At 72.6% G+C, this 57,233-nt stretch carries 55 protein-coding genes (1 of these 55 running past the window's edge); 33 read left to right on the top strand and 22 right to left on the bottom strand.

The genetic code is table 11. The features are described from left to right. From Raf01_RS34145 to Raf01_RS34130, 4 genes are all read right to left on the bottom strand, one after another. Window positions 1-658, bottom strand: the 5' portion of a protein-coding gene (locus Raf01_RS34145; RefSeq protein WP_203922211.1) for an NTP transferase domain-containing protein. 182 nt of this gene lie to the left of the window's left edge; 658 of the gene's 840 nt are visible here — the first part of the coding sequence; the start codon lies at window positions 656-658; its stop codon lies off the left edge, out of view. Then, entirely contained in the window at window positions 648-1,181 is a 534-nt protein-coding gene (locus Raf01_RS34140) for an NUDIX hydrolase (RefSeq protein WP_203922210.1), read from the bottom strand. The genes Raf01_RS34145 and Raf01_RS34140 overlap by 11 nt, the downstream gene beginning before the upstream one ends. Window positions 1,182-1,254: 73 nt before the next feature. Continuing rightward, window positions 1,255-3,063 (bottom strand): RelA/SpoT family protein, encoded by a 1,809-nt coding sequence (locus Raf01_RS34135; protein ID WP_373319649.1) that lies wholly within the window; start codon window positions 3,061-3,063, stop codon window positions 1,255-1,257. A 40-nt stretch (window positions 3,064-3,103) separates the two neighbouring features. Beyond that, entirely contained in the window at window positions 3,104-4,861 is a 1,758-nt protein-coding gene (locus tag Raf01_RS34130; protein ID WP_373319658.1) for a DEDD exonuclease domain-containing protein, read from the bottom strand. Window positions 4,862-4,942: 81 nt separating this feature from the next. Between Raf01_RS34130 and Raf01_RS34125 the strand changes: the two genes are divergently transcribed. From Raf01_RS34125 to Raf01_RS34100, 6 genes are all read left to right on the top strand, one after another. Then, on the top strand, window positions 4,943-6,544 hold the full coding sequence (locus Raf01_RS34125) for an NYN domain-containing protein (protein ID WP_203922207.1): 1,602 nt from the start codon (window positions 4,943-4,945) through the stop codon (window positions 6,542-6,544). Between the two features lie 47 nt (window positions 6,545-6,591). Further along, complete coding sequence (locus tag Raf01_RS34120) at window positions 6,592-6,795, top strand: hypothetical protein (protein WP_203922206.1); 204 nt, start codon at window positions 6,592-6,594, stop codon at window positions 6,793-6,795. Window positions 6,796-6,885: 90 nt separating this feature from the next. After that, window positions 6,886-8,175, top strand: a complete 1,290-nt coding sequence (locus Raf01_RS34115; protein ID WP_203922205.1) for a M48 family metallopeptidase — start codon at window positions 6,886-6,888, stop codon at window positions 8,173-8,175. Continuing rightward, on the top strand, window positions 8,172-9,317 hold the full coding sequence (locus Raf01_RS34110) for a glycosyltransferase family 4 protein (RefSeq protein WP_203922204.1): 1,146 nt from the start codon (window positions 8,172-8,174) through the stop codon (window positions 9,315-9,317). Before Raf01_RS34115 ends, Raf01_RS34110 begins: the two co-directional genes overlap by 4 nt. 88 nt (window positions 9,318-9,405) lie before the next feature. After that, on the top strand, window positions 9,406-9,894 hold the full coding sequence (locus tag Raf01_RS34105; protein ID WP_203922203.1) for a thioredoxin family protein: 489 nt from the start codon (window positions 9,406-9,408) through the stop codon (window positions 9,892-9,894). A 115-nt stretch (window positions 9,895-10,009) separates the two neighbouring features. After that, on the top strand, window positions 10,010-10,444 hold the full coding sequence (locus tag Raf01_RS34100) for a DUF4395 domain-containing protein (protein WP_203922202.1): 435 nt from the start codon (window positions 10,010-10,012) through the stop codon (window positions 10,442-10,444). 135 nt (window positions 10,445-10,579) lie between these two features. On the opposite strand, the gene Raf01_RS34095 is transcribed toward Raf01_RS34100, so the two are convergent. The 3 genes from Raf01_RS34095 to Raf01_RS34085 all read right to left on the bottom strand — a co-directional run bounded on the left by Raf01_RS34095 (window position 10,580) and on the right by Raf01_RS34085 (window position 14,881). Then, a complete protein-coding gene (locus Raf01_RS34095) occupies window positions 10,580-11,248 on the bottom strand; it encodes a response regulator transcription factor (RefSeq protein WP_203922201.1) in 669 nt (222 codons plus the stop codon). A 122-nt stretch (window positions 11,249-11,370) separates the two neighbouring features. Beyond that, the gene (locus tag Raf01_RS34090) at window positions 11,371-13,050 is read right to left on the bottom strand and encodes a GAF domain-containing sensor histidine kinase (protein ID WP_203922200.1); all 1,680 of its coding nucleotides are present in this window, start codon (window positions 13,048-13,050) and stop codon (window positions 11,371-11,373) included. Between the two features lie 34 nt (window positions 13,051-13,084). Next, window positions 13,085-14,881, bottom strand: coding sequence for an AMP-dependent synthetase/ligase (locus tag Raf01_RS34085; RefSeq protein WP_203922199.1), 1,797 nt, complete (start codon window positions 14,879-14,881; stop codon window positions 13,085-13,087). 206 nt (window positions 14,882-15,087) lie between these two features. On the opposite strand from Raf01_RS34085, the gene Raf01_RS34080 reads away from it, so the two are divergent. The 7 genes from Raf01_RS34080 to Raf01_RS34050 all read left to right on the top strand — a co-directional run bounded on the left by Raf01_RS34080 (window position 15,088) and on the right by Raf01_RS34050 (window position 20,792). Continuing rightward, the gene (locus Raf01_RS34080) at window positions 15,088-15,537 is read left to right on the top strand and encodes an SRPBCC family protein (protein WP_203922198.1); all 450 of its coding nucleotides are present in this window, start codon (window positions 15,088-15,090) and stop codon (window positions 15,535-15,537) included. 2 nt (window positions 15,538-15,539) lie between these two features. After that, entirely contained in the window at window positions 15,540-16,157 is a 618-nt protein-coding gene (locus Raf01_RS34075; RefSeq protein ID WP_203922197.1) for a hypothetical protein, read from the top strand. 51 nt (window positions 16,158-16,208) lie between these two features. Then, window positions 16,209-17,177 carry an ROK family glucokinase gene (locus Raf01_RS34070; RefSeq protein ID WP_373319648.1) on the top strand — a complete coding sequence of 323 codons (969 nt, stop codon included), beginning with the start codon at window positions 16,209-16,211 and terminating at the stop codon, window positions 17,175-17,177. An 8-nt stretch (window positions 17,178-17,185) separates the two neighbouring features. Next, a complete protein-coding gene (locus Raf01_RS34065; protein ID WP_203922195.1) occupies window positions 17,186-17,860 on the top strand; it encodes an endonuclease/exonuclease/phosphatase family protein in 675 nt (224 codons plus the stop codon). Window positions 17,861-18,139: 279 nt separating this feature from the next. After that, window positions 18,140-18,328, top strand: coding sequence for a hypothetical protein (locus Raf01_RS34060; RefSeq protein ID WP_203922194.1), 189 nt, complete (start codon window positions 18,140-18,142; stop codon window positions 18,326-18,328). Between the two features lie 189 nt (window positions 18,329-18,517). Continuing rightward, a complete protein-coding gene (locus Raf01_RS34055) occupies window positions 18,518-19,909 on the top strand; it encodes a flavin-containing monooxygenase (protein WP_203922193.1) in 1,392 nt (463 codons plus the stop codon). Window positions 19,910-19,985: 76 nt separating this feature from the next. After that, window positions 19,986-20,792 (top strand): alpha/beta hydrolase, encoded by an 807-nt coding sequence (locus Raf01_RS34050; RefSeq protein WP_239134181.1) that lies wholly within the window; start codon window positions 19,986-19,988, stop codon window positions 20,790-20,792. Here Raf01_RS34050 and Raf01_RS34045 read toward each other — a convergent pair. Further along, window positions 20,789-21,589 (bottom strand): DUF308 domain-containing protein, encoded by an 801-nt coding sequence (locus Raf01_RS34045; protein ID WP_203922192.1) that lies wholly within the window; start codon window positions 21,587-21,589, stop codon window positions 20,789-20,791. The genes Raf01_RS34050 and Raf01_RS34045 overlap by 4 nt on opposite strands. Before the next feature lie 162 nt (window positions 21,590-21,751). Between Raf01_RS34045 and Raf01_RS34040 the strand changes: the two genes are divergently transcribed. Then, window positions 21,752-22,456, top strand: coding sequence for a lysophospholipid acyltransferase family protein (locus tag Raf01_RS34040; RefSeq protein WP_203922191.1), 705 nt, complete (start codon window positions 21,752-21,754; stop codon window positions 22,454-22,456). Window positions 22,457-22,485: 29 nt separating this feature from the next. On the opposite strand, the gene Raf01_RS34035 is transcribed toward Raf01_RS34040, so the two are convergent. Next, window positions 22,486-25,983, bottom strand: a complete 3,498-nt coding sequence (locus Raf01_RS34035) for an AAA family ATPase (protein ID WP_275413111.1) — start codon at window positions 25,981-25,983, stop codon at window positions 22,486-22,488. 142 nt (window positions 25,984-26,125) lie between these two features. On the opposite strand from Raf01_RS34035, the gene Raf01_RS34030 reads away from it, so the two are divergent. Then, a complete protein-coding gene (locus Raf01_RS34030; protein ID WP_203922190.1) occupies window positions 26,126-26,386 on the top strand; it encodes a hypothetical protein in 261 nt (86 codons plus the stop codon). A gap of 75 nt (window positions 26,387-26,461) precedes the next feature. On the opposite strand, the gene Raf01_RS34025 is transcribed toward Raf01_RS34030, so the two are convergent. After that, window positions 26,462-27,886: an MFS transporter gene (locus Raf01_RS34025; RefSeq protein ID WP_203922189.1), complete on the bottom strand. Its 1,425-nt coding sequence runs from the start codon at window positions 27,884-27,886 to the stop codon at window positions 26,462-26,464. Window positions 27,887-27,900: 14 nt separating this feature from the next. Beyond that, entirely contained in the window at window positions 27,901-28,593 is a 693-nt protein-coding gene (locus Raf01_RS34020; RefSeq protein WP_203922188.1) for a Crp/Fnr family transcriptional regulator, read from the bottom strand. 424 nt (window positions 28,594-29,017) lie between these two features. On the opposite strand from Raf01_RS34020, the gene Raf01_RS34015 reads away from it, so the two are divergent. From Raf01_RS34015 to Raf01_RS33990, 6 genes are all read left to right on the top strand, one after another. Further along, complete coding sequence (locus tag Raf01_RS34015) at window positions 29,018-29,515, top strand: polyadenylate-specific 3'-exoribonuclease AS (RefSeq protein ID WP_203922245.1); 498 nt, start codon at window positions 29,018-29,020, stop codon at window positions 29,513-29,515. Window positions 29,516-29,806: 291 nt separating this feature from the next. Then, window positions 29,807-30,835, top strand: a complete 1,029-nt coding sequence (locus tag Raf01_RS34010; RefSeq protein ID WP_203922187.1) for a 6-phosphofructokinase — start codon at window positions 29,807-29,809, stop codon at window positions 30,833-30,835. Window positions 30,836-30,895: 60 nt separating this feature from the next. Further along, window positions 30,896-31,702 (top strand): pyrroline-5-carboxylate reductase, encoded by an 807-nt coding sequence (gene proC, locus Raf01_RS34005; protein WP_203922186.1) that lies wholly within the window; start codon window positions 30,896-30,898, stop codon window positions 31,700-31,702. A 16-nt stretch (window positions 31,703-31,718) separates the two neighbouring features. Then, window positions 31,719-32,081, top strand: coding sequence for a DUF2203 domain-containing protein (locus tag Raf01_RS34000; protein WP_203922185.1), 363 nt, complete (start codon window positions 31,719-31,721; stop codon window positions 32,079-32,081). 84 nt (window positions 32,082-32,165) lie between these two features. After that, window positions 32,166-33,557, top strand: coding sequence for a class II 3-deoxy-7-phosphoheptulonate synthase (locus Raf01_RS33995; protein WP_203922184.1), 1,392 nt, complete (start codon window positions 32,166-32,168; stop codon window positions 33,555-33,557). A 74-nt stretch (window positions 33,558-33,631) separates the two neighbouring features. Further along, window positions 33,632-34,657 (top strand): threonine aldolase family protein, encoded by a 1,026-nt coding sequence (locus Raf01_RS33990; RefSeq protein ID WP_373319656.1) that lies wholly within the window; start codon window positions 33,632-33,634, stop codon window positions 34,655-34,657. Window positions 34,658-34,672: 15 nt separating this feature from the next. On the opposite strand, the gene Raf01_RS33985 is transcribed toward Raf01_RS33990, so the two are convergent. Genes Raf01_RS33985 through pknB form a run of 3 tightly spaced genes read right to left on the bottom strand, consistent with a single transcriptional unit; the run spans window position 34,673 to window position 37,687 of the window. After that, window positions 34,673-34,837 (bottom strand): hypothetical protein, encoded by a 165-nt coding sequence (locus tag Raf01_RS33985; protein ID WP_203922182.1) that lies wholly within the window; start codon window positions 34,835-34,837, stop codon window positions 34,673-34,675. Further along, the gene (locus Raf01_RS33980) at window positions 34,827-35,711 is read right to left on the bottom strand and encodes a deoxyribonuclease IV (RefSeq protein ID WP_239134180.1); all 885 of its coding nucleotides are present in this window, start codon (window positions 35,709-35,711) and stop codon (window positions 34,827-34,829) included. Before Raf01_RS33980 ends, Raf01_RS33985 begins: the two co-directional genes overlap by 11 nt. After that, a complete protein-coding gene (gene pknB, locus Raf01_RS33975; protein ID WP_203922181.1) occupies window positions 35,696-37,687 on the bottom strand; it encodes a Stk1 family PASTA domain-containing Ser/Thr kinase in 1,992 nt (663 codons plus the stop codon). The genes Raf01_RS33980 and pknB overlap by 16 nt, the downstream gene beginning before the upstream one ends. Window positions 37,688-38,344: 657 nt before the next feature. Here pknB and Raf01_RS49970 point away from each other — a divergent pair. From Raf01_RS49970 to Raf01_RS33960, 3 genes are read left to right on the top strand one after another with little or no spacing between them, the layout of a single operon-like run. Further along, a complete protein-coding gene (locus Raf01_RS49970) occupies window positions 38,345-38,710 on the top strand; it encodes an Rv2175c family DNA-binding protein (protein WP_239134179.1) in 366 nt (121 codons plus the stop codon). A 15-nt stretch (window positions 38,711-38,725) separates the two neighbouring features. After that, window positions 38,726-39,097, top strand: coding sequence for a lycopene cyclase domain-containing protein (locus Raf01_RS33965; protein WP_203922179.1), 372 nt, complete (start codon window positions 38,726-38,728; stop codon window positions 39,095-39,097). Further along, a complete protein-coding gene (locus Raf01_RS33960; protein WP_203922178.1) occupies window positions 39,094-39,411 on the top strand; it encodes a lycopene cyclase domain-containing protein in 318 nt (105 codons plus the stop codon). The genes Raf01_RS33965 and Raf01_RS33960 overlap by 4 nt, the downstream gene beginning before the upstream one ends. On the opposite strand, the gene mptB is transcribed toward Raf01_RS33960, so the two are convergent. After that, the gene (gene mptB / locus Raf01_RS33955) at window positions 39,344-41,134 is read right to left on the bottom strand and encodes a polyprenol phosphomannose-dependent alpha 1,6 mannosyltransferase MptB (RefSeq protein ID WP_203922177.1); all 1,791 of its coding nucleotides are present in this window, start codon (window positions 41,132-41,134) and stop codon (window positions 39,344-39,346) included. The genes Raf01_RS33960 and mptB overlap by 68 nt on opposite strands. 87 nt (window positions 41,135-41,221) lie before the next feature. Between mptB and Raf01_RS33950 the strand changes: the two genes are divergently transcribed. Further along, on the top strand, window positions 41,222-41,698 hold the full coding sequence (locus Raf01_RS33950) for a barstar family protein (RefSeq protein ID WP_203922176.1): 477 nt from the start codon (window positions 41,222-41,224) through the stop codon (window positions 41,696-41,698). 9 nt (window positions 41,699-41,707) lie between these two features. On the opposite strand, the gene Raf01_RS33945 is transcribed toward Raf01_RS33950, so the two are convergent. Then, window positions 41,708-42,778, bottom strand: coding sequence for a polyprenyl synthetase family protein (locus tag Raf01_RS33945; protein WP_239134178.1), 1,071 nt, complete (start codon window positions 42,776-42,778; stop codon window positions 41,708-41,710). 137 nt (window positions 42,779-42,915) lie between these two features. Here Raf01_RS33945 and metF point away from each other — a divergent pair, with 137 nt between their 5' ends. Together metF and Raf01_RS33935 are read left to right on the top strand one after the other, a co-directional pair. Further along, entirely contained in the window at window positions 42,916-43,833 is a 918-nt protein-coding gene (gene metF / locus Raf01_RS33940; RefSeq protein WP_203922174.1) for a methylenetetrahydrofolate reductase [NAD(P)H], read from the top strand. A 2-nt stretch (window positions 43,834-43,835) separates the two neighbouring features. Then, entirely contained in the window at window positions 43,836-44,531 is a 696-nt protein-coding gene (locus Raf01_RS33935) for a CDP-alcohol phosphatidyltransferase family protein (protein ID WP_239134177.1), read from the top strand. 73 nt (window positions 44,532-44,604) lie between these two features. On the opposite strand, the gene Raf01_RS33930 is transcribed toward Raf01_RS33935, so the two are convergent. The 6 genes from Raf01_RS33930 to Raf01_RS33905 form a co-directional block, all read right to left on the bottom strand. Next, window positions 44,605-46,029: a phytoene desaturase family protein gene (locus tag Raf01_RS33930; RefSeq protein ID WP_203922173.1), complete on the bottom strand. Its 1,425-nt coding sequence runs from the start codon at window positions 46,027-46,029 to the stop codon at window positions 44,605-44,607. Then, window positions 46,026-47,144, bottom strand: a complete 1,119-nt coding sequence (locus Raf01_RS33925; RefSeq protein WP_239134190.1) for a glycosyltransferase family 2 protein — start codon at window positions 47,142-47,144, stop codon at window positions 46,026-46,028. The genes Raf01_RS33930 and Raf01_RS33925 overlap by 4 nt, the downstream gene beginning before the upstream one ends. After that, complete coding sequence (locus Raf01_RS33920; protein ID WP_203922172.1) at window positions 47,141-47,983, bottom strand: carotenoid biosynthesis protein; 843 nt, start codon at window positions 47,981-47,983, stop codon at window positions 47,141-47,143. The genes Raf01_RS33925 and Raf01_RS33920 overlap by 4 nt, the downstream gene beginning before the upstream one ends. After that, on the bottom strand, window positions 47,983-48,522 hold the full coding sequence (locus tag Raf01_RS33915; protein ID WP_203922241.1) for a GNAT family N-acetyltransferase: 540 nt from the start codon (window positions 48,520-48,522) through the stop codon (window positions 47,983-47,985). Before Raf01_RS33915 ends, Raf01_RS33920 begins: the two co-directional genes overlap by 1 nt. Window positions 48,523-48,554: 32 nt before the next feature. Beyond that, window positions 48,555-49,256 carry a monooxygenase gene (locus Raf01_RS33910; RefSeq protein WP_203922240.1) on the bottom strand — a complete coding sequence of 234 codons (702 nt, stop codon included), beginning with the start codon at window positions 49,254-49,256 and terminating at the stop codon, window positions 48,555-48,557. 170 nt (window positions 49,257-49,426) lie between these two features. Continuing rightward, a complete protein-coding gene (locus Raf01_RS33905) occupies window positions 49,427-49,909 on the bottom strand; it encodes a YbaK/EbsC family protein (RefSeq protein ID WP_203922171.1) in 483 nt (160 codons plus the stop codon). A 441-nt stretch (window positions 49,910-50,350) separates the two neighbouring features. Between Raf01_RS33905 and Raf01_RS33900 the strand changes: the two genes are divergently transcribed. The 6 genes from Raf01_RS33900 to Raf01_RS33875 all read left to right on the top strand — a co-directional run. Next, window positions 50,351-50,947, top strand: coding sequence for a hypothetical protein (locus Raf01_RS33900; RefSeq protein WP_203922170.1), 597 nt, complete (start codon window positions 50,351-50,353; stop codon window positions 50,945-50,947). Window positions 50,948-51,044: 97 nt separating this feature from the next. Beyond that, entirely contained in the window at window positions 51,045-52,376 is a 1,332-nt protein-coding gene (locus Raf01_RS33895; protein ID WP_203922169.1) for an MFS transporter, read from the top strand. 420 nt (window positions 52,377-52,796) lie between these two features. Beyond that, window positions 52,797-53,303 (top strand): SAV_6107 family HEPN domain-containing protein, encoded by a 507-nt coding sequence (locus tag Raf01_RS33890; protein ID WP_203922168.1) that lies wholly within the window; start codon window positions 52,797-52,799, stop codon window positions 53,301-53,303. A 177-nt stretch (window positions 53,304-53,480) separates the two neighbouring features. Beyond that, window positions 53,481-54,188 carry a DnaE2-dependent mutagenesis accessory factor ImuA' gene (imuA', locus tag Raf01_RS33885; RefSeq protein WP_239134189.1) on the top strand — a complete coding sequence of 236 codons (708 nt, stop codon included), beginning with the start codon at window positions 53,481-53,483 and terminating at the stop codon, window positions 54,186-54,188. Between the two features lie 49 nt (window positions 54,189-54,237). Continuing rightward, window positions 54,238-56,013 carry a DNA polymerase Y family protein gene (locus Raf01_RS33880; RefSeq protein ID WP_203922167.1) on the top strand — a complete coding sequence of 592 codons (1,776 nt, stop codon included), beginning with the start codon at window positions 54,238-54,240 and terminating at the stop codon, window positions 56,011-56,013. Window positions 56,014-56,117: 104 nt separating this feature from the next. Continuing rightward, on the top strand, window positions 56,118-57,233 hold a 1,116-nt coding region (locus tag Raf01_RS33875), incomplete at its 3' end, for a PHP domain-containing protein (RefSeq protein WP_203922166.1).

Raw genomic sequence — 57,233 nt, 5'->3', positions numbered from 1 at the left:
CGGCGTCCGGCGCGACGATCCGGCCGTCCGGCCCGGCGGCGTCGAGGTTGGCGGCGAGATAGTCGCCGGGGGTACCGGTGTCCAGGTACCGGCCGCCGTACGGCACCACGGTCAGTTCGCCGGCCGCCTCCGCATCCCGCCACAGCCGCTTCACCAACTCGCCGGGCTCCACGGCGAGGTCCCGTACCCGGTGCCACGGCAGCAGCGAGTGCCCGGCGAACCGGTACCGGCCGAACTCGTACGGCGGCCCCGGCGTACCGAGCAGCCGCACCTCGGTGCCGTCCCAGCCGCCCAGCAGCGGGGCGAGGTCGCCACCGGCCAGGTACGCGTCGGCGTTGCCGACCAGCACACCCCGGCCGCCGACCCAGTCACGCAGCGCGGCGACCCCACCGGCGGTACCCAGCGGCTGCGGCCCAGATTCGACCGACAGGTGCGCCCGGTCGCCGACCGCCGCGACCACCTGGTCGGCCAGGTGCCAGGCGTTGACCGCGACCCGGGTCGGGCCGGTGAAGCCCAACTCCGCCAGCCGGGCGAGGGCACGGTCCAGCAGCGGGACGTTGCCGATCGGACACAGCGCCTTGGGGACCGTCTCGGTCAACGGCCGCAGTCGCCGCCCCTCACCGGCGGCGAGCACCACCGAACAGATCTCAGTCGCCACCGCGTACCTCGGGATACTCCGCGTACGGTCCCATCCCGTAGTAGGCGAGCAGGCGGGCGGTGGGCGCGGTCAGCGGCGGCAGCGCGTCGATCCGGTGCCAGGCGGCCTCGTAGACCTCGGCACCGTCGACCGCGAAAGCGACGTCGGCCGGCACCCGGGCCTCGAACACCATGTCCACCCAGCGGCCGTTCGAGTGGACCAGCGCGTTGGGCGACAGCGGGATCAGGTCCTCGGCGGACACCTGGATGCCGGACTCCTCGAACAGCTCCCGGGCGGCTCCGACGGCCGGCGGCTCGCCTCGCTTGAGCAGGCCGGCAGGGAGCGACCAGCCGTACCCGGGCGGCTGGCGCAGCAGGACCAGGCGGTCGGGCGCGTCCCGGTCGGCGTCGCGGACCAGCACCACCCCGCCGACGATGTATTTCTGCGTGGCCAGCCGCACCAGCCGCCGCCGCCACCGGCTGGGCAGACGGTAGAAGGTGCTGTAGAAGACTCCCCGCACACGTGCCACTCGTCGACTGGTCACGCGGCCCGCTCCCTATCGGTCATGACCGCCAAGGCTAGTGGCCGTGGCGTGTGGCGCTGGGGGCGGTCGTGGGTTACCGGGGCGACTGGTCGACCGCGGCGATCATCCGTTCGACCGCGCCATCCGCGGACAGTCGGTGATCGGCGACCGCGACGAGCAGTGCCTCCAGGTCGGGGTAGCCCAACTCCTCGACGAGCGCGAGCAGCGGGGCGTCGTCGACCAGCCCCCGGTCGCACTTGCGCAGAGCGAGCCCGATCGCGGCCCGGCCGAGCTTGACCTTGTGCGCGATCGTGGACGGCTCGCCACCGTCGGCGAACCACCGGTCGATCTGGAGTCGGGCCAGCGGAGTCTTGACGAACTGCAGCCACTCCTTCGACGGCCCGGACGCCATCGGCCCCTGGCTGATGATCTCCACCACGTCGCCCTCGACCAGCGGCGAGGACAGCGGGATCAGCCGGCCGCCGCGCCGCGCGCCGACACAGCCGTGCCCGAGTTCGGTGTCCAGCGTGTATGCCAGGTCGACCGGTGTGCTCCCGGCGGGCAGGAGGATGCGCCGGCCGTCGGTGGTGAACACCAGGATCTGCGCATCGGTGAGGTCGCAGCGCAGCGCGTCCAGGAAGCGTTCCGCGTCGTCGGCGACCACTTCCCAGTCCAGTACCCGGCGCAGCCAGTCCGGCGACTCCGCTTTCCCCCGCCCGGCCGCGCTGACGGGGGAGTCGCGGAACGTGGCCACGATGCCGTACTCCGCCTCGCGGTGCATCGGCTCGGTGCGGATGAGCACCTCGAGCGGCTGGTGCTCCGGACCGAGCACGGTGGTGTGCAGCGAGCGGTAGTGGTTGTTTTTCGGCGAGGCGATGAAGTCCTTGAACCGTCCCGGAACCGGTCGCCAGGTCGCGTGTACCGTGCCGAGCGCCGCGTAGCAGTCGGTCTGTGACCCGTCCACGACGATCACGATGCGCGGCAGCTCCATCGGGATTTGCCGGCCGGAGGACTCGGTGTCCTTCCAGATGGAGTAGTAGTGGCGGGGCCGGGCCGAGATCGCAGTCTTGATCTTCGCGCGGGTCAGCTCCGGGTGGATCGTGCCGATCACCTTGTTCAGGTACGGCAGCCACTGCGGACGGTTGCGGACGTGCTCGTCGATGGCCGCGTAGCGGTCGGGGTCGAGGTTCAACAGGACGGTGTCTTCGAGCTCCCGCTTGAGCGCCTGAATGCCGAGCCGGTCACACAGCGGTACGAGCACCTCGCGAGTCGCGCCGGCGATGCGCATCCGGGAGGCCGGCGACCGCACGCCGAGCGTCCGCATGTTGTGCAGCCGGTCGGCCAGCTTGATGACCAGGACCCGCACGTCGCGACCGGCCAGCACGAGCATCTTGCGAATGGTCTCCGCCTCGGCGGTCTCGCCGAAGTAGACCTTGTCGAACTTGGTCACGCCGTCGACCAGTAGAGCGACCTCGGGCCCGAAGTCCGCGCGCAGCTGGGGCAGCGTGTAGCTGGTGTCCTCGACGGTGTCGTGCAGCAGCGCGGCGACCAGCGTCGTGGTGTCCATGCCCAGAGCGGCCAGGATCTGCGCCACGGCCAGCGGGTGGGTGATGTAGGGCTCGCCGCTCTTGCGCATCTGGCCGCGGTGCATCCGTTCGGCGATGGCGTAGCTGCGGCGCAGGACGCCGACGTCGGCGTGCGGGTGGATCTGCCGGTGATCGCGCAGCAGCGTCACGACAGGATCGTCGGACTGGGCCTGCCAGGGGAACATCGATCGGAGGCGACCGGCGAACCATCCCTCCGATGCGCCCGGTTCGCGCTGGGTAGGCGCCCCGCTCGCGACCGGTTGGCCCTTCGCGATGGGGGCGCCCGAAGGCGCGGGTGGACCGGCAGTGAGGTCCACTACTCACCTCCTCGCCGGATCCGGACGCGGTGTTGTCCTTCTAGCCTAATAAGTCAACGGATGACCGATCGGTCACATGATGCTGAACGTACGGCTGATTAGTCGCACGCTCAACCTTTGCTAGCAGGTCGCGGAACCGCCCCGCGCCGGTGGCCGGAAGGGCCCACCCCTCGGACACCTCGACCAGCCTGGCATCCGGTTTCTCCAGCCAGGCGAGCACCCGCTCGGACTCCTCGGCACTGGCGCACGGGGTCGGGCCGGGCCCTGGACGGACGGTCTCGGCCGTGGCCAGCAGCGCGTCGATGGTCGGCTGCGGGTGGACACGGGGAGCGGAGGTGCCGGCGGCAACCAGCCGGCCGTGGCGGACCACAGCCAGCTCCCAACCGCCTCCGGCGGCCGGGCGGGCCGCGACCAGCTCGGCGATCACGGTAAGTGAGTGTAGTCGCTGCATGCGTATCGTGGCCCGAAGAAGCGCGCCGAGCCGTCCACGTAATACGCCGGCCTCCTCGTAGCGCTGCCCGGCGGCGAACCCGTCGATGCGGGCCAGCAGGGCCTCGACGAGCGGGCCGGGGTCACCGGCGGTGGCGGTGCGGAACGGCTGTGCCGCGTCGGCGTCATAGCTTTCCACCGAGATGTGGTGCTCGCACGGAGCCGGGCAGCGGCCCAGCTCGGCGAGCGCGCAGGCCGGCCTGGGTGTGCGTACGGACAGCTTGTGCGTGCACTGGCGCAGCGGCAGGGCGTCGTAGACCGCCGCGGCGGCCAGCTCGGCCGTCTTCGTCGAGGAGAACGGGCCGAGATAGCTGGCGGCGTCGCCGGCCAGTTGCCTGACCACGGACAGGCGCGGGTATGCCTCGGCGGTCAGCTTGAGCCAGTGCACCCGCTCCGGAAACTTCGACCGGCGGTTGTACGGCGGCTTGTGCGCACCGATCAGGCGCAGCTCACGGACCTCGGCCTCCAGCGAGTGCGCACACTCGATGGCCTCCACCCGGGTCGCCGCGGCCAGCATCTCGGTGATCCTCGCCCGCTTCTCGGCCGCGGTGAAGTATGACTTCACCCGGGTGGCGATCGACCGGCTGGTGCCCACGTAGAGCGGCCGGTCGTCGAGCGCCCGGAACACGTACACCCCCGGCGTGTCCGGCAGGCCCTCGCCCAGGTGGCGCTTGCTTCGCTGGACCGGACTCACCGCCCGGGCGAATTCGATCGCCTCACCGAGGGTGAACACCTTGTGCCCGCCGAGCCGGGCGAACAGCCCGTGCAGCACGTCCACCGTGGCCCGGGCGTCGGCCAGCGCGCGGTGGCTGGGCACCCGGGTGCGGAAAAACGCGGCCAGCGTCGCCAGCTTGCGGTTGGGCACCTCGTCGCGGGTCAGCGCGCGGCGGGCGAGTGCGGCGGTGTCCAGCACCTTCGGGTGCGGCCAGGGGTAGCCGAACCGGGCGCAGGCCGCCTTGAGGAAGCCGACATCGTAGGGCGCGTTGTGGGCCACCCAGACCGCGCCGCGGGCGAATTCGAGGAATGCCGGGATCACCTCGGTCAGCGGGGGCGCCGGGGCGAGCATCGCGCTGGTGATCCCGGTCAGCACCGTGACGTATGGCGGGATGGGCTGGCCGGGGTTGACCAGGGTGGCGAATTCGCCGAGCTCCTCGCCGCCCAGGGTCTTCACCGCGCCGATCTCGGTGATGCCGCAGTCCTCCGGCCGGCCGCCGGTCGTCTCAAGATCAACAACGACGAACGTGGTGTCCCGCAGGGAGTGCGCCTCCGGATCGTCAAGGAGCTGGTCGATGGTCTGCTGGACGAAGATCGACGGCACGACCGGACGGTACGGGCCGGGTACGACACTTCTGACGGGCGCCGAACGGGCTAACGATGCGACAATTATCAGATGTCCGCGCAGGTGCCCGACGGCGAGCTCCAGTCATTGGGGCAGCCTGCGCCCGGTACGCCCTCCTCCGGGCCGGTTGAGCCCCCGGCGACGCCCGAACTGTCCGATTCCGTAACGCCCCAGGTCAGGGCCGATTTGCCGGCCGAGCCGGCGGAGCCAGAGGCCGTGGCGGCCCGGCCATCGACACCCGAGCCGGACGCCGCCGGCGACGACACGGACAGCGACGATTTCCGAGCCGACGGTATCGGCGGCGACCGGTTCGGCGCCCACGCCGAGGACGACGAGATCGATGCGGAGGCGGCGGAGCGCCCGCTCCCCGAGCCGGTACGGCAGCGGGTGATCGCGGCGGCCTCGGCCGCGTTGACCGGAATGCCGGCCGAGGAGATCCCGATCGCCCTGCGCCGGGTCGCCCGGTTCGCCCCGGCCCGCCGGGCTCGGCTCGGCGGCGCCGCCATCGCCTCCGCGCTGGCCGGCGATCCGGTGTTCCGCCAGCGGGTGGCGGCACGGGTCCAGGAGGAGGCCGGTGAGCTGGGCGAAGCGGTCGGCGAGGGGATCCACCCGGCGGCCGCGGATCCGGTCGAGGTCGCCGCGCTGGCCTATCTGGTACGGCCGGCGGGCTGGCTGGCGCTGGTCGACGCTGCGGGGGAGGCGGTACGCGCCGAGGCGGACAGCGCCGCGATCACCGGGCTCGTCCGGGACGCCGAGCACCGGGCCGCCCGTGCCGAGCACGATCGCGCGGTGGCCCGGGTGGAGGCCGACAAGCTGCGCGACGAGCTGGCTCGGCTCCGGGAGGAGGCCGCCGGACTGCGCGAGGAGAACCGCGCCCTGCACCGCGCGCAACGTGAGCTCCAGGCTCGCGAGAAGCGGGCCAATGAGCTGCTGGCCACCGAGAAGGGCCGGATCGGCCGGCAAAACGCCGATCATGAGGCCGAGGTGCGCCGGCTGCGCGCCCGGTTGGCCGAGGCGGAGGCGACCGCCGGGGCGACCCGGCAGACCGCGAAGGAGGCCCGGCAGGTCGACGACGCGCGGCTCTGGCTGCTGCTGGAGACGATCGGGCAGGCGGCCGCCGGGCTGCGCCGGGAGCTGGCCCTGGAACCGTCGTCGGTGCTGCCGGCCGACGTGGTCGCGGACGAGGCGGCGGTACGGCCGGGCTCGGCGGACACCGGCCGGGCCAGGGGTCTGGAAGCCGATGACCCCGTGCGGCTGGACCAGCTGCTCGCGCTGCCCAAGGTGCACCTGGTCGTCGACGGGTACAACGTGACCAAGACCGGGTTCCCGGAGATATCCCTGGAGCAGCAGCGCAACCGGCTGGTCAGCGGGCTGGGCGGCATCGCCGCGCAGACCGGCGCCGAGGTGACCGTGGTCTTCGACGGGGCCGAACGGATGGTCGGGCTGCCGCCGGCGCCGCGAGGGGTCCGCGTGCTGTTCTCCCGCAAGGGGGAGACCGCCGACGAATTGATCCGCAGGCTGGTCCGGGCCGAACCGGCCGGCCGCCCGGTGGCGGTGATCTCCACGGACAAGGAGGTCGCCGACGGCGTGCGCCGGCACGGCGCGTACCCGCTCAACTCATCGACCCTGCTGCGCCGGCTGGCTCGCGGCTGAGCTCGGATACCCCGGTTTTTGTCGTACCCCTCGCTTACATTGCGTACATGCTCATCGACTGTGACAACTGTGAGGTGCGCGGGCCGGCCTGCGCCGGCTGCGTCGTGAGTGTCCTGCTCGGCGCGCCGCCCGCCGGGGTCGAACTGGACGAATCGGAGCAGGCCGCCATCGCCGTGCTGGCCGACGCCGGCATGGTTCCGCGGCTACGCCTGGTGACCCGCCAGCGCCCGGAGCGGCCCCGCGCGGCATAGCTCCCGCGCCAGTGGTGGGCTGCCGGCGGGCGGCAGCCCGCCGGCGGGTCGACCCTACGATGGTCGGGTGCGATCACAGAGCGAGCGGACATGAGCCCCCGGACGGCGGCGCTCGTGGTCCTGGCCGTGCTGATCGTGGCCGCCGGGGTCGCGGCACTGTCGCTGGTGCCCTGGCGCGCCGCGCCCGCGCCACGTGCCGACCAGCTGGACGCGCTCCGGCAGCTGCCACCCGACGAGGTGGCCCGCGGGCGCGCGTTCCGGTCCGACCTGCGCCCGGCCACCTACGCCTCGATGGGGGTCGGTCTGGTCGCCGCCGTGGTGCTCGGGCTTACCCCGCTGGGCGCCCGGATCGTCGCGCTGTTCGGTGGCAACTGGGCGGTACGCGCCGCGGTCGGGGGCCTCGCCGTCGTGTTGATCTCGTCGCTGGTCACCCTGCCGTTCTCGATGTGGCGCAAGGTCGTTTTGACGCGGTACGGGCTGTCCACCCAGGGCTGGGGCGGCTGGGCGGTCGACCAGCTCAAGGGGTACGGGATCGGCGCGGTGCTGGGTGGCCTGGCGCTGCTGGCGTTCTACGCGGTGGCCCGGTACGCGCCCGACTGGTGGTGGGCGTGGAGCGCGGCCGGTGCGGCCGGGCTCACCGTACTGCTGTCGTTCGTGTTCCCGGTTCTGTTCGAGCCGATCTTCAACAAGTTCACCCCGATGGCCGAGGGTCAACTGCGTACCGACCTGATGACGCTGGCCGCCGATGACCGGGTGCCGGTGCGGGACGTCCTGGTCGCCGACGCCTCCCGGCGTACCCGGGCGGTCAACGCCTACGTGTCCGGGTTCGGCGCCACCCGCCGGATCGTCGTCTACGACACGCTGATCGATCGGGCCGATCCGGCCGAGGTACGCAGCGTGGTCGCGCACGAGCTGGGCCACGCCAAACGCCGCGACGTGGTGACCGGTACGGTGCTGGGCGCCCTGGGCACAGCGATCGCGGTCGTCGTGGTGTACCTGCTGGACTCCTGGCACGGGCTGCTGCGCCTGGCCGGCGTGACCTCGGTCGCGGAGCCGCGCTCGGTGGCCCTGCTGCTGGCGGTCGCCGCCCTGGCCGGGCTCGCCACCGGACCCGCGCAGAGCCTGGTCTCGCGCAGGGTCGAGGCGCGCGCCGACACCCACGCGCTCACGCTGACCCGGGATCCGGCGACGTTCATCGCCACCCACGCCCGACTGTTTGCGACCAACCTGGCCGACCCGGATCCGAACCGGATCGAACACCTGCTGTTCGCCAGCCACCCGTCCACGGTGGAGCGGATCGCCGCCGCCCGGGCGTACGCGCGGGACGCCGGCCTCCGCCACGACCCGGCCGCGGCCGGGCCCCCCGAAGGAGCCGGATGAGCCGCACCTTGATGGTGACGAACGACTTCCCACCCCGGTCCGGCGGGATCCAGCGGTTCGTGCACAACCTCGCGGTACGCCAGCCGGCCGGTTCGCTGGTGGTGTACGCCTCCACGTGGCCCGCGCGCGATCCCAGCCAGGCCGCGAAGTTCGACGCCGCGCAGCCGTTCGAGGTGATCCGGGAGAACACCGGGATGCTGCTGCCCACGCCGGGTGTGGCCCGCAGGGCCGCCGAGCTGGCCCGCTCGTACGAGTGCGACTCGGTCTGGTTCGGTGCCGCGGCGCCGCTCGGGTTGCTCGCCCACGGCCTGCGCCGGCGCGCCGGCATCGTCCGGGCGGTGGCGCAGACCCACGGGCACGAGGCCGGGTGGGCCGCGCTGCCCGGGGCGCGCGGGCTGCTGCGGCGGATCGGTGACGGGGTCGACGTGGTGACGTACCTCGGGAACTACTTCCGCACAAGGCTGGCCCCGGTACTGGCCGACCGGACCGAGCTGGTGCGGCTGGCACCCGGGGTCGACACCGACTCCTTCCACCCGGACCTGGACGGCTCCGAGGTTCGGGCCCGGTACGGGCTGACCGACCGCCCGGTGATCGTCTGTGTGTCCCGGCTGGTTCCGCGCAAGGGCCAGGACATGCTGATCCGCGCGCTGCCCGAGGTGCGCAGGCGGGTACCCGACGCCGCGCTGCTCATCGTCAGCGGCGGCCCGTACGGCGACTCGCTCCGCCGCCTGGCCCGCGACACCGGCGTCGCCGATCACGTCGTGTTCACCGGCGAGGTTGCCTGGCCCGAGGTACCGCTGCACTTCGCGGCCGGGGACGTCTTCGCGATGCCGTGCCGCACCCGGCACCGGGGACTGGACGTGGAGGGGCTCGGCATGGTCTACCTGGAGGCGTCGGCGACCGGGTTGCCGGTACTGGCCGGCGACTCCGGCGGGGCTCCGGACGCGGTACGGGACGGTGAGACCGGCTTCGTGGTCAACGGCCGGGACGTGGCGGCGATCGCCGACCCGCTGGCCACGCTGCTCGGGGATCCGGCGCTGTGCCGGCGGATGGGCGCGGCCGGCCGGGCCTGGGTCGACGCGGAGTGGCGCTGGGACCTGCTCGCAGAGCGCATGAGCCACCTGCTGCGCCCGGCGGGGTAGCTCCGGCAGGCGCGTCCTCGGCACGCGCGGCTTCCGATGCGCGGGATGACGTTGGCCGTCCGGCTCGGCACCGTGCCACTGTGGTCGGATGGGATCTTCTGGCGTGACCGGACTGCTGGTCGCGGCCGGCGTGCTGGCCGTGGCGACCGTCATCGGTCTGTGGTGGCGCAGCCGCAACGGGCGGCTCCGGGTGATCGGGCCGCCGCCGTCCGCGGATCGGAACGGGGAAGACCGGGACGGGGGAGACCGGGACGCGGAGGTCCTGGCCGCGCTCGGCGTGGTGTCGGGTACGCCGGTGACGCTGGTGCAGTTCTCCTCGGCGGTCTGCGCGCCGTGCCGGGTCGCGGCCCGGGTCTGCGCCGAGATCGCCGGCTCCCGTGACGGCGTCACGCACCTCGAGGTCGACGCCGAGAACCAGCTGGACCCGGTGCGGTCGCTGGGGGTGTGGCGCACGCCGACGGTACTGGTCGTCGACTCGACCGGCCGGATCCGGTACCGGTCGAGCGGCGCCGTCCGCAAGACCGAGCTGGACACCGCCGTCGCCGCCGAACTGGCCGCCACGACAGCGGCACGCTGACCGGGGCGGCGGGAGCCGACGCGGCGCGCCGGCCCCGCGCGCTGACCGTGCGGCGAGGCGACGTGGCGGCAACGAACGGCGGCGGGAGCCGCCGCCGTACTGCCTGGAGGGTGTGATGTTGATCGACCCCCGCGGTCCCCGCTTCGCGGCGGGCGTGACCGCGATCGTGCTGGTACTCGTCCTGGTCTTCGAGTCAGGCTGGCTGGCCCTGGCGCAGGCCGCCGTCTTCGCGCTGTCGGCGTTGTCCCCGCGGTACTCGCCGTACGGGCTGGTCTACCGCGCCGCGCTGGCGCCCAGGCTGGGTCGGCCCAGCGAGCTGGAGCCGGCGCAGCCGGTCCGCTTCGCGCAGCTGGTCGGTCTGGTCTTCACGCTGGTCGCGGCGGTGGGGTTCCTCGCCGGTCAGGATGTGCTGGGTCTCGTGTTCGCCGGGCTCGCGCTGGTGGCGGCGTTTCTCAACGCGGTGTTCGGGCTGTGCCTGGGCTGCGAGGCGTATCTGGCGTTCCGGCGGCTGACCCACCGCCCGATGGCCGCCCGGGTGCCCGCGCCCTGACCGCGGCCCGACGTAGCCGAGCCGGAGCAGGGAGAAACGAGACGGAGGGAAGACTCCGACCAGTCTGGCTCGGCGCGTCTGGCGCCGCGCGGCGACCCAGACCAGTCGCCATCACGACCCTCCCTGCTCTGCCGGTCAGAACTTGGGCGCGTCGGGCGCTTCGAGCAGGCCCAGCCGCAGCGCGGTCATCAGCGCCTGAGCGCGGTTGGCCGCGCCGAGCTTCTCGTAGAGCTTCGAGATGTGGGTCTTGGCCGTCGACTCGCTGACGAACAGCTGCTTCGCGATCCCGGCCACGCTCATCCCGTCGGCGAGCAGTCGCAGCACCTGGCCCTCGCGCGGGGACAGCTGCGGTCCGCTGGGCGCGAGCCGGCGCTTCATCGCCTCGGCCAGGTCGGCCGCGGTGAACGCGCTCGGGGCGCTCGCGGCGTGGCGGGCCGCGGCGACGACCTCGTCGGCCGGAGCGGTCTTGGGGACGAACGCGCTGGCACCGGCCTCCAGCGCGCCGAACAGCTGGTCGTCACCGGCGTACATGGTCAGCACCACGATCCCCATCGTGTTGCTCGACTTGCGCAGCGCCCGGGTGGCTTCCAGCCCGCTGCCGTCGGGCAGCCGGAGGTCCATGATCACGACGTCGGGCTGAAGCGCACCGGCCTGGCGGACCGCCTCGGCGACGGTGGCGGCCTCCCCGACCACTTCAAACTGCCGATCCCGCTCGAAGGCGTGGCGCAGCCCCTTGCGGATGAGGTCATGGTCATCGACGAGCAGCACCTTGGTACGAGCCGTCGGCGTCGCGTTGGTGGACATTCCGGATTATCTTCCCTTCTGGACCATGACTGACCGTCACTCCTCCTGTGACAGTTATGCCACGACTGCGCATCGTATCGACAGGTTCAATCGCCGACTTGACGCCGGGTGCAACAGGACGCCTAGCCGGACGAGGCACCGCGCCTCAGCGGGGTGCCCAGCACCACTGCCACCGTCGTGCCATTCGGTGAACGTGGGCTGATCTCCAGTCGGCCCCGGATACGTTCCGCTCTTTCCGCCATGATTGCAAGACCGTACCGACCCTCCGGGCGCTGGTCAGCTATGCCGTGACCGTCATCCGACACTTCGATTTGCGCAAATGGCGGGTCCACAACGCAAGTAACCCACAAATTGCTTGCACCGGCGTGCTTCCGGGCGTTGGTGATCGCCTCTTGAGCGATCCGCAGCAACTCGGCCTCGACCGCCGCGGGGAGCCGGGCGGTGGACTCGTCCAGCGACAGGTTCACCCGGAGTCCGCCCGACGCGCCGACCGCCCGCGCGTACTCGGCGATGGCAGCCGCCAGCCCGCCGTGCCGGTCCACCTCGGTCCGCAGCTCGAACAGGGACAACCGCAGCTCGGTGATCACCCGGGTCACCTCGCCGCGCAGGGTACGCAGTTCGTCCAGGGCGTCCTTGGCGTCCTCGGGCAGTACGGCGAGTGCGTTGTCGATGCCGTACCCGACCATGACCAGTTCCTGGGCCACCCCGTCGTGGATCTCCCGAGCCAGTCGCTGCCGCTCCTCGTTGGTGGCCAGCGAGCGCACCTCGTCAAACAGCAGCGCGGCCTCCAGCCGCAGGGCGGCGGGTGCGGTCAGCCCGGTGACGCGCTCGATCACCTGGCCCGGGTAGGCGCCGGTGTTGTCCGCCTCGACCACCAGCAGGCCGACCGTGCGGACCCCGGCGACCAGCGGTACGACCAGCGCGGACACGTCGCCGCCGGAGTGCGAGCGGGCCTGCGAGCGGCTGGCCGTCACGGGCTGCTGGGTGGCCCACGCGTCGCCGATCGCCGAGTCGGAGTCCAGGTCGGTCTCCCAGTCGATCCGATCCAGCCCTGACTGGGCCAGGACCACCAGGCGGGAGCCGCCGCTCGCGGACAGCACCGCGGCCCGGTCGGCCGGAGCCGCGGAGCGTACGTCGTCGATCAGGTGCTCGGCGAGCCCGCCCGGGTCCAGGGTCGCGCCGGGCAGCCGGCGCGCGACGCTGCGCAGCTGGGTCAGCAGTCGGGTCGCTTCGGCGTACGGCTGGGGCAGCTCGCGGCGGTCGAGCAGGGTCCGCTGGAAGGTCGCGGTCACCGCGGCGGCCAGGCCGGACAGCATCAGCCACAGCAGCGTGACCAGGAGATAGTCGTAGTGCGACAGGCGATGGTCGGCCGCACCCAGGCCGGCCAGCACGGCCGCGGCCACCACGAACAGCAGCACGGCTTCGAGGTTCCGGCGGTACAGCGTGGCGGCGATGAACGGCACCAGGAGGTACGGCAGCGTCGCCGCGGCGGCCGAGTCGCCGCGCAGCGGCGGCGTACCGTGCGCCGCGTGCGCCACGATCACGTCGGTCGCCAGGCAGGTGATCAGTACCTCGGCCAGCCGGCTGAGCGGGCCGACCACCCGGTGCCGCGGCATGGCCAGCGCCGGTACGGCGGCGACGCCCAGCAGCACCGCCCAGACGACGCACAGCGCGTCATGGGTGGCGGCGACGCACTGGACGGCGACCAGGGCCAGCAGCGCTGCCCGGGCGATCATCGTGATCGGGTGCGGGCGTCGCCAGAAGCGCAGCGTCGCGCCCGGCTCCGCGTCGATGTCGATCATGACGGGGGCTCGCGCCCGCCAGCGCCTGACCAGGTCAGCTGCCATAGATGGCGGCGATTTCACTGGCACACCCGTCGAGCACCACGTTGCGCTTCACCTTCAGCGTCGGCGTCATCTCGCCGTTCTCCTCGGTCCAGTCGCGGGGCAGGACACGGAACGCCCTGATCCCCTCGGCCCGGGACACAGCCTCGTTGGCGTGATCGACGGCCTGCTGGATCTCTCCCCGTAGCGCTTCATCCTCGCGCAGGTCGGCAATTGGCGTACCGGCCGCCCGGTCGTGGCTTTCCAGCCACTTCGGCCATGCCTCCTCGTCGATGGTGATAAGGGCGGCGATGAATGGACGGCGGTCACCGACCACCATGGCCTGAGAGATCAACGGATGGGCCCGCAGCCGGTCCTCAAGTACCGCCGGGGCGACGTTCTTCCCGCCCGCGGTCACGATGATCTCCTTCTTCCGCCCGGTGATCTTCAGGAAGCCGTCGGCGTCCAGCTCGCCCAGGTCTCCCGAGTGGAAGAAACCGTCCCGGTCGCGCACCTCGGCCGTGGCCTCCGCGTTCTGCCAGTACCCGCGGAACACCAGATCACCCTTGATCAGGATCTCTCCGTCGTCGGCGATGCGCACCGTGACTCCGGGCAGCGGCCGGCCGACCGTACCGATCCGGATGGCGTTCTGCAGGTTCACCGCGACGGCCGGCGAGGTCTCGGTCAGCCCGTACCCCTCGTAGATGGTCACCCCGACGCCGCGGAAGAAGTGGGCGAGCCGGTCGCCCAGCGGCGCCCCGCCGGAGATCGCCGAGTGGCACGCACCCCCCATCGCGGCGCGCAGCTTGCCGTAGACCAGCTTGTCGAACAGCCGGTGCTTGAGGCGCAACGTCAGGCCCGGGCCGCCGGAGGCGTCCAGTGCCTCGCTGTAGGCGACCGCGACCTGCTCGGCCCGGTCGAAGAACCCGCCCTTGCCGTCGGCGTGGGCGCGCTGCTTGGCCGTGCTGTAGAACTTCTCGAACACCCGGGGCACCGACAAAAGGAAGGTGGGCTTGAACGCGTTGAGGTCGGCGACCAGGTTTTTCACGTCCGAGGTGTGGCCCATCCGGCAGCGGGCGTAGACCACACCGATCTGGATCAGCCGGGCGAAGGAGTGGGCCAGCGGCAGGAACAGCAGCGTCGAGGAGCCCTCGTGGAACAGCGCGTCGAGGCCCGGGATCGCGTTGGCGATGTCCGAGTACAGGTTGCGGTGGGTCAGCTCGCAGCCCTTGGGCCGGCCGGTGGTCCCCGAGGTGTAGATGATCGTGGCCAGGTCGTCCGGCCCGGCGCTGTGCCGGCGCCGGTCCACCTCGGCGTCCTCCAGCGCGTCGCCGCCGGCCACGAGCTTGTCGATCGCACCGCCCTCGATGCGCCACAGGTGTCGCAGGCCGGGTACCCGCTCCCGGAAGCCCGCGACGCAGGTCTCGTGGCCCTCGGTCTCGACGAAGGCGGCCACCGCCCCGGAGTCGGACAGGATCCACTCGACCTGCTCGCTGCTGGAGGTCTCGTAGATCGGCACGGTGACCGCGCCGGTCGACCAGATCGCGTAGTCGATGAGCGTCCACTCGTACCGGGTCTTGCTCATCAGCGCGACACGGTCGCCGGGTTCGATGCCGGCCGCGATCAGGCCCTTGGCGAGGGCCACCACCTCCCGGTGGAACTGTGCGCAGGACACATCCCGCCAGCCTGACTCGGTGGGAAGGCAGAACTGGGCGGCGTCCGGGGCGGCGACCGCGTTGTCCCAGACCGGATCGGTCAGGTTGACCGCCTCGCCGACCGTGGCGACCGGCGGTACGGTGAGCTCCTGCACAGCTGTCTCCTCTGGTGGCGGGCTTCGCCCGCGAACAGGTCATGGTGGGCAACCGGGAACCTACCGGGCCGTTATGCAAGCGTCGGTCACAGGCCCCGAGGTCGTCCAGTCCCGCCGGTCGGCGGGTCATCCGGGTGCCCGATGGCTACCGGCGCGTAGCGAGCCGGGCGCGTGTGTGTCAGGTGTCACGAGGTAACCTCCCCACCATGGCGGACACCTCCACCCAGTCGATCCTGATCGCCGCGCCAGGGTCACGCGTGGCCGAGGTGATCTGCGATTTCGCGCGGTATCCGGAGTGGGTCTCCGCCGCGAAGACGGTCGAGGTGATCGAGGAGTACGAGGACGGGTACGCGAGCCAGGTCCGGTTCGTGCTGGACGCGGGCCTGATCCAGGACGAGTACTTGTTGGGCTACGAGTACGCGGGGGACCTCTCCCGCATCCAGTGGCACCTGGTCAAGCGTTCCAAGATTCAGAAGATGCAGACCGGTTCATACGACATCGAGGACCACGGCGACGGGACGTGCACGGTCACGTACACGCTGGAGGTCGCGCTGTTGATCGGCATGCTCGGCATGTTCAAGCGCAAGGCGGAAAAGATGATCATGGACACTGCCCTGCTTGAGCTCAAGCGCCGGGTCGAGTCGATGGATACTTGAGCATGACCGAGAACGCGAATTCGACCGGATCGGCCCGGGAAGAGGCGGAGCGCCTGGTGGCCGCCGCGCTGGCGGCGGCATCCGTCGCGGCCCGCGGCATCGCCCGAAACGCCTCGCCACTGGCCGGCGTCGCCGGCACGGCTGAACGGCTGCTCGCCGGTAACACCGGTGGCCACGTCGCGACCGGTTCCGCCGAATGCTGTGTCTGCCCGCTGTGCCGGGCCATCGCGGCGGTCCGCGACCCCAGCCCGGAACTGGCCCTGAAGCTCGCGTCCGGCGCCAGCGACCTGGCGTCGGGTTTGAGCGGGGTGCTGCGCTCGGTGAGCGATCTGGTGTCCGGCGTCCCGGTTCCGCGCTCCGAGCCCCAGGAGTCCCGGCCGCGCCCGGCGCCCGACCCCGACTCGGTCTGGCACACGGCGACCACGCGCCGGCCGGCCCGGTCCGGCGGCCGGCCGGCCGACCGAGCCTCCGACGAACGCTCCGAACAGCCCGCCGCCCCCGACGATCCGTGGGCGGCGGCCACCGCCGACGATCCGTGGCACGCGGCGACGACCGCGCCGGTTCCCCCCGCCGGCCCTCCGGAAGCAGCGGACGAACCGGCACCGCCGGACGCCGACTGAGACCGGTCAGCAGTACGCGCCTGGCCCCGGCCAGCAACAAATGTCAAAGGCATGCGGAGGGAGAGCACGGCGGTGGGTCTGACCATGGGGTTGGACATCGGCGGCACGAAGGTGCTCGGCGGTGTGGTCGATCCGGGCGGTGAAGTCCTGGCGCTGGCGCGCCGAGACACCCCAGCCGACGACGCGGGGAAGATGCTGCGTCAGATCATGGATGTGGTCGGTGAACTGGCGGACGCGCACGAGGTCGAGGCGATCGGCGTCGGTGCCGCCGGGTGGATCGACGCCAAGCGCTCGACGGTGCTGTTCTCCCCGAACCTGGCCTGGCGCAACGAGCCGCTGCGCGACGAGATCGCGCGGTACGTGCAGGTGCCGGTCGTGGTGGAGAACGACGCGAATGTCGCCGCGTGGGCCGAATTCCAGTTCGGTGCCGCGGCCGACGCGACCGACTCCATGATCATGATCACCATCGGTACCGGTGTCGGCGGCGCCATCGTGCTCGGTGGAGAGCTGGTTCGCGGGGCGCACGGTATCGCTGGCGAGCTGGGTCACATGCTCGCCGTACCGGACGGGAGCCGGTGCGGCTGCGGCCGGCTCGGCTGCATCGAGCAGTACGCCAGCGGAAACGCGCTGGTCCGCCGCGCGCAGGAGCTGGCGACCGGAGACCCGGCACGGGCCGCCCAGCTGCTGGAGCTGGCCGGCGGTTCGGCGGAGGCGATCACCGGGCTGATGGTGACCCAGGCCGCGAAGGCCGGCGACCCGGTCGCACGGGAGGCGTTCGCGGCCATCGGGTACTGGCTGGGCAACGGCCTGGCCGACCTGGTCCAGATCCTCGACCCGCAGGTGCTGGTGCTCGGCGGTGGCGTGATCGACGCCGGTGACCTGCTGCTGCACCCGACACAGGAGGCGTACGTCAATGCGCTGGCCCAGCGCGGGCGGCTGCCGACCGCGGAGATCCGGGGCGCACTGTTGGGCAACACCGCTGGCGTCGTGGGCGCCGCCGACCTGGCCCGCCGGCCGTAGGGGGATCGATGCCGCAGTTGCGGGTCGCGTCGTACAACGTCCATTCGCTGCGTGACGACCGGCGGGCGCTGACCGAGGTGGTACGCGCGCTGGATCCGGACGTACTGGTGGTCCAGGAGGCGCCTCGCGGGCTGCGCTGGCGTACCCGCTGCGCCGGGCTCGCGCGGGACTTCGGCCTGGTATACGCGGCGGGGGGCCTGCCGTCGCTGGGCAACCTGATCCTGGTCAGCTACCGGGTCCGGGTGCGAGACACCTGGGCGCTGCGCTACCCGCTGACCCCGGGGCGGCACATGCGCGGCGCGGCGTTCGCCCGTTGCGTGGTCGGCCGGACTCCGTTCGTGGTGGTCGGCACTCACCTGGCCACCGACTCCGCGGAGCGGCCGGGACAGGCACGGACGCTGGCCAAGGCGCTGGCCGACGTCGACGTGCCGCTGGTGCTCGGCGCCGACCTGAACGAGGAGCCGAACGGCGCCTGCCGCGGGCTGCTGGTCGAAAACCTGGCGGACGTGGCCGGCGAGGACGGCACGCCGACGTACCCGGTGCACGCGCCCGGGCGGCGGATCGACGCACTGCTGGTGGACCCGGCCATCGAGGTCCGCGGCTACCGGGTCGCGGACACCCCGGCCGCACACCGGGCCAGCGACCATTTCCCGATCGTCGCCGAACTCGGGCTACCTGACTGAGCGCAGCCGGAGCCGATCTGTGGCGGAGGCGAGCACAGTCCGAGCGTGACCTGACTGAGCGCAGCCGGAGCCGATTTTTGGCGGAGGCGAGCACAGTCCGGCGTGACCCACCTGACCGACCGACCGGTCGCGGGCAGTCGTATGGATCGATGGAGGGCGTGTCGCCACTCCGGCGCTGATAGCGTGGACAGTATACGCCCGAATTTGGGCGGATTTGCCGGATACGTCGCTTGTCATCCGTACCGCGACCCGGCACGGGTATCGCGAAGGGAGCCGAGAGTGCCCGACAAACGCGCTATTCACCAGGCCAAGAGCAAGGGTCGGCGCAAGACCGCCGGAGGATCGGGCCGCGGGGCCGCGATCGTGACCGGCCCGGACACCGACGGTACCGTCATCGATCGGTCGATGAAGCAGGACAACGTGGCGTCGGCCGGTACCGGGCGGATGAAGAAGAACAACGGTCGCTGACCCGTACCCGTGTGGGGCCGCCGGAGCGTTCCGGCGGCCTCGTGCTGTTCACGGCGCCGTGACGGGGGAGGGCTGCCGTCCGCACTGGACAAACCACCGCCCGAGCCTCGAAGATGGCGCAGCCGGACCGCCGCCCGCTACGTGCTGACGGTCCGCGTCCGTGCACGCACAGCAACGTGGGGAGGCCCGGTGAGTCTCGACTCGGCCGACTGGGAGAGCACCGGAGCCACGGCGACGATCTGGCGAGGCGACCGGCCGGTCTACGACCGCGGTGGCGCCGTGTGCGTGATCGGCGCCGGGGCGAGCGGCCTGGTCGCGATCAAGAACCTGCGCGAGCACGGCTTCGCGGTCGACTGCTACGAGCGTGAGACCGGCGTCGGAGGCGCGTGGAACTGGCGGCACGACCGCAGCCCGGTCTACGCCAGCACACACCTGGTCTCCTCGAAGCCGTTCACCCAGTTCCCCGACTTCCCGATGCCGGACGACTGGCCGGACTACCCGCATCACAGCCAGGTGCACGGCTACCTCGACCGGTACGCCGAGCACTTCGGCCTGCGCGAGCACGTCTGGTTCGGCAGCGAGGTGGTCCGCGTCGAACCGGCCGAGGCGGAGCACTGGGACGTCACCACCCGGGTCGGGCAGCGGGAGCGGACCTCGCGGTACGCCGCTGTGGTGCTCGCCAACGGGCACAACTGGTCGCCCAAGCTGCCGGCCTACGACGGCCTGGCGGATTACCGCGGCGAGGTGATCCACGCCAGCGCGTACAAGGACGCGGCCCAGTTGCGCGGGCGCAAGGTACTGGTGATCGGTGCCGGCAACACCGGCTGCGACATCGCGGTCGAGGCCGCCCAGCAGGCCGCGGAGTGCTGGCACTCGACCCGCCGGGGGTACTGGTACGCGCCGAAGTTCGTCGGCGGCCGCCCGGCCGACCAGTTGGGTGACCGGCTCCTGGCGCTGCGGCTTCCGCTGCGGATGCGCCAGTGGCTGCTCCAGCGGATCCTGCGCCGTCAGGTCGGCGACCTGACCCGGTTCGGCATGCCGGCCCCGGACCACAAGGTGTTCGAGACGCACCCGATCGTCAACAGCCAGTTGGTGTACTACGTGGGGCACGGCGGGATCCGACCGGTACCGGACGTGGCCCGCTTCGAGCGCACCGCCGTCGTTCTGACCAATGGCCAGACCATCGAGCCGGACCTGGTCGTGATGGCCACCGGCTACCTGCCCCGGTTCGAGTTCCTGGCGCCCGAGGTGCTGAACGTCGATGCGGAGGGCCGGCCCCGGCTCCATCTGCACACGTTCGCCCGCCGGCACCCCACGCTGGCCGTCGCCGGCCTGATCCAGTCCGACTCGGGCGTGTTCGCGATCACGCACTGGCAGGCCGTGGCGATCGCCCGCTGGCTGCGGTTGCGCGAGTCGGATCCGAGCCGCGCCGCGGCGTTCTGGCGGCAGGCCGCCGTGGCGCCCGACCAGCGGTTCACCGCTGCCCGGATCAAGGACTCCAGCCGGCACTGGTTCGAGATCAATCACGTCGACTACCTGCGTGCCCTGCAGCACACCCTGGACCAGCTCAGCCCGGCCTGAGCCGGCCAGCCGAGGTACGAGCCGGTCAGGCAAGGCACGAGCCGCACCCGTCGCGGCCAGAGGAGGAAGAACTCCAGTGAGCACCAAGATTATCCGGTCGGTGGAGTGGGCGTACCCGATCCGGCCGGTGTCCCGCGAGATTCGGGCGGCCACTCCGGGGATCGACGAGGGCAAGCCGCCGGTCCTGTTCGTCCCCGGTTTCGGCCACGGTGCCTGGGCGTTCGCGGAGAACTGGCTGGAGCACGCCGCCGCCCGCGGCTTTCCGGCGTACGCGATGAGCCTGCGCGGCCACGGCGCCAGCGGCAGGGCCCCGAAGACGACGCTGCGCGCGTACGTGCACGACGTGGTCCAGGTCGCCGCCTCGCTGCCCCGCCAGGCGGTGCTGGTCGGGCACGGTGCCGGCGCCCGCGTGGTGACCGGCGCGCTGGCCCGCTACCCGGCCCGGGCCGGTGTGCTGGTGGCTCCGGTGCTGGGCGGCTGGAAGATGGCGGCGGCGGTCGCGGCGCGCAACCCGGCCGCGACCGTACCGGCGCTGTTCGGCGGCCCGCTGCGCCCCGGCCGGGGCGCGCTGTTCGGGCGGGAGCTGCCGGCGGCGACCGCCCGTGGCTATGCCTCCCGGCTGGGTCGCGCGGCCGCGCTGGCGCAGTGGCAGCTGCTGGTCGCCGGCACGCCGGAGCCCGGTGTCGGCCAGCCGCCGGTGCTGGTCCTGGGCAGCCCGGACGACCGGCTGGTACCGCGCTCGGCGCTGGCCCGGACGGCCCGCTGGTACGGCGGCGCCCCGCTGATGTTCCCCGGGATGGGGCATGACCTCATGCTCGACTCGCGGTGGGCCGAACCGCTCGACGCGATCCTCGACTGGCTGGAGAAGGGGGCGGAAGGTTAGACGACCGCTCCGTCGTCCGGATCCCAGTCGTCATCGTCGTCGCCCGAACGCAGGCGCCAGATCAGCGTGATGAAGCCGGCCAGGATGCCGCAGAAGCCCAGCGTCATGGCGACGCTATTGGCCGTGGGCAGGAGGCCGGGATCGAACAGCAGCACCACGCCGACCAGGATGCCGGCCACCGCGAGGATGGTCACTGGGGCGAACCTGGGCAGCGGCGGTGGCGGCGGCGGGGTGTATCCCTCCTCGTCTTCCGCCTGCATGCTGTCCAGCGCGTCCAGGCCGTCGAGCAGGGACGGCTCGTCCTGACCGGTGGTGACCGTGCTGTGGGACCAGCGCTGCAGGGCCGGGGGCGTGGCGCCGGCCGACGCCTCCGCGCCGCGATCCTGCTCGGGCTCCTCCTCGCGCTCGCTCGGCAGATCCTCGACCGCCGGCCAGCTCACCGACTCGTCCGGCAGGTCGAAGCCCGCGATGATCTCGGCGAACGCCTCGTCGACCTCCTGGTCGCTGTGCTGCGCGGCCGGGGGAGCGTCGGGACCCAACTGGGCCAGGTATTCCCGGGCGGTCTCCAGGTGCGCGCGGTCCACGTACAGCCGGTCGGTGGGGCGCGAGGGCAGCGTCGTGGTCCGGGTGACCGGATGAAGATCGGACGCGGGTTGCAGGTAGGCAGCTATGCCTCGAAGGCCCAGCACGTCCAGCAGGTGTTCGCCGACTCGGGGATCCACATCTCCGGCAGCCGCATACGCGGCCGCGACCAGTCCGTTGTCCCGCCGTCCCCGGCGAGCACCACCCGATGTCACCCTGCCCACCTCCCTCAGGCAGCCGGGGCAGCCGATCGCGGCCCAGGGTTGAATCGTGACACGGCGACGGGTACTTCGGGGAGTGCGTTGTGGTGTGCCACGCAGTCTTCGTAGGCTCATGCCGACTCCCTGAGTCCGGGATGGAAACCAGGAAGGACCCACGTGCTCTACTGGCTGCTCAAGTACGTCATCCTCGGCCCCTGGCTGAGGTTGATATTCCGGCCGCACGTCGAGGGGCGCGACAACGTGCCCGACGTGGGGGCCGCGATCATTGCGAGCAACCACCTTTCGTTCTCTGATTCGATCTTCATGCCGCTCATGGTCAAGCGAAAGGTGACCTTTGTGGCGAAGGCCGAATACTTCACCGGAAAGGGCATCAGGGGCTTCGTCACCAAGATGTTCTTCGTCGGTACCGGTACCATCCCGGTCGACCGCTCGGGTGGCCGCGCCGCCCAGGCCGCCATCGACACCGGGCTGCGCATCCTCGCCGAAGGCAGGTTGTTCGGCATCTATCCGGAGGGCACCCGGTCGCCGGACGGCCGGCTCTACCGTGGCAAGACCGGGGTGGCCCGGCTCGCGCTCGACTCGGGCGCGCCGGTGATCCCGGTGGTCATGCTCAACTCCGACGAGATCCAGCCGCTGGGCAGGATGCTGCCGCGGATCAAGCGGGTACGGATCCGGTTCGGCCGGCCGATCGACTTCTCCCGGTACTCGGGCATGTCCGGCGACCGGTTCATCGAGCGCGCGGTGACCGACGAGATCATGTACGAGCTGATGGAGCTGTCCGGCCGGGAGTACGTGGACGTCTACGCCCAGAAGGTCAAGACGCCGGAGACCCCGGCCAACAACACCGCGCTGGCGGCCTGACCGCCGCCGGGTAACGGCCCGCCGGCCGGTCAGCTCCGGACCGGCAGCCCGTCCAGCAGCCGCTGGGCCTGGTTGCGTCCGGCGAACTCGGCGATCTCGGCGAGGATCGGGTCGCTCCGGCGGAGCGTCCCGGCCGCGTGCATCGCCCGGGCGGCGTGGACCAGCGCCAGCACCCGGTCGGTGGCGTCGCCGATGCGCGTGTACCGCTCGGCCGCCTTCAGGTACGGCTCCGGGTCCTCACCCTGGCAGGCGTCGAGCATGCTCAGGGCGGCCAGGACCCAGGGCGTGTACCGCGGCGAGCGCTCCAGGATCGCCCGTACCCGGGCGGCGCCCTCCGTTCCCAGCAGCACGCCGGCGTTGGCGATCGCGATCACCCACTCGGCGAACGCCAGCATGTCGGTGCCGGCCCAGTCCTCCTCCAGCGACTCCAGCAGCTCCCAGGCTTGCTCGGTGCGGCCCTGCAGGACCCGGCAGAGGGTCGCGTGCGCGAGCGTGGCCAGCAGTACCCGGTGGAATCCGCCGCGCTTCGCCGTGGCCACCGCCCGGTCGACGGCCACGTCATCGACGTCCTCCCCGCGCAGGGCCCGCAGCCACATGCTCTGGACCACCACGTACAGGTCCCAGTCGGCCGTCGGGCGTTGCATCACGGCGACTGTCGCCTTGATGGAGTCGGCCCAGTTGCCCGCGTAGTATGCCCGTCCGGCCTCCTCCGCGAAGCTGGCCGTCAACCCGTGGCCGCCCGCCACGTCCAGGCTGTTCTGCTCGTCGATCAACCGGTTGCAGGCGGCCAGGTCGCCTTCCTCCATGTACGCCCAGGCCAGGTTGTTGACGGCACGCCGGCGGCTCTCCAGCCGGTGCCGCCGGGAGTGCTCGGTCGCCTCCCGCAGCTGCTCGAACCCCTCCTGATCGCCGGCCAGGAACCGGGCGGTAGCCAGCGTGATCATCGCGCTGGCGTGCACCTCGATGAGCCCGAGCCGGTCGGCCAGCTCGGCGGCCGCGTCGGCGGCGACGATGGCCGGCTCGGTCTCGAAGTTGACCATGCGCGCCCGGGCCAGCTCCAGCAGCGCCGTGGCCTTGTCGGCCGAGTCGGGCAGCGAGGCGTAGAGGTCGACGGCACGGTCCAGGTAGGCCAGGGTGGCCGGCCGGTCGGCGCGCATCCAGGCCGCGGTGCCGAGCAGCGTCCAGGCGTGCGCCGCGCCGGCCCGGTCGCCTGCCTCGATGAGCCGGCCGGCGAGCCGTTCGAGCAGGTCGATCCCATTGTCGGCGAGGAACGCGTCGCCGTCGCGGTAGAAGGCCAGCTCGGCGGCGAGCAGGTCGAGCGCCGGATCCTCGGGCAGGTTGAGCCCCTGGGCCCGGTGTACCCACTCGGCGGCGGCGTCCAGGGCGTGCAGCGCGTACGCCCGGCGGGCCGCGCGGTGCATGGCGTCCCGGGCCGCCGGAGCGTACGGCGCGGTATCCATGCCCAGCGTCCGGGTGATTTCGTGAGCCGCCCAGCGATGGTGCGCGAGCACCTCGGCGAGGTCGCTCTGCCGGGCGTCGGAGACCGGCTCCAGCCAATCCGCCGTCCGCTGGTGGCGGGCCACCCGCTCGCTTCGGGGCAGTCGCTGGTAACAGACGTCGCGGACCAGGATGTGCCGGAACCGGTACTCCGTCTGGCCGGCCATCGTCGAGGTGGGCAACTCCTGGATCAGGTCGCGTTGCTCCAGCCGGTACAGGGCCCGCTCGGCGGACTCGACCGGCCGGTTGGCCGCGTGCGCCACGGCACCGGGCCAGAACTGCCGACCCACCACGGCGGCGGCCTGGAGGATCGTGCGGTCCGCCGGGTCGAGCAGGTCCAGCCGGTTGGCGATGACCGCCTGCACGTTGTCCGGCATCGGTGGGGCGGCGGCGAGATCGGCGGTCGACGGGGTGCTGGCCGGCCGGCGCATGCCGCCCTCCAGCAGCATGCGCACGTACTCGTGCGCGTACAGCGGGTTGCCGTCGGCAAGCTCGACGAGGGTGTCGGGGGTGACCGTGGCGGCGCCGAACATCAGCGAGTACAGCGCGCCGATGTCGGCGTCGGACATCGGCGGCAGCGAGATGGACACCGTGCCGGTGATGGCGCTGGTCCAGCTCGGCTGCCGCTCGCGCAGCTCTGGGCGGGCGGTGCAGATCACCAGCAGCGGCAACCCGCGGGCCGAGGCGCCGAGCATCTCGACGAACCGCAGCATCGGCTCGTCCGCCCAGTGCAGGTCCTCGAAGACCAGTACGGTCGGCTGCCGGGCCGCCATCGCGAGGATGAACCGCCGCCAGGACTGTTCGGTCTCGGCCGGCGACAGGCCGGCACCGGGCAACCCGACCAGCGGCTCCAGCGCGCCGGCGAGCCGGTCCACGTCGTCGCCGGCGGTCAGCTCGGTCAGCGTGGCGTGCAACCGGCGCCGGGCGGTCTGTTCGTCGTCGGAGTCGAGGATCGACGCCTCCGCCTTCACGATGTCGGCCAGCGCGGCGTACGCGACGTTCTCGCCGAACGGCGGGCAGTGCCCGATCCGCCAGCAGATCGGCGGGTCGGTGATGGTGGCCGCATGCCGGGCCAGCTCGCGCAGCAGCCGGCTCTTGCCGATGCCGGCCGCACCGAAGATGGTCACCAACTGCGGCGTCTGGGTGCGGACGGTCCGGTGCAGCGCGTTGATGAGCAGGCCGCGCTCGTGCTCCCGGTCGACCATCGGGGTCAGCTCGGTGTCCAGTTGGCTGGCCCGCGAACGGCGGGCGGCGACCGCCAGCCAGATCCGGCTGGGTCGTGACCGGCCGCGCAGCACCGAGGTCGGCTGCTCGTCATACTCGATGTCGGTGTGCGTGGCGGCGTGGGTGTTCTCACAGATGAAGACCCCACCGCCGGGCGCGAGTTCCTGGAGCCGGGCGGCCGTGTTGACCACGTCACCGGCGACGATGGACTGGCCTCCGTCCCGAGCAGCGGACACGTCGACGAGCGCCTCGCCGGTGGCGATGCCGACCCGGAAGGTCAGGTCGGCGACCTTGATGCGGGCCTGCCGGGGTAGCACCCGTTGCAGTTCCAGGGCGGCCCGGACGCAACGCAACGCGTCGTTCTCGGTGGCCACCGGCGCGCCGAACAACGCCATCGCCGCGTCGCCGATGTATTTCTCGACCACCCCGCCGTACTGGCCGATCACCCGCCGTACCGCGGTGAAGTAGTCGTTCTGCATCGCCCGGACCTGCTCCGGATCGGAACCCTCGGTAAAGGACGTGAATCCGACAACGTCGATGAACAGAACGCTGACCCGCCGCCGATCGGCCGCCGGCTCCTGCAGAGGCCGCCCGCAACTGGTGCAGAACGACGCGCCCGTATCGTTGGAGTGCCCGCAGTGCGGGCACGCCGGTCGCAGGCTCGCGCCACAACCACCGCAGAAGCGATCGTCGGCGTTGGCGATCCGATGGCAGGTCGGGCACGTGGATTCGATGTCGTCCTCCGGAGTTCCGGGCTCGCTCGGCAGACGCTCAGTATCGTGACACGGCGGCAGGGGTCCGACCAACGTGTCTGATAGGCGAAGCAGGACAGCGAGTGAAGCGTCTCTGGAAGTAAAGTCGGCAATCGCCTGCGGCGATCAGACTTCGTTCGCGGCGATTGGTTGAGGACAGGTCAGTCAGACAGGCGCGAGCGGAGGGACCCGAACGGTGTACGTGCGACTCGCGGCAACTTGGGCCGACCCTTCCGGTGCGGTGCATGACGCCGGGGAGTTCGTCGATGTCGACGTGGTCACGCTCGCCGAGCTGGAGGAGCAGGGCGTGGTAGAGAACGCTGGCGAAGAGAACGAGGAATCCGGCTACGTCGGTCCGAGTGAGAGCGACGAGCGGGAGCCGGGCTACGTCGGCCCGAGCTACGTCGGGCCCAGCGAGGAGACCGAGGAATCGGAAGAGGACTCGGACGACGAGTAACGAACCGAGCGGCAAGGAGTGTCAGAAGGCGGGGCCGGATCGATCCGGCCCCGCCTTCTGGATGTCGTGAGCCTTTCAGTGCGCTTCGGCCGGCCGGCGGCCGGTGTGTACCGCGTGGGTCAGCACCGGGTACGCGAACGCCAGGGTGCCCAGCACCCCGACACCGGCGACCACGAGTACCCAGCGCGGTCCCATCTCGGCGAGCAGCGGGCCACCGATCGCGTACGCGAGGACCTCGGCCGCGTACGGGAACGTGTATACGGTGCCGAAGACCGTACCGAGCCGCTGCTGCGGTACGCGTTGCTGGATGAGCGTGTCGTTGGCCACGTTCTGCCAGCCGTTCCCGGCACCCGCGAGCGCCTGACCGATCAGGGCCAGCCCGAGCACCGGCATGACGGCGGTGAGCGCGGTACCCGCGCCGAACGACAGTAGCCCCACCGCGAGTACCCGTTCGGCGCGGAACGACCCGCCGAGCGTGAGCAGCATCGGAGCCAGCGCCATCCCGACCCCGTACCCGGTGCCCAGCGCGCCGACCGCGGTGTCGCTGGCGTGCAGCACCCCGCGACCGAACGGTACGACCGCCACGTTGTCCAGCGCCGCGAAGACCACGCCCACGAGCAGGGTCAGCGCGACCGCCCGGACCACCCGGTCCGCCCACGCGATGGCCAGCCCGGCGCGCAGGTCGCCCAGTACCGACTCGTGCGGTGTCGGCGTGGCCGCCGCGACCACACCGGAGCCGGGCGGTACCGCGGCCGGCGCGACGCCGGACCCGGCCGGTACGCCCGGCGAGTCGGCCGGGTCCGGAGTGACCCTGGCGCGGACCGGCGCACCGGACCGCGCACCGGCCCCGGCGGCCACGGTGGGAGAGGCGACGGCGGGAGGAGCCACGGTGGGAGAAGCGACGGCGGGAGGAGCGACGGGCGAGACCGCCGGCAACCGGCGCCGGAAGCCCGGAGCCGCCAGCAGCGCCGCGGACAGGACGAAGGTGGCGGCGTTGACCAGCAGCGTGGCCCGCAGCCCGGCGCCGGCCAGCAGCAGGCCACCGAGTGCCGGCCCGGCCGCGATGCCGGTGTTGACCGCGGCGGCGAGTTGGGCGTTCGCGGCCGGCAACCGCTCGATGCCGACCAGTTGGGGCACGAGGCTGCGTCCGGCCGGAGTGAACAGTGTCGCGAAGCCGGTGCCCAGCGCGGTGAGCCCGAGCAGTACCGGCAGCGACGGCATCGTCACGGCGATGGCCAGGTAGATGACCGCCTGCGCGGTGTCGCAGCCGACCATCAGCCGGCGCTGGTCGAACCGGTCGGCCAGCGCGCCGAGCAGCGGCCCGAGCAGCCGGGGCGCGGTGCTGACCAGCAGCAGCCAACCCACCGCCGCGCCGCCGTTGCGATCGAACACGGCGATGAGCAGCGCGGTGCGCGCTATCTGGTCCCCGGCGTAGGAGGCGAGGCGCCCCGCCCAGTAGCGGCGGAACGCCGGGCTCGTGGCGAGCGGCGAGCGACCCACGGCCTCCCCGCCGCTCAGCGGTCGGTCATGCCGCCGCGGCGGCGCAGCGCGGCCAGGTCGGTGACGACGATGCGCCGGCCTTCGGTGCGCAGCCAGCCGCGACTGGCGAACGAGCCGATCGCCTGGTTGACGCTCTGCCGGGAGCCGCCGGCCATCTCCGCGAGCTGACTCTGGTTCAGCTCGATGGTGACCATCGGGGCGTGGCTGTCCCCGGCGAGCCGGACCAGAGTCTTGGCCACCCGCCCGGGCAGGTCCAGGAAGACGTGGTCGGCATTCTGCTCGGTCAGCCGGCGGATCAGCGCGCCCAGCGAGCGCATGACCGCGTCGAGGATGTGCGAGTTCGCGTGCACGAGTTCGATGAACGCGCCACGGGACAGGGCGAGCGCCGAGCAGTCCTCGATGGCCTCGGCCGATGCCGAGCGCGCCGAACCGTCCAGAAGCGACACTTCACCGAACACGTCCGGCGGACGGATCACGGTGAGGACCGCGCGCTCGCCGGTCGGCGAGGTGCGGAAGACCGCGATCGCGCCGCGCTTGAGAATGATGAGCGAGTCGCCGGGATCGTTCTCGACGAACAGCAGCTGACCCTTGCGGTACGTGCGGGGAACCGCCGCGGCGATGACCCGCTGGCGAACCTCGGGTTCCAGGCCAGCGAACATGTCAACACCGGTCAATGCGTCGCCGGGATCCGGCAGCCGTACATCCACGGGCCAACCCCTCCCCGGTCGCCGTACAACAGGTAACTAGATCATGACGCTGATGTTGCTCTGTGTACACCCCTGACGTACGCGGTGACCCCATACCGCTACGTGACGGGTACCGCGTGGCAGGCTAGCCGGTTTCCGGTGGTCTGCGCCAGCCAGGGAGGCTGGTCGCCCGCCGGTCGCCGGTGCGGCAGGCCCGAATCCGGCTCCGATCCGACCCTGCCCGGGTCTGCTCGTACGATAATCGCCTTTCGTCCGCCAGACGAGCCGATCCGGGCGTGGTCGCGGATGGCGTTGATGTCGTATCGCGGACCGTCACGCACCGCACGTGATCGGCAACGGCGGAGCCCAGGTCGCGACGGCGTGAAGATTCTTCAGCCACGCCCGCCGGCACCGGCCCCACTCGAACAGTGAATGATGGGCGGTGATGGTCTACCGCTACTTCTACGACTGCGAGTTCATCGAGGACGGACGCACCGTCGACCTGGTCTCTATGGGCATGGTCGACGAGCACGGTCGCGAGTTCTACGCGGTCTCCACCGAGTTCGACGGCTCACGCGCCGTGCCCTGGGTACGCCGGAACGTGCTGGACCGGCTGCCCTCACCCGGCGATCCGGTCTGGCGCTCCCGGCAGCGCATCCGCGACGACCTGTACGCCTTCCTCACTGAGCCGCTGCGCGACCGGTCCGATGAGATCGAGCTGTGGGCCTGGTACGCCGCGTACGACCACGTCGTCCTGGCCCAGTTGTGGGGACCGATGACCGCACTGCCCCGGGAGATCCCGAGGTTCACCAAGGACCTGCGCCAGCTCTGGGACGACCGGGGGCGGCCGGAGTTGCCCGACGCGACCGGCCGGCACCACGCGCTCGTGGACGCCCGGCACAACCTGGCCCGGTGGCGGGTACTGAGCGACGGCAGATCCTGACCGGCGGCTTCCGCCCTGTTCGGCGTGGCCGCGGCGGCGTGTCCCACGTTCATCCGGCGTTCTCCGGGGTGGCGCTTTCTGCCCCGGCGACCGGGTACTACAGTGCGCTCGTGAGCGCCAAGTCGGACCGGTGACAAGCCGGACGGCGACGCGAACCTCCCGGGACCGGCAACGTCGCCGAACTGTGCTCCTGGGGCTTGTTGGGCAGCGACCCAACGACCTGTCGGCGGTTTGCCGGCGCCCCCCTCGGCGCCGGACGCCCAGCGTTCCAGATGGAAGGACGAGCACGTTATGCGTATCGGTGTGCTGACCGGCGGCGGGGACTGCCCCGGCCTGAACGCGGTGATCCGCGCGGTCGTGCGCAAGGGGGTGGACACCTACGGGCACGAGTTCGTGGGTTTCCGGGATGGCTGGCGAGGCCCGCTGGAGGGGCTGACCCGCCCGCTCGGCGTGGCCGAGGTACGCGGCATCCTGCCCCGGGGCGGCACGATCCTGGGCTCGTCCCGCACCAACCCGTTCAAGATTGACGGCGGCGTCGAGCAGATCAAGTCCAACCTGACCGAGCTGGGCATCGACGCGCTGGTCGCGATCGGTGGCGAGGACACCCTCGGGGTGGCCACCAAGCTCGACGAGTTGGACGTGAAGGTGGTCGGCGTACCGAAGACCATCGACAACGACCTGGGCGCCACCGACTACACCTTCGGTTTCGACACCGCGGTCAACATCGCGATGGAGGCCATCGACCGGCTGCACACCACGGCGGAGAGCCACCACCGCACGCTGGTCGTCGAGGTCATGGGCCGGCACGCCGGCTGGATCGCCCTGCACGCCGGGCTTGCCGGTGGCGCCAACGTGATCCTGCTGCCCGAGCGCAACTTCGACGTCGACCAGGTGGCGACGTACGTCGAGAAGCGCTTCCAGCACCAGTACGCGCCGATCGTCGTGGTGGCCGAGGGCGCGCAGCCGCTGGAGGGCCAGATGGTCACCCAGAACCAGGAGCTGGACGCGTTCGGGCACGTGCGGCTCGGCGGCATCGGCCAGTGGCTGTCCGAGTCGCTGGAGGCCAAGACCGGCAAGGAGGCCCGCACCGTGGTGCTCGGCCACATCCAGCGCGGCGGTACCCCGAGCGCGTTCGACCGGGTGCTGGCGACCCGGTTCGGGCTGCACGCCATCGACGCGGTGCACGAGGGCGACTTCGGCAAGATGGTCGCGCTGCGCTCGACCGACATCGTGCGGGTACCGCTGGTCGAGGCGACCCGGGAGTTGAAGACGGTTCCGATCGAGCGGTACACCGAGGCCGAGGTCTTCTTCGGTTCGTGACGCCCGTGCCGCGCCGGGGGCGGGTGCTTCCGGCGCGGTACAGCGGAGGAGGGCATCGAGATGCACACGGTGGCGGTCATCGGCGCCGGCAAGATCGGCGAGTTGCTGCTGTCCGGCCTGCTGCGTTCCGGCTGGCCGGCCGGTCGCCTGCTGGCTACGGCACGCCGGACGGAACGGGCGGAGGAACTGGCCGCCCGGTACGGCATCCGGGTGCTGAAGAACGAGGCCGCGGTCGGCGAGGCCGACGTGCTCGCGGTCGCGGTCAAGCCGCAGGACGCCGAGGCGCTGATGACCGACATCGGGCCGAAGGTGCCCTCCGGAAAGCTCGTGGTCTCGCTGTGCGCCGGCCTACCCACGTCCTTCTTCGCCAAGTGGCTGCCGGAGGCCACCCCGGTCGTGCGGGTGATGACCAACACCCCGGCACTGGTCGACCAGGCGATGACCGCGATCTCGGCGGGCGCGTTCGCCACCCCGGCGCATCTCGAGCTGGCCGAGGAGATGTTCGCGCCGCTGGGCCGCACGGTGCGGGTACCGGAATCGCAGCAGGACGCGGTGACCGCGCTGTCCGGCTCCGGGCCGGCGTACTTCTACTACCTGGTCGAGGCGATGACCGACGCCGGGATCCTGCTCGGCCTGCCCCGGCAGGTGGCGTACGACCTGATCGTGCAGACCGCGATCGGTTCGGCGATCATGCTGCGCGACTCCGGGGAGCACCCGGTCAAGTTGCGCGAGGCGGTCACCTCCCCGGCCGGTACCACGATCAGCGCGATCCGGGAGCTGGAGAACCACGGGGTACGCGCGGCTCTGCTCGCCGCGCTGGAAGCCGCGCGGGACCGGGCCCGGCAGATCGCCGAGCAGCAGTCGTGACCGGATACTGAGCGTCGTGTATGGGCTGGATGACGCGCGCACGACGCTCGCGGCGCTGCGGCCGCGGCTGGATGATCTGATCGTGGTCCGGGCGGACCTGGCGGAGCTGCGGGCCGACCTGTCCCGCGACGGCACCAGCCGGCTGGGCGGGCTGGCCGAGGTCAAGGGCCTGGAGGCCAGGCTGTACGCCGACCTGGAGCACTTCGCCGAGCAGGGTGCCCAGATCAAGGGCTACGCGCCGCTGTTGCTGGACTTCCCCGGCGAGCTGGACGGGGTGCCGGTGCTGTGGTGCTGGCTGGAGGGCGATCCGGAGATCACCTGGTACCACCGGCTGGACGCCGGCTTCGCCGGCCGGCGGCCGATACCGCGACCGCTCTGAGGGCTCTGACGTGCTCAGTCTCACCCACCGGAACCTCGACACTCTGTGCCGGAATGATCGACGGCCGGCCGTACCCTAGGAGCCATGCGCCAGGAGTGGCATCGCTTCCGTAATCCGGGTCTCGAAATCGGGCGCCCGGCCACCGAACCCGAGGAGATCGAGTCCCTGGGGCTCGACCACTGGCGCACGCTGCCCCGCGACCAGATGCCGCCGTGGCCCGACATGACCAAGGTCGCCGAGGTCAGCCAGGTGCTCTCCACGGTGCCCACCATCGTCGCCCCGTACGAGGTCGACGAGCTGCGCGAGCGGCTGGCCCTGGTCTGTGAGGGCCAGGCGTTCCTGCTCCAGGGCGGCGACTGCGCGGAGACGTTCGCCGACAACACCGAGGCGCACCTGCTGGCCAACGCGCGCACCCTGCTCCAGATGGCGGTCGTGCTGACCTATGGCGCCAGCCTGCCGGTGATCAAGGTGGCCCGGGTCGCCGGGCAGTACACCAAGCCCCGGTCGGGGGAGGTGGACGCGCTCGGGCTGCCGGCATACCGCGGCGACATGATCAATTCGCTGGAGGCGACGGCGGAGGCGCGGGTCGCCGACCCGCAGCGGATGATCCGGGCGTACGCCAACGCGTCCAGCGCGATGAACATGCTCCGGGCATACCTCGGCGGCGGCATGGCCGACCTGCACCTGGTCCACGACTGGAACAAGGGTTTCGTGCGGACCAGCGCGGCGGGCGAGCGGTACGACGCGATCGCCCGCGAGATCGACCGGGCCATCGCGTTCATCCGTGCGTGCGGCATGACCGACGACGAGGCGCTGCGCACCGTCACCCTGTACTGCTCGCACGAGGCCCTGGCCCTGGAATATGACCGGGCCCTGACCCGGGTGGCCGGCGGCAGGGCATACGGGCTGTCCGGGCACTTCCTGTGGGTCGGCGAGCGGACCCGGCGGCTGGACGGCGCGCACATCGACTACGCGTCTCGCATCGCGAACCCGGTCGGCGTCAAGCTCAGCCCGTCGGCCACCCCGGAAGCCGCCCTGGAACTGTGCGAGAGGCTCAACCCGGACAACATCCCGGGCCGGCTGACGCTGATCAGCCGGATGGGCAACCAGCGGGTCAAGGACGTGTTGCCGCCGATCGTGGAAAAGGTCACCGCGGCGGGGCACAAGGTGGTCTGGCAGTGTGACCCGATGCACGGCAACACCCACGAGTCGTCCAACGGGTACAAGACCCGGCATTTCGACCGGATCGTCGATGAGGTGCTCGGCTACTTCGAGGTGCACCGCGAGCTGGGCACCCACCCGGGCGGCCTGCACGTCGAGCTGACCGGCGAGGACGTCACCGAGTGCCTGGGCGGCGCGCAGGCGCTGGTCGACGCCGACCTGCCGGGCAGGTATGAGACGGCCTGTGACCCCCGGCTCAACACCCAGCAGTCGCTGGAGTTGGCGTTCCTGGTCGCGGAGATGCTCCGCGGGTAGCGAGCCACCAAGATCGGGAAGCCGTCAGCGGCCCGGCTCGGAGCTGCTCGTACTATTCGCTGGTGACCACCTCGATTGTTGATCTCCGTTCGGATACCGTGACCCGGCCGGTCGCCGCCATGCGCGAGGCGATGGCGTCGGCCGAGGTCGGCGACGACGTGTACGGCGAGGACCCCACCGTGAACGCGCTGGAGGCGCGGGTCGCGGAGCTGTTCGGACACGAGGCCGCGATGTTCACGCCCAGCGGCTCGATGGCCAATCAGATCTGCCTCCAACTGCTGGTACCGCCCGGCGAGGAACTGCTCTGCGACGCGGACGCGCACGTCGTCACGTACGAGATCGGGGCGGCGGCCGCGCTGGGCGGGATCTCCTCGCGTACCTGGCCGGCTGCCGGGGCGGACCTCGACCCCGAAGCGGTCGCCGGCATGATCCGACCCGCCGGGTACAACGCGGTGCCCACCCGGGCGATCGCGGTGGAGCAGACGCACAACCTCGGCGGCGGCGGTGTCATCCCGCTGTCCACGCTGCGGGCGCTGCGCGGCGTCGCGGACGATGCCGGGATCGGGCTGCACTGCGACGGCGCCCGGATCTGGCACGCGCACGTGGCCGACGGCGTACCGCTGGCGACGTACGGCGGGCTGTTCGACACGCTGTCGGTCTGCCTGTCCAAGGGTCTTGGCGCACCGGTCGGCTCGGTGGTGGTGTCCAGCCGGGAACGCATCCAACGGGCGCGGGTCATCCGCAAGCGCCTGGGCGGCGGGATGCGGCAGGCGGGCATCCTGGCCGCGGCCGGCGAGTACGCGCTGAGCCACCACATCGAGCGGCTGGCAGACGACCACGCCCGGGCCGCGCGGCTGGCCGAGGCGCTGGCGCCGTACGGCATCGTGGACGCCGCCCGGGTGGTCACCAACATCGTTCCGCTGGACCTGACCAAGGCACCGATCGACGGTCCGTCCCTGGGTGCGGCGGCCCGTGAGCGCGGCGTCCTGGTGTCGGTGGTCGGGCCGCGCAGGGGCCGGCTGGTGACCCACCTGGACGTGGACGACGCCGCGATCGACCGGGCGGCCGAGGTGCTCACCGGGATCCTGCGCGGCGCGTGACCGGCCCCGGCCGGCTCAGCGGATGTGTACGCCGGCGAAGGCGGTACCGGCCAGCTTCGCGGCAATGACCACGACGACGATCAGGCCGATCCCACCGACGATCATCGCCCCGAGGCAGCCCCAGCTCAGCCGGCGTGGTGCGCCCGGGTCGGCCTCGTCGAGGTCCGGATCAGTCGCCACGGCGGACGAGGTCCCGGAGGGTCGCGATGTCCTGGCTGTGGCCCACCGACCCGGTGCTCGGAGTCTCCACGATCATCGGTACGCCGGCCGCCGCCGGATGGGCCAGCAACTCGGCGAACGGTGCCGTGCCGATCGAACCCGCCCCGATGTTCTCGTGCCGGTCCCGGGTCGAGCCGAGCGGGTCCTTCGAGTCGTTCGCGTGCACCAACTCGAGCCGTCCCTGTCCGACCGCCTCGACCAGCGCGTCCAGGGTCGCGGTCATGCCGCCCGGAGCGGCCAGGTCGTGTCCGGCCGCCCAGGCGTGGCAGGTGTCGAAGCACACGCCGAGCCACGGGTGCCACTCCACCGCGTCGAGGTACCCGGCCAGGTGCTCCACCCGGGACGCCAGCGACCGGCCGCCGCCCGCGCTCGGCTCGACCAGCAGCTTCGGCCCGCCGAGCTTCGCCGCCCGGTCGAGCAGCGGCAGCAGGTGCTCGCGGAGCTGGGTCATCGCCCGCTCCGCGTGGCCGGCGTCCACCGCGCTGCCGGCGTGGAACACCACGCCCGCGGCGCCGATCGCCCGGCCGCGTTCGAGCGCGTGGTCCAGGGTGGCCACGGACGAGGCCACCGTCGCCTCGGTCGGCGAGCCGAGATTGGTCAGCAGCGAGGCGTGCACGTACGCCCGGGCCTCCCGCTTCTCGATGCCGTCCAGGAACGCCTTGTCCTGGTCCGGATCGCCGGGCGACCGGGCCCAGCCGCGCGGGTTCGACACGTACACCTGCACTGCCCGGGCCCCGGTCGAGTCCAGGTACGGCAGCGCGGCGCGGGCGAGTCCTCCGGCGACCGGAGCGTGGGCGCCCAGCGCCCGGTCGACGTCGGCTACGGCGTGATCCACAGCTGGACCTGCGTCCCCGGTGCCACCGGCGTCCCGGCGGGCGGGTTCTGCTGGCGTACCTGGCCGCCGGGAATGGCCAGCACCTGAACCCCGACCAGGCCGGCCTGCTGGAGGACCTGGTTGGCCTGGTCGAACGAGAGCCCGACGTTGGACACGTTGGGTACGGCCACCTGCGGCGGGCCGCTGCTGACGGTCAGGATGATGGTGGCGTCCTTCTCCACCCCGGCGCCGTCCGGAATGCTCTGGTTGATCACCTGGCCGGCCGGTTTGTCGCTCTGCTGCTGGGTGGTGGCGACCTTCAGCCCGAGCCCGGTGAGTTGCTGCGTGGCGGTCGCCTGGTCCTGGCCGATGACGTTGGGCACCTGGATCGGCGCCTTGCCCTTGCTGACGTTGACGGTGATCTGCGCACCCGGTGGGACGATCGTGCCCGGCCCCGGATCCGTGCTGAGCACGAACCCGGCCGGCAGGGAGTCGTCGTACTTGTCGACCCGCTTCGGGACCATCTTCATCGCGGTCAGTGCGCCGGCCGCCTCGCTGTACGCCCGGCCCTGCTCGTTCGGCACGGTGTAGCGCTCGGGCCCGAGGGAGAGCGTCAGGGTGACTGTGCCGCCCCGGAGGATGCGCTGATTCCCGCCGGGCTGCTGGCCGACCACGGTGCCCTTGGCGATCTTTTCGTCGTACCGGCCCGGGCCGATCTTCACCTTGAGCCCGTGCTGCTTCGCCTTTGCCAGGGCCTGTGCCTGCGTGATCTGGGTCAGTGAGGGGGCCGAGGTGTATCGGCCCACCCCGAACCAGTAGCCGCTGCCGGCCACCAGCACCCCGACGAGTACCAGGGCGATGGCGACGGCTCGGCGCTTGCCGGTGGTGTCGACCATCGACGCGAAGCGTTGACGCATGCCGGGCTTGTCGCGGTCGAGCAGGTCGCCGGCGCGGTGCACGGTGCCGGTGTTGGCCCGGGGCGGTGGCGGGGCGTCCGGCAACCGGGCCCAGGACGGGCGCTGGTTGGGCATCGCGCCCGGCATCGAGATGATCTGCGTCGAGGCGGCGGGGGAGAGCGGGACGGCCATGGTCGGCGCCGCGGCGGCATGCGCGCCGGCGGGGGCGGAGGTGCCCTCCTCCCGGGCCGCCTGGACCTCGGCCAGCATCACGCCGGCGTCGCTCGGCCGTCCGCCCGGGTCGCGCCGGGTCGCCCTCGCGACCAGGGCGTCCAGGGCCGGCGACAGCCCGGCGACGTACTTCGACGGCGGGGGCACGTCCTGGTCGACGTGCCGCCAGGCGATCTCGACGGGTTTGTCCCCTTCGTAGGGGACCCGGCCGGTGAGCATCTCGAACAGCACGATGCCGGCCGAGTAGATGTCGGTCCTCGGGTCGGCGCGCCCGTCGGTCACCAGTTCGGGTGCCACGTACGCGACGGTGGCCAGCAGTTGCCCGCCCTTGTCGTCGGCGCTGGCCTCGACCGCCCGGGCCAGCCCGAAGTCGGCCACCTTCACCACGGCGTCGAGCAGGCTCCCGCCGCCGGGTGCCTCGGCGACCAGGACGTTCTCCGGCTTGATGTCCCGGTGCACGAGACCGGCCCGGTGCGCGGCGGCCACCGCGGCCAGCACCTGTTCGAGGATCGCCAGTGCCTCCGGCGGGTTGAGCCGGCGCCGGTCGGACAGCATCTCACGCAGGGTGCGACCGCGGACGTACTCCATGATCAGGTAGGGCAGACCCTCGTGTACGCCCTGGTCATAGACGGCGACCACATTGGGGTGGGTGAGCCGGGCGATGGTCTTGGCTTCGTCGGTGAACCGCTCCAGGAAATGTGGATCCCTGGACTGGGTCGGATGAATGATCTTCAGCGCGACCGTGCGCTCCAGCCGCTCGTCGGTGGCCGTGTACACAGTCGCCATCCCGCCGCGGGCGACCCGTCCGCGGATGCGATAGCGCCCGTCGATCAGCGCTCCGATAAGTAAATCGACGACCTTGGTGTCCATCAGCAGGCAAGTCTACGAGGCGAGTCCGGACGATTTTTTGGTGCGTTCGGCCACGAGTGGTCAACGGCAGTCAGAATGCCACAGCGCGGCGGGGATGCGGTACCGCGCCTGGTCATTGGGGGTCTGGCGGCGAAGGATCGGACGACGTCGGCGTCGGACTGGCCACCGAGGGTGTCGGCGACGGCGACACTGAGTCACTGGGGGAGGGCTGCCCGGTCGGGCAGTCGCAGCTTTGCCGGGGAGTCGCACCGGGTGCGGGACTGGCCGTGTGCCGGTTGGGCGTCGGGTGCCCGGCCGGGGGAGCGGGTACGGCTGGGGTCTCCGGTCGCGCCGCCAGACCCCGGAGTTCGCCGGCGGCCGGCACGCTACCGGGCGGCGTGGCGGTCGGGGCGGCGGGCAGGGTGGGCGGTGCCGCGCCGGCCGGCGACGCGCTGGCCCCCAGTGCGTTCAGGCCCCCGGACACTGCGAGGTAGGTACCGGCCCCGCCCCCGGCCAGGAGGAGGGCCACTACCGCGGCGAACATGGGTCGGGGTGGCTCGTCCTGATCGTGCTCGTGCCCCGGCGGCCAGCGGGTCATCGGCGGTTCCCCTTCCTCGGTGCCGGTCCTCGCGCGGGACAGGCCGCCCACCAGCGGCCCGGGCGTGGCAAGGTGGTGAGGTGACCGAATCCGCCTCCACGACCGGCCAGGCCGTCGAACCGGCCGAGTGGATCGACCTGCCCGATATCGCCGAACGGCTGGAGATCCCGGTGACCCGGGTGCACCAGCTCATCCGCGATCGCAATCTGCTCGCGGTGCGCCGAGACGGCATCCTGCGGGTGCCTGTCGAGCTGATCGCGACCCCGTCCGTCCGTAAGCACCTCCCGGGGGTCCTGACCCTGCTGCACGACGCTGGGTACAACGACGAAGAGGCGTTGCGGTGGCTGTACACCGCCGACGATTCGCTGCCTGGCACGCCCGCCGAGGGGCTGTCCGGCAGCCGGGCCACCGAGGTCAAGCGCCGGGCCCAGGCGCTGGGCTTCTGACCCGCGGCGAAGCGGATGCGCCACCTGATCTACCTGGCCATACTCGCCGGGTGCCTGGCCGGTGCGCTGTGGTTGGAGCCGGCGCTGCGGGTGCGGGTGCTGCGCCAGTGGCGCCGGCTGCTGCTCACCGTCGTGCCGATCGTGCTGGTCTTCGGCGGCTGGGACGTCGCCGCCATCGCGGCACACCACTGGAGCTACGACCCGGGCCAGACCACCGGCGTCCGGCTGCCCGGCCGGTTGCCGCTGGAGGAACTGCTGTTCTTCATCGTGGTACCGGTCTGCTCGGTGCTCGGGTACGAGGCGGTGCGGCTCACCCGGCAGCGGCGGCGGCAACGACAGCGGGCGGACGAGCCGGCGGCGCGACCGCGGGACCGGGTGGCCCGGTGACGTACACCGAGGCGGCGGTGGCCGGAGTGGCCGGTGCGCTGCTGGTGGACCTGTTCCTGCTGCGTACCCGGCTGGTCGGGTCGGGCACGTTCTGGCTGACGTACCCGATCGTGCTGGTCGGCCAGCTCATCGTGAACGGGCTGCTCACCGGGCGGCGCATCGTCCGGTACGACCCGCACGCGATCATCGGCTGGCGGTTCGGGTACGCCCCGGTGGAGGATCTGGCCTTCGGCTTCGCCCTGGTGCTCACCACTCTGTCGCTGTGGGCGTGGCTCGGCCGGCGCGGTGCCGGAGCACCACGACCAGGACCGTGACGATCACCACGGTGTCCAGCAGCGCGCCGGGCAGTTTGGTCAGCGCGGCCAGCCCGCTGCCGTCCGGCAGCACGAACAGCGCCAGCACCGCCGCGGCCAGCCCGAGCCGGTACCGGACCCGGTCGGTCGACACCGAGTACGCCAGCACGGCCAGCGGCGCCAGCAGGTACCAGGGGAACGCGACCGGAGCCAGCAGCACGGTCGCCACCATGGCCGCCCCGGCCGCGGCCACCACCGACCTGGGCTGTGCCACCCGGCTGCGCGCCCGCAACCACAACGCCACCAGGATCGCCGCGAGTACCAGCAGTCCGGCCACCCGGGCGGCGGCCAGCGCGGGCGTGGCCAGGTCGGGCCGGCCCAGGGCCCGGGCCAGGTAGCCGGCGGTCATGCCGAGGCCGGTGGGCAGCGAGGTCCACTGGATCAGGTCGGTGGTGCCCCGCAGCGCGCCCAGCCAGCCGAGCCCGTACCCGCTGGGCACGGCGAACACCGCGTAGCCGGCGGCGAGCCCGAGGCAGGTCGCCAGCGCGGTGCGGGCGATCTCCCACCAGCGCCGGTCGCCGGCCGCCAGCAGCACCACGAACGGCAGCACGACCAGCACGGTCGCCTTGACGCCGACGGCCAGCCCGAGCAACGCGCCGGCCGCGACCGCCCGCGACGCTGCCACCCACCAGGCCGTCGCCCGCCCGGCCGCTACCTGCCCGGCCGCTGCCTGCCCAGCCCCTGCCTGCCCAAGCAACGCCCGTCCAGGAACCGCCCGTCCAGGAACCGCCCGCCCAGCCGCCGCCGGCCCGATCCCGCCGGCCGAACCGGGCCGGATCGCCACCGCGAACCCGGCCACCACGAACCCGGCCAACAGGGCGTCGTTGTGCACGCCGGACACCGCGTGTACCAGCACCAGCGGGCTCAGTACGCCGAGCCACGCCGCCCGGCGCGGGTCCACGCCCAGCCGGACGGCCAGCCGGTGACCTGCCCAGGCGATCAGCGCCACGCCGGCCAGCGCGATCACCCGCAACAGGGCGATCGCCACGCCCAGGTGCCCGCCCGAGCCGGCCGCCGCGCCGCCGGACAGGAGCAGCCACAGCGGCCCGTACGGGGCCGGCGTGCGCCACCACAGCTCCGGTACGGCGTGCAGCCACTGGCAGGGCAGCGCGGCGATCCCGTGGGTGTACGGGCTCACCCGGTGCGCGACCAGCGCGCCTTGGCAGGCGTACGCGTACCCGTCCCGGCTGGCCAGCGGGGCGCTGGCGGCCAGCGTCGCCACCCAGGACAGGCCGATGACCAGCAGCCGGCGGGTCGGCAGGCGGTCCAGCCGGCGACCGAGCCCGAGCCAGGCGGCGCCGAGCAGGATCGTGCCGAGCAGCCAGACGGTGACCGTGGGCACGCCGCGCGGATGGGCACCACGCGCCAGGTAGCTGGCCGCGGTCAACTGGGCGGCGCCGATCAGCCCCAGGGCACCGAGGCCGGTGGTACCGGTGACGGCGGCCTTCGTCCGCCCGGCGGCTTGCCTCCACGCCCCCGGCCGCGCAGACTGCGCGGAGGCACAGGGCACCGGGGGCTGGGGGGCCGGAACCGGTTGATCGGAGGGGGGTGTCCTGGGCGTGCTGGCGTGGGGTCGGTCGATGTCCGGGGGGCGTGGGTCGCTGGTCGCCGAGGGAGCGGTACCGGTCGGTGTGCGGGTGCCACCGGGGGTGTCCCGGGCCTGGTGCGGGGGCGGGTCAACCACAGATGACTCCCCTCCGGCGACCGTCATCGCAACGCTACCAATGCCGGGCGTACCGGACCGTGGACCGGCCGGACGGGCGGTACCCGCATGACTGGCCGGCTCGGCGCCGTGGTCGGGGCCGCCCAACCGCCCGGCGTGTACCTGTGGCGGTCCCGGGCACACCACGGCGCGGTACGGCGGGAGCTGAGCGCGCTCGGCTGGGCGGCGTACCCGCTCAACGGGCGCCGGATCACGGACGCGAACCGGTCGCATGAGGAGTGTGCCCGGATTCTCGCCTTTCCGGCCTGGTTCGGGCACAACTGGGACACGCTGGCCGACTGCCTGTCCGACCTGACCTGGCTGCGTGCCCGGGGCCACGTGCTGATCTGGGACCGGTACGGTGTGCTCGCTCACGCCGACGCCCGGGCGTGGCAGCGCGCGTACGAGGTGTTCCAGGCGGCCATCGCGAGCCGCGCCGGTACGAACATGGCGCCGCTGTACCTGCTGCTGCGCGGGCTCGGCCCGATCAGCTCCCCGGTCTCCGGCGCCCCGATCCCGCTGCTCGACGTGGTCGGGGTGCGGTAGCCGCAGCCGTCAGTCCAGCCGCCTGGTGGCGGCCTCGGCCAGCTCGTGCAGCATCTTGAGCGCCTCGCCGTCGAGGTACACGCCGTCCAGCGCGATCAGCGCCTCGGCGGTCAGCTCGTCGATGCGCCGCTCCGTGCGTTCCAGTGCGCCGGTCTCTTCGATGATCTGCCGCAGCTGGGTCACGCCGGCCCCGTCCAGGTCCGGGTTGCCCAGGCCGGCCCGCAGGGTCCGCCGCCCGGCCGGGCCGGCGGCCTCGAACGCGACCGCCACCAGGTAGGTCCGCTTGCCCTCGCGCAGGTCGTCGCCGGCCGGCTTCCCGGTGCGGGTCGGGTCGCCGTACACCCCCAGGATGTCGTCGCGCAGCTGGAACGCCTCGCCCAGCGGCAGGCCGTACCGGGAGAAGGCCGCCCGCACCGGCGCCGGAGCGTCCGCCAGCGCCGCGCCGAACAGCAGCGGCCGCTCGACCGTGTACTTGGCCGACTTGTACCGGGCGATCGTGCCGGCCCGCTCGACCGAGGTGTCGCCGGTCACCTGGGCGAGTACGTCGAGGTACTGTCCGGCGCTGACTTCGGTGCGCATCTCGTCGAAGTCCGGCCGGGCCCTGGCCAGGGTGACCGGCTTCAGCCCGCTGCCGTGCAGCAACTCGTCCGACCAGGCCAGGCAGATGTCACCGAGCAGGATGGCGGCGGCCGTCCCGTACCCCTGTGGATCACCGGCCCAGCCGTCGGCCAGGTGCGCGTCGGTGAACCGGCGGTGCACCGAGGGCCGGCCCCGGCGGGTGTCCGAGCCGTCCATGACATCGTCGTGGATCAAGGCACTGGCCTGAACGAACTCCAGGGCGGCCAGGGCCGCCACGACCTCGTCGCTGTCCTCGCCGCCGGCCCCCCGGTAGCCCCAGTACGCGAACGCGGGGCGTAGCCGCTTGCCGCCGTTCAGGACGAAGTCCTCGATCGCGTCCGCCACCGGCCGCAGCGCCGGGTCGATGCCGACCAGCCGGGCACGCTGCCGGGACAGAAAGGAGTTCAGCGCCCTTTCCACGCGGAAACGGAGGTCGGCACGGTCGGCCGGGGCGAGGTTCACCCACCGACGGTAGCCGGTCGGTAGACCCGATCGAATCCGGCATGTCCACCATGTGATGGCCATCAGTACGCGGTCCGGTATGGCCAGGGGATGAGATGAGCGGCGATCCGAGCCCGGTACACCGCTAAAGTCATGGTGTGGCACTTGGTCTCCCGTCCGTGATGCCCGGCGGCCCCGCGTCCGTCGGCGAGCTGATCGGCGGACGTGAACCCACGTTCTCGTTCGAGTTCTTCCCGCCCCGCGACGAGCAGCAGGAGCGCCAGCTCTGGCAGGCGATCCGCGAGCTGGAGCCGCTGCACCCGTCGTTCGTCTCGATCACCTACGGCGCTGGCGGCTCGACCAGGGACAACACGGTCGCGGCCACGGAGCGGGTCGCCACCGAGACCACGCTGCTGCCGATGGCGCACCTGACCGCTGTCAGCCACTCGGTCGCCGAGCTGCGCAACGTGATCGGCCGGTTCGCCGGAGCCGGCATCCGCAACGTGCTGGCCGTCCGGGGCGACCCGCCGGGCGACCCGCAGGGCGAGTGGGTCCGCCACCCGCAGGGCGTGCTCTACGCCGAAGACCTGGTCCGGCTCGTCAAGGAGGCCGGCGACTTCTGCGTCGGCGTGGCGGCCTTCCCGTACAAACATCCCCGCTCACCGAGCGTCGAGGCCGACACGGAGCACTTCGTCCGCAAGTGCCGGGCCGGCGCGGACTTCGCGATCACCCAGATGTTCTTCGACGCCGACGACTACCTGCGGCTGCGCGACCGGGTCGCCGAGGCCGGCGGGCGGACCCCGATCCTGGCCGGCATCATGCCGGTGACCAGCATGCGCACCATCGAGCGGGCGGCCGTGCTGTCCGGGGCGCCGTTCCCTCCGGCCCTGGCGGCGCAGTTCGAGCGGATCAGCGACGACCCGGTCGCGGTGCGCCGGCTCGGCATCGAGCAGGCCAGCCTGCTGTGCGAGCGGCTGCTCGCCGAGGGCGTGCCGGGCATCCACTTCATCACGCTCAACCGGTCGACCGCCACCCGCGAGGTCTGGCAGAACCTGCCCATGGGAGTGCGTATCTGAGCGTGGATGGACTGCGCACCTGGGACCAGTACGCCACCCGGTGGGCGGGCCTGCACGGAGGTGTGGACCCGCGCACCAGCTCGGCGACGGTGGCGAGCTGGCTGCGGATGTCGTACCGGGTCGGCAGGCTGCTGGCCCGGATCAAAGTGCGGCCATCCCTGCTGACCACGCTCGGGCTGGTGTGCAACGCCCTGGTCCTGTATGTCACCGCTCAGCACAGCTTCTGGCCGATCGTGGCCGCCGTGCTGGTGGTGCTCTCCGGCGTGATGGACAGCCTGGACGGCGCGGTCGCCGTGATCACCAACCGGGTCACCCGGCTCGGCTACGTGTACGACTCGGTGGCCGACCGGCTCGGGGAGGCCGCGTGGGTCGGCGCGCTCTGGCTGATCGGCGTGCCTGGCTGGCTCGCCGTACTGGTCGGCGGGCTGGCCTGGCTGCACGAGTACATCCGGGCCCGGGCCACCGCCGCCGGCATGGCGGAGATCGGTGTGGTCACGCTCGGCGAGCGGCCGTCCCGGCTCATCCTGATCGTCGTCGGGCTGGTGCTCTCCGGCGTGTCCGGACTCATCGCGATCGACCTGCCGGCCGGTGCCGCGACCGTCGTCGCCGCGATCTTCGTGCTGCTCGGCGTGGTCGGCCTGATCCAGCTGGTGGCCACGATCCAGACCGCGCTGACCGCCCCGCAGCGACGGCGCTGACGCGTCTTCGCTGAGAAGGGCGCTTCTCGCGCTCTGCGGAACGGTGCCGGCCGCGCCGCGCCTCGAATCCAGCTCAGCGCGCCGGGCCGATCCTGTCCGCCACGTTCCCGGCGGACAGCGTGACCAGCGGCAGCCCGCCGCCCGGGTGCGTCGAACCGCCGACCAGGTACAGGCCGGCCAGCGGGCCGCGGTTAGCGGGGCGTAGCAGGCGATGGGCGGCGGTGCCGTAGATCGAGCCGCCGGGGCTGAGGGTCCCGGCCTCCAGGTCCGCCGGAGTACGGATCTCCCGGAACACGATCCGGTCGCGTACGTCCACGCCCCGCTCCGCCAGTACGGCCAGGATCCGGTCGGCGTACCCGTCCGCCACCCCGGCGGCCCGCCAGTCCACCGGCCCCTGAGGTGCCGCGTTGACCAGTACGAACCACGACTCGTACCCGGCCGGGCGTACCGCCGGATCGTCGGCCACCGTGACCAGCACGGTCGGGTCGCCGGCAAGCCGGCCGCCGAACACCGCGTCGAACTCGGCGTCCGGGTCCGCCGGAAAGAACACGGTGTGGTGCGCCAGCCCGGGAGTGCGTCCGCGGACCCCGAGCAGCAGCACGAATCCGGCCAGGCTCGCCGCGCCGAGCCGGGACAGCCGCCGCGGGTGGGGCAGCAGGTCACGGTAGACGGTCCGGGCGTCCGCGTTGGCGATCACCACCTCGGCCGGCACGGTTCGGCCCCCGGCCAGGGTGACGCCGCTGGCCCGGTTGCCGGCCCGATCGATCCGGGCCACCCTCCGTCCGGTGTGCACGTCCACGCCCAGTTCGAGGCACCGGGTCGCGAGCGCGTCGGCGAGGGTCCCCAGGCCACCGCGCAGGTACCAGCCGCCGAAGGCCAGCTCCGCGTACGGGATGGCGACCAGTGCGGCCGGTGCCCGCCGGGGATCCGCGCCGGCGTAGGTGGCGTACCGGTCCAGCATCATCCGCAGCCGGGGATCGGCGAGGTAGCCGCGGCTCAGCGACCGCAGGCTGCGGCCGGGCGCGACGGCGGCTAGGTCACGGATGCGCCAGGCCAGCCGGTACAGCGCCAGCGGGGAGTCCACGGTGGCGGTGAGCACGTGCCGCCACGAGGTGTCCCACACTCTCGCGGCACGGCGCCACAGCCGCTGCCAGTCCCGTGCCGCGGCAGGCGAGAGCGCGGTGCGTACGCGGGCGGCGAACTCGTCCGGGTCGGCGCAGGAGTCCAGCCGGGTGCCGTCCGGGAACACGTGCCGGACGATCGGGTCCACCGGCTGCGGGTCCAGGTCGACGTCGGTGAACACCTGGGGGAGGGTCAGCAGGCCCGGCCCGGTGTCGAACCGGAACAGCCCCTCCGGTGTGCGGCGCGAGTATCGCCCGAGCTTGCCGCCGACGCTGCCGGCCTGCTCGAACACGGTCACCCGGTGCCCGGCCCGGGCCAGCCGCACCGCGGCGGTGAGCCCGCCCACCCCGGCACCGATGACCACGACCCGACTCAAGGGGCCAGCGTATCGACTCCACGACCCTTCCAGACCAGCGAACCCTTGCGGTGTAGCCGGTACGAGCGCGCGGTGAGGTAACCGAAGATCAGCATCGAGACCGGATGGGCGAGCGCGTCGGGCAGCGTACGGCCGCCGGTCGCCCGGGCCGTGACGACCCGCCCCAGGACACCGAGCAGGTACCCGGCGAGTCCGGCCCACGGTGCGACCGGAATGAGCGCGACCGGCGCCACGTACAGCAGCAGGAGCGCCAGCACCGCGGCGGCCGCACCGGCCGGCGAGCCGAACGACGCCCACAGCGACTTGGTGTACCCGTCCCGGACGCCGGCCCAGGAGGCGTACATCCGGCAGGTCGCCAGCCCCGATCCGTCGGCCAGGGCGATGCGCCCGCCGGCGCGCTTGACCGCGCGGGCCAGCTCGATGTCCTCGAGCACGGCGCCGGCCACCGCCGCGTGGCCGCCGGCCCGCTCGTACCCCGCGCGCCGGGCCACCAGGAACTGCCCGCCGGCCGCGGCCAGCGACGGGCGCGGCGAGCGCTCCATCGCCCGCAGCGGCAGGAAGGTCAGCCAGAGCCACTGGAGCAGCGGCTGGACCAGCCGCTCGCCGGGCGTCGCGGCCACCATCCGGGGGTACGGGCAGATCAGGTCGAACCCGTCCAGCAACGCCACCCCGGCGGCCACCGCGTGCGGCGCGAGGATCACGTCCGCGTCGAGGAAGGCCAGCACCTCACCCCGCGCCGCGCCGGCCAACTGGTGGCACGCCCACGGCTTGCCCAGCCAGCCGGGAGGCGTCACGGTGCCGGTGATCAACTGGACCCGGTCGCCGGCGACCGCGCGCACCACGTCGGCGGTACCGTCGGTGGACCCGTCGTCGAGCACGACGATCTCCAGCCCTGGCACGGATTCCTGGGCGAGCAGCGCCTCCAGGCACGGCCGTACCCGCTGTGCCTCGTCGCGCAGCGGCAGCAGGACCGAGACCGCGACCTCCACAGTGGACGGTCGGCGGGCCGGCCGGCGCAGCAGCCGGGCGTTGACCGCGGTGTGGACGGTCAGCAGGGCGACCGCGCCCGCGATGACCAGCGCCAGCACGGCGACCGGGCCCCCGGCCGGACTCAGCACAGCGCGATCGCCAGCGGGATCGCGACCAGCCCCATGCCGATCGCTCCAGCCGCGGCGGAGACCGGCAGGTGCAGGAAGGCCGCGTGGGCCAGCGCGGAGGACAGGTAGGTCCACAGGTACAGGGCGAGCATCGGGGCGTCGGCCCGCCGGTCGGCGATCCGCGCCCGCGACCCGGCGGTGCCGGCGAACAGCGCCATCATCGCCACGGCCACGCCCAGCCAACCCAGGTAGTTCGTGTACGGGATGCCGGCGAGCCCCGGCTCCGGGTGCCGCCAGCTCCAGTACCCGTCCGCCACCATCTGCGGGTCGAGGAACAGATCCCAGGCGGCCAGCCCGAGCCCGGCCACCGCGACCCGGGCCACGCCCCACCGGGCCACACCGAGCCGGGCCACACCGAGCCGGGCCGCGCCACGCCCCACCAGCGAGGTCGCGGCCAGCCAGGCCGGCCAGGCCATCCAGGTCCAGGCGAGCGGGACGACCAGCGGTACTCCGAGCAGCCGCGGTCCGAGTGAGGCGGAGTACCCGTACCCGCCGAACGGGAACCCGGTGCGCACCCCGAGCGCCTCCACGGCCAGGCCCCCGGCGCCGGTCACCGCGACCAGTGCCGCGGCGGTGCGCGGTCCCCGGGTGGCCAGCGCGTGGCCCACCGAGCCGGCGAAGCCGATCAGGACGGTCGCCATGACCAGGCCGGTACGGGCGCCGCCATGGGTGATCGGGTACCCGATCTGGACGACGATCAGCCCACCGAGCGGGAGCCAGCGCGCCGCGCCGGTGCCGGCCGTGCTCCGCGCGCCGGGCACCGGGCCGGCGGCCCGTACCCGGTCGGCGGCACGCATCACCGCAGCGGCAGCGGGCGGCCGAGGATCGCGAAGGGCCGGTCGTCGCCGGGGAAGTGAAAGTGACGCAGCACGTCGACGAACTCGAACCGGCGGTACAGCCGCCAGGCCCGGGAGCGCTGCTCGTCCGCCTCCGGGGTGGACAGCAGGGTGGTGCGGCCGGTGGCCATGCTCAGCAGCGCGCGGAGCTGCCCGGCGCCCAGGCCGTGGCCCTGCGCGTCAGGGCGCACGTGCAGCTCGACGACCTCGAAGCAGTCGGACAGCCAGGACTTGCGGGCGTCCCGGCGCAGCGCGCCGCGTACCTGGTCGTGCCACCACTGCCCGGAACCCGACGTGTACCCGTACCCGAAGCCGAGCAGCCGGTCGTCCGGCCCCAGGGTGGCCACGGCCCGGAAACCGGAGCGGTGGACGTGCCCGGCCACGTACCCGCGACGGGCTTCCAGCAGTTCGGTCGAGTAGCCCATGGCCTGCCCGTACACCCCGATGACGTCGTCCAACCTGCGGGCGAGCATCTCCGGCGGCCACGCCACCAGCCTCACGCCCGCGGGTTCGGCGAGGTCCCGCCTGCCCGCTACCTGCCCGTGCTGGGCCTGTTCGCTGCGTGCCTCTCCGAGCCCCACCCGATCACCCCGGTATCGCCGACGACGTTCAGCACGGCAAAGCGGGCGAACATCTCCTCGGCGTACCAGCCGGTGGTCGTGGTCCACTCAATCGCCTGGCGGTGCTGTGGGTGACGGTACGCGAATGAAAAAAGATCCGCGGGTCGACGCCACAGGGTTATCGTGCCTTGCCAGCCGAGTGGGGCCTCGCCGACGCCGAACGCGGCCAGCAGACCGGACGCATGGGACGCCGCGGCGGCAACCGGACCGATCGCGCGCCAGAATGTCGCCGCCCGGGTCGGACGGAGCCGTGCCCGGGTCAGTGCCAGTATCGGGGTTTCTGTTCCTTCTGCGTCGTTTGCTCCGTTGATCCGGAATGGCCGGTGTCCGGCCCACGATCCGTGCGCGGCGAGTGGGGCGAGGTCGAGCCGGCAACTGGCGATCGCGTGCCGCGCCCAGCCGGGGAACTCGGGCCGGTCTCCGTCGTAGACGGCCAGCGCGGCCCACCGGGTCGGGTCGGGGCTCGCCGGGCCGAACCTGCTGTCCCGGCCGGTACCGAGCAGCTTGACGAACCGCACGCCGGGCTGGCGGCGTACCCGCCGTGGGTCGACGGCCATCCGCCACAGGGCGGCCGGGACCGCGGCGGCGGGTACCCGCCACACGTACAGCGACACGTTGCCGGCGCCGCGGTCGTCGTCGGCGCCTCGTTCGCGGGCAGCGCGTCGTTCGCCGGAAGGGCCTCGCTTGCCGCCGGCGCGGTCGGGCGGTCGCTCCGGTTGGGGGTCGCGGTCGCCGTCGGCCCCGCTTCCGCCGGTGCGCCGGTCGGGCGGTCGCTCCGGATGGCTCACGCCACCTCGGCGGGCGTGCCCGAGGTGATCCGGATCAGCTCCGCGTACGTGGTGGGGAACACCGCGTGCGGGATGCCGCCGGCCGCCCAGACCTCGTCGTACTGCTCCAGCGCCGTGTCGACCAGCGTGTGCAGCGGATTCGGGTGGGCCACCGGGGCGACGCCGCCGATCGGCTGGCCGGTGTGGGTGCGGACGAAATCGGGGGTGGCCCGCTTGAGCGTGCTCACGCCGACCAACGCGGCGACCTTGGTGGTGTCCACCCGGTGCGCCCCGGACGTCAGCACCAGGAGCGGGCCGCCGTCGGCGTCGAAGATCAGTGAGTTCGCGATCTGCCCGACCTCGACGTTCAGCGCGGCGGCGGCCGCGACCGCGGTGGAGACGGCGTCGGGCAGCATGCGTACCCGGCTCGGTGCGTCGCCGCCGGCACGCGCGCTGGCGGAGTCGAGAACGTCTTGTACCGCGGTCACATTGGGGTGCATCGCACCTTCCTCTTCCGGTTCATGGGGCGTCGGTAGTCCTCATCGGTACTGATCGTTATATGGGATTTGTGAGATGTTGCGGTTGATCGAGTTTGTCGAATTTACCGAGTTTGTCGAGCCTATTCGTCGGGCGAGTTGACCGAGTCGGACGACTTTTCGAATTGTTGCCGACCGCCGTTACGGTCCGCCGACCGCCGCTGCCGCCCGTCATTGCTCGTGATCGCCCCGCCGTGACCGCCGATCGGTCATCGTCCCGCCGTGACCGCGCGTCGATCGCCCCGGTCGCGAAGCGCCCGCCGCCGTTGTCGTCTGGCGGCTGCCCGTCGGGTGTCGCAGTGCCCGGCTGCCCCAGCGGGCTGGTGGTCCAGCCGGGATCGCCGAGGTCTCGAACGGTTGTCAACGAATAGTTGACTTCTGTTCGAATCCGGCGATGATGAGGGCATGTCGACGAGGGGCGATGGCGAGGGCTGGGCCGGCCGATATCGGGCGGTGCGCGACGCACTGGACGCGGTGCCGCCGGTACGCGCGGAGGTCGTCGAGGCGTTGCGGCTGATCCCGGCGCTGCGCGAGGAGCTGGACGGGGTCGAGCGGGCGGTGATCGACGCGGCCCGGCGCTCCGGGGTCAGCTGGACCGAGGTCGCCTCTGCGCTGGGGCTGCGCAGCCGGCAGGCTGCCGAGCAGCGCCGGCTGCGGCTCGGGTCGGGTGCCGGCCGGGACGCTGCCGAGGCACGCCAGCAACGTCGTCGTCAGCGATCCGTTGACGCTGCTGCGGGCGCGCAGGCCGTCGCCCTGCGCGCCGCGGTCGAGGATCTGTTGACGGTACTGGACCGGGAAACGCCGGCACCCGCGCAACGGCCGGCCTTCGGGCTCGCCCGCCGTACCCTGCGCATCGCCCTCGACGCCGACCCGGGAGCCCTGGTTGACCTGGCCAGACTCGCTGCCGAGGACCTGGAGCCGATGGTCCGGGCCGAGGCCGGCAATCGGGCGGTGGGGGATGCCGTGGGCCGGGTACGGGAGCTGGCCGTACTGGCACCTTGACCCGAGTGGACTCAAGAAAGGGTTGACAGGTACTCGCGTTTCCTCGAAGCTCCCTTCCATGACTTGAGCTGATCTGGCTCAAGGAGGGGGCGATGTGATGGCCCGTCGCGGGCTGATCTTCGGGCACCGGGACTTCCGCCGGCTGTGGATCGGGGAGACCGTGAGCCAGTTCGGCAGCCAGGTCAGCATGCTGGCCATGCCGCTGATCGCGGCACTGACCCTACGCGCGAGCACGTTCCAGGTCGGCGTGCTGAGCGCGGTGGGGTATGCGCCGTTCCTGGTCTTCGGGCTGCTCGCGGGCGCCTGGGTGGATCGGGCGCGGCGCCGGCCGGTGCTGATCGCCAGCAACCTCCTGCGCGCGGCGGTACTGGTGGTCGTGCCGGTGGCCGCCGCCCTGCGGGTGCTGAGCCTGGCCCAGCTGTACGTCGTCGAGTTCGCGCTCGGGCTCGGCACCCTCTTCTTCGACGTCGCCTACCAGTCCTACCTGCCCGCGTTGATCGGCCGGGAGCACCTGGTGGAGGGGAACGGCAGGCTGGAGGCGAGCCGGAGCACGGCGTACGCGCTCGGTCCGGGCGCCGCTGGCTCCCTCGTACAGGCGCTCACCGCGCCGGTGGCCGTTCTCGTCGACGCGGCCAGCTTCGTGTGGTCGGCGGCCTGGATCTGCGCGATCCGTGGGCGCGAACCGGCGGTACCGCCACCGGAGCGCCCCCGGGCGCTGCTGGGGGAGGTCGGCGAGGGGCTGCGGCTGGTCGCCGGGCACCGGGCGCTGCGCGCGCTCGCGCTCTACAACGCCAGCGCCGTGCTGTTCCTGTCGGCGGAACAGGCGCTCGAAGTGGTGTTCCTGGTCCGTACGGTGCGCCTGTCGGCGGCCGGCGTCGGGCTGCTGTTCAGCGTCGCCAGCGTCGGCGCGGTGCTCGGCGCGTTCGCGGCCGGCCCGCTCGGCCGCCACTTCGGTGAGGTTCGCACGATCGTCGGCGCGGCCCTGCTCGGCCATGCGTTCATGCTGCTGGTCCCGCTGACCGTGCCGGGTCCGCGCCTGGCGTTGTTCGGCGTGGGTACCGGGGTGTGCTCGTTCGGCGTGGTCGTGTTCAACATCGTGTCGGTCGCCTTCCGCCAGCGGCTGTGCCCCGACCGGCTCCTCGGTCGGATGAACGCCACGATGCGCTTCCTGTCCTGGGGGATGGCGCCGGTGGGTGCCCTGCTCGGCGGCGTGGCGGGTGCCGCGATCGGGACGCGCGCCACCCTCTGGTGCAGCGGTGCCGGCGGCCTGCTGCCGGTGCTCTGGCTGTTGCGCTCGTCGCCGTCCTGGGCATCCGGTCCGGTCGGGTCGGATGGCTCGACCGTTTCCGCGGACGGTGCCGGCGCCGGGGACCGCCCGGAAGCCGCCTCCGGCGCGCCCGGGGCCGGGAAAACCGCTGGTCACGAATAAATTCCGAGACCCATCGCTACGGGATTGCGGTCTTGTCGTACCCGGGGTTTACTCTAGTAGTGGTTCGAACGGTTGTTCGAATCGATCGGGAGGGGCGATTCGCGGCGCGCCTCCCGAGGCGCCGCCACTGGCAGGCCAGCCATGGGCGGTTGCGGAGGCCGGGCATTCGCGGGCTCGGTCTCGACAGGGTGCTCGTCCACCGCCCCCGACCCCCGGGCGGTGGACGAGACCCGGAGCCGGAGGGCGTGGCGTGGGGAAGCGCCACCCCTACCGGCACCGGACGTTCCGGGTCGCGCGGCGCGGCCGAGTGGCCCGGGACGTTCGCTGGTCCACGGCCTCACGCCCGGACCGGCACAGTTGCTGCTGCGACTTCCTCCGCAGCAGAGATTCGACAACCCGTCGATCTGGAGGAGAGACAGCATGCGCCCGACCCCAACGCGCACCGTGGCTGACCAGGTTCATCCGGCTTCGGCGTCGGCAGTGGGGCCGACCCGTTCCGCGCCCGCCATCCCGGCTCACGCCCTCCCACACCGCACTCCCGCCGAACTTCTCTCGCTCGCCCGCCGGGGCCTGGTAGAGGCCGAGGATCTGCGCCTCGACGGCCTGCGCTACGCCACCGCCCACCTGGCCGCGCTGCGGGCCGCCGCCGCGGTACTCGCCGCCCGCGCCCGCCCGGTCCCGGCCCGTCGCGGCAGGCTGACCAACGTGTGGGTGCTGCTGACCATGGTCGCCCCGGAGTTGGGCGACTGGGCGGCCTACTTCGCGGCCAGCGCGGGCAAGCGGGCCGCCGCCGAGGCGGGCATTCCCCGGGTGGTCAGCACGCGGGAGGCCGACGACCTGGTGCGGGCTGCCGGGTCGTTCGTGGGGGTTGTCGAGCTGACACTGGGCCTGACCCACCCCTCACTGCTCGACGAGATGGTCGCCTGAGGCGGGACCGGCACAACGAGGGGGCGCACCACCGTGGCCGGCATTGTCGCGCTGCGTCGTCGCATCGGTGATGCGGCGCGGAAGGGCCCCGCGTCCACGGGGGACGCGGGCTCCGGTACCGGCCCGGCCGGGCTTTCCGTTCGGCCGGGCCAGGAAACCGGAGCGGGTCTCGCCACGCTGGTACGCGACGCGGGGCTGGCCGGCCTGGTCCGCCCCGCCAGCGCGCAGCATGCCGACGAGACCGGTACGGCCGGCGACCGGGTGCTGCCGGTCCTGCCCGAACTGCGACATCTGCTTCCCGCCGGTGGGCTTCGGCGCGGCTCCACGGTCGCGGTGACTCCCGGCACGACGTCGGTCCTGCTGGCACTGCTGGCCGCCGCCTCCGGATCCGGTTCCTGGTGCGCGGTGGTGGGGCTGCCGACGCTGGGGCCGGCGGCCGCCGCCGAACTCGGCATCGCCCTGGACCGGCTCGCGCTGGTGCCCCATCCCGGCCCGGAGTGGCCGAGCGTGGTCGCCGCGCTGCTGGACGGCGTGGACATCGTGGTCGCCGCGCCACCCGGGCCGGTCGTCGCGGGCGTGTCCAGCCGGCTGGCCGCGCGCGCTCGGCAGCGGGGCAGCGTCCTCGTACCGTACGCGCGGTGGGGCGGCGCCGACGTGGTACTCGACTCGTCCGGCGGGAGCTGGCACGGCCTCGGCCAGGGACGCGGCAGGCTGCTCCGGCGGGAAATGACGATCTCCGCGCGAGGGCGGGGTGCGGCGGCCCGGCCTCGCGGGATCACCGTCTGGCTGCCCGACCGCACCGGCGCCCTGGCACCCGTCGATCCCGGTGCGCTCGGCTCCGCTCCGGAGCACACCGGTCCGTCGGTCCTGGAGGCGGTGTCGTGACAGGCTCCGGGAGCGGTGTGGCAAGCAGCGGGCCGGCGCGGGGCGGGCCATGAGCCGGACGCTGCTCGTCTGGTGCCCCGACTGGCCGGTGCTCGCCGCCGAGATCGTCGAGGGCATACCGGCGCACGGACCGGTCGCGATCCTGGCGGCCAACCGGGTGATCGCCTGCTCCGAGGCGGCCCGTGCCGAGGGGATCAGGCGGGGCCTGCGCAAGCGCGAGGCGCAGGGCCGCTGCCCACAGCTGGTTGTGCTCGACCACGATCCGGGCCGGGATGCCCGCGCCTACGAGCCGGTGGTGGCGGCGGTCGAGGAGTTGGCGCCCGGAGTCGAGGTGGTCCGGCCCGGCGCATGCGCGCTGGCCGCCCGCGGGCCGTCCCGGTACTTCGGCTCGGAGGAGCTTGCCGCCGAACGGATCGTCGAACACATCGCCCAGACGTGTGCCGTCGAGGCGCAGGTCGGGGTCGCCGACGGGGTCTTCGCGGCCGGCCTGGCCGCCCGGGCCGGGCGGCTGATCCCGCCCGGCCAGACCGCCGCGTTCCTCGCCGACCTGAACATCTCCACGGTGGAGCGGCCACCCCTGGTCGACCTGCTGCGCCGGCTGGGCATCGGTACTCTCGGCGCCTTCGCGGCCCTGCCCCCAGCGGACGTGCTGGCGCGTTTCGGCCTGGATGCCGCGCTGGTTCAGCGGCTGGCCGCCGGGCTGGACGAGCGGCCGCTCGCGATCCGGGAGCCGCCGCCCGACCTGGAGGTGGAGCAGACCTTCGACGAGCCGCTGGAACGCGTCGACTCGGCCGCGTTCGCCGCCCGGCAACTGGCCCAGCGGCTGCACGACCGGCTTGCCGGGCGCGGCCTGGCGTGCACCCGGCTGGGCATCGTGGCCGTCACCGAGCACGGCCAGGAACTGCACCGCACCTGGCGACACGACGGGTTGCTGAGCGCCTCGGCCATCGCCGACCGGCTGCGCTGGCAGTTGGACGGCTGGTTGTCCGGCACCAGCCGGGAACCCGCCCAGCCGACCTCGGGCATCCTGCGGCTGCGCCTGGTCCCGGACGGGGTGATGGAGCACGCCGGGTTGCAACTGGGGCTGTGGGGTGACGCCGGATCCGAGCGCGACCGGGCGCACCGCGCGCTGACCCGGGTGCAGGGCATGCTCGGGCCGGAGGCGGTGCTCACCGCGGTGCTCGGTGGCGGGCGCGACCCGGCTGACCAGGTACGCCTGGTGCCCTGGGGGGACGAGCGGCTGCCCGCTCGCCCGGGCGGCCCCGCGGCGCCCCCGGTCGCGGCCCCGGACGGCTCGGCCCCGGACGGCTCGGCCCCGGGTGCCTTGGTTCCGGGCGGGTCGGTTTCGGGCGGCTCGGCCCTGGGCGGCTCGGCCTCGGGCGGCCCGGCCCTGGGCGGGTCGGCCTCGGGCGGCCCGGTTCCGGATGGCTCGGCTCGACCCGGCTCGGCGCGGGGCTCGGGTTCGGGTTCGGGCTCGGGCTCGGCACGCTCCAGGCAGCCCTCATGGCCCGGCCGGCTTCCGGCGCCGTCACCCGCCACCGTCCTGACCGAACCGCTGGCCGCGCGGGTGTACGACCCCGCCGGTACCCCGGTGGGAGTGACCGCTCGGCTCGCCGTGACCGGGCCGCCGTCCTGGCTCGAACTCGACGGGGCGGAGCGCGTCGAGATCACCGGCTGGGCCGGCCCCTGGCCGGTCGACGAGCGCTGGTGGTCGCCGGAGGAGGCCAGCCGGCGGGTCAGGTTCCAGGTGTCCCTGGCCGATGGGCGGGCTCTGCTGCTGGTGCTCACTTCTGGGTGTTGGTGGGTGGCGGCGGTCTATGACTGAGCGCAGCCGGAGCCGGGGTGTGGCGGAGGCGAGCACAGTCCCCGATGTTGTGACTGAGCGCAGCCGGAGCCGCGGCGTGGCGGAGCGGTGGGGGTCGATGCCCGATGGGATGGAGTAACTCCGACCTGCCTTGGGCCGAGTTCGAGAGGCGCCTGTCCGGCCGGGAGCCCATCGTGGTTGACCCGATCACCATCGAGTACGGCGACGGTGGCGACTCCCCGGCCTGGACCCGCAAGCGGCAGCCGTACCAGGCGCCCGACCTGATCCGCGGAAAGTCCACCGTGGACTACGCGGAACTGCACTGCCACACCAACTTCAGCTTCTCCGATGGCGCGAGCCACCCGCACGAGCTGGTGCAGGAGGCGCACCGGCTGGGCCTTTCCGGGCTGGCGGTCACCGACCACGACGGCTTCTATGGCGTCGTCCAGTTCTCCGGCGCGGCCCGGGAGCATGGGCTGCCCACGATCTTCGGCGCCGAGCTGTCGCTGGAGCTGCCGAGAGCTCAGAACGGCGAGCCCGATCCGCTCGGGCGGCACCTGCTCGTACTGGCGCGCGGACCGGAGGGGTACGCCCGGCTGGCCCGGACGATCTCACTGGCTCAGCTTGCCGGCGGCGAGAAGGGCCGGCCGGTGTACGACCTGGAGGAGACCGCCGCGGCCCTGCGCGACCACGCGATCGTGCTGACCGGCTGCCGCAAGGGGTACGTCCCGGCGGCACTGTTCGCGGAGGGGGAGCGGGCCGCTGCGGCCGAGCTGGACCGGCTGGCGGCGCTGTTCGGCCGGGACAGTGTGGCGGTCGAGCTGACCCAGCACGGCCATCCCGAGGACGATGAGCGCAACGACGCCCTCGCCGAGCTTGCCGCGCGGGCCGGGCTGCCCTGCGTCGCCACGAACAACGTGCACTACGCCCGGCCCGGCCAGCGCCGCCTGGCCACCGCCCTGGCCGCGGTACGGGCGCGTCGCTCGCTGGACGAGATCGACGGGTGGCTGCCCGCCGCCGGCGTGGCCCATCTGCGTAGCGGCGATGAGATGGCGGCCCGGTTCGCGGCATACCCGGGAGCCGTCGCGCGGGCTGGCGCGATCGGTGCCGAACTGGCCTTCGACCTGAAACTGGTCGCGCCGAACCTGCCCGACTGGGAGGTCCCGGCCGGGCACACCGAGATGAGCTGGCTGCGCCACCTCACCGAGCAGGGCGCCCGGCACCGGTACGGCGACCGAACC

The sequence above is a fragment of the Rugosimonospora africana genome, assembly GCF_016862975.1.
Classification (GTDB): Bacteria; Actinomycetota; Actinomycetes; order Mycobacteriales; family Micromonosporaceae; genus Rugosimonospora; species Rugosimonospora africana.
Note: the sequence above shows the minus strand (reverse complement) of the source record. Positions and strands in the feature narration are given on the sequence as shown.

Bases quoted from the DNA above. Each gene is read 5' to 3' on its own strand.
- Raf01_RS34125 (WP_203922207.1), top strand. From the start codon at position 4,943: ATGTCCGCGCAGGTGCCCGACGGCGAGCTCCAGTCATTGGGGCAGCCT.
- Raf01_RS34120 (WP_203922206.1), top strand. From the start codon at position 6,592: ATGCTCATCGACTGTGACAACTGTGAGGTGCGCGGGCCGGCCTGCGCC.
- Raf01_RS34115 (WP_203922205.1), top strand. From the start codon at position 6,886: ATGAGCCCCCGGACGGCGGCGCTCGTGGTCCTGGCCGTGCTGATCGTG.
- Raf01_RS34110 (WP_203922204.1), top strand. From the start codon at position 8,172: ATGAGCCGCACCTTGATGGTGACGAACGACTTCCCACCCCGGTCCGGC.
- Raf01_RS34105 (WP_203922203.1), top strand. From the start codon at position 9,406: ATGGGATCTTCTGGCGTGACCGGACTGCTGGTCGCGGCCGGCGTGCTG.
- Raf01_RS34100 (WP_203922202.1), top strand. From the start codon at position 10,010: ATGTTGATCGACCCCCGCGGTCCCCGCTTCGCGGCGGGCGTGACCGCG.
- Raf01_RS34095 (WP_203922201.1), bottom strand. From the start codon at position 11,248: ATGTCCACCAACGCGACGCCGACGGCTCGTACCAAGGTGCTGCTCGTC.
- Raf01_RS34090 (WP_203922200.1), bottom strand. From the start codon at position 13,050: ATGATCGACATCGACGCGGAGCCGGGCGCGACGCTGCGCTTCTGGCGA.
- Raf01_RS34080 (WP_203922198.1), top strand. From the start codon at position 15,088: ATGGCGGACACCTCCACCCAGTCGATCCTGATCGCCGCGCCAGGGTCA.
- Raf01_RS34075 (WP_203922197.1), top strand. From the start codon at position 15,540: ATGACCGAGAACGCGAATTCGACCGGATCGGCCCGGGAAGAGGCGGAG.
- Raf01_RS34070 (WP_373319648.1), top strand. From the start codon at position 16,209: ATGCGGAGGGAGAGCACGGCGGTGGGTCTGACCATGGGGTTGGACATC.
- Raf01_RS34065 (WP_203922195.1), top strand. From the start codon at position 17,186: ATGCCGCAGTTGCGGGTCGCGTCGTACAACGTCCATTCGCTGCGTGAC.
- Raf01_RS34015 (WP_203922245.1), top strand. From the start codon at position 29,018: ATGGTCTACCGCTACTTCTACGACTGCGAGTTCATCGAGGACGGACGC.
- Raf01_RS34010 (WP_203922187.1), top strand. From the start codon at position 29,807: ATGCGTATCGGTGTGCTGACCGGCGGCGGGGACTGCCCCGGCCTGAAC.
- proC (WP_203922186.1), top strand. From the start codon at position 30,896: ATGCACACGGTGGCGGTCATCGGCGCCGGCAAGATCGGCGAGTTGCTG.
- Raf01_RS33995 (WP_203922184.1), top strand. From the start codon at position 32,166: ATGCGCCAGGAGTGGCATCGCTTCCGTAATCCGGGTCTCGAAATCGGG.
- pknB (WP_203922181.1), bottom strand. From the start codon at position 37,687: ATGGACACCAAGGTCGTCGATTTACTTATCGGAGCGCTGATCGACGGG.
- Raf01_RS33965 (WP_203922179.1), top strand. From the start codon at position 38,726: ATGCGCCACCTGATCTACCTGGCCATACTCGCCGGGTGCCTGGCCGGT.
- Raf01_RS33950 (WP_203922176.1), top strand. From the start codon at position 41,222: ATGACTGGCCGGCTCGGCGCCGTGGTCGGGGCCGCCCAACCGCCCGGC.
- Raf01_RS33920 (WP_203922172.1), bottom strand. From the start codon at position 47,983: ATGCGTGCCGCCGACCGGGTACGGGCCGCCGGCCCGGTGCCCGGCGCG.
- Raf01_RS33905 (WP_203922171.1), bottom strand. From the start codon at position 49,909: ATGCACCCCAATGTGACCGCGGTACAAGACGTTCTCGACTCCGCCAGC.
- Raf01_RS33900 (WP_203922170.1), top strand. From the start codon at position 50,351: ATGTCGACGAGGGGCGATGGCGAGGGCTGGGCCGGCCGATATCGGGCG.
- Raf01_RS33895 (WP_203922169.1), top strand. From the start codon at position 51,045: ATGGCCCGTCGCGGGCTGATCTTCGGGCACCGGGACTTCCGCCGGCTG.
- Raf01_RS33890 (WP_203922168.1), top strand. From the start codon at position 52,797: ATGCGCCCGACCCCAACGCGCACCGTGGCTGACCAGGTTCATCCGGCT.
- Raf01_RS33880 (WP_203922167.1), top strand. From the start codon at position 54,238: ATGAGCCGGACGCTGCTCGTCTGGTGCCCCGACTGGCCGGTGCTCGCC.